The sequence below is a fragment of the Thiorhodococcus fuscus genome (assembly GCF_042682685.1).
GTDB classification, from domain to species: domain Bacteria; phylum Pseudomonadota; class Gammaproteobacteria; order Chromatiales; family Chromatiaceae; genus Imhoffiella; species Imhoffiella fuscus.
On record NZ_JBHUHX010000062.1, the window covers coordinates 1 to 56,853 of the forward strand.

Sequence of the window (56,853 nt, forward strand, 5' to 3'; positions counted from 1 at the left end):
CAAGGACTGGGCTGAGAAACGCCCCGAACTATTCAAAAAACGCGTATACAATCTTCGGGGACTTGACATCAAGGCAAGAACCCCGACGATTTCGACTATGTCTTCAACCTCCAATACGGCGCGAAGTACGCTCATGAGCATCCGGTGATCGCTGAGATTCGTGCAATGGTCGATGAAGACACGCGATTGAATGCAAATGCGCAACAGCGTCTGACTGCCGAGTAGTCCGCTATAGCATTTCTCGCGTTGGAGTACGCGGACGCGAATTCCCACCATGCCTTGGCGCAGAATGTCGAGGTTCGTGTCTCACCTCAAGGCGAGTCTTGGGAACTGTCAAGTCACGAAAATTCACGAGCTGATTGCGATTTTGGAGTCGGATCATGATGGAACCTGAATGAGCCTCTACCCTCGACTCGACGATCTGCTCGAACTGCGCCATCAGGCCCATACCCTGGGTCTGCAGTCGCATCATCTGGTCAATTCGGCCTTCGCCGGGCTCTATGCCTCGGTGTTCCGGGGTGCCGGGGTCAATTTCGAGGAGGTGCGCGAGTACCGCGAGGGCGACGACATCCGCTACATGGACTGGAAGGTCACGGCCCGCACCAACGAGCCGCATATGAAGATCTTCCGCGAGGAGCGCGAGCGGTCCGTGGTGCTCTGCGTCGACAAGGGGCCGCACATGAGCTTCGGCACCCGAGGCACCTTCAAGTCGGTCCAGGCGGCGCGCGCAGCGGCGCTGATCGGCTGGGCGGCGAGCCGGCTGAACGACCGGGTCGGCGGTCTGGTGTTCGGCGATCCGGAGACCGGGCTTCAGCATTTTCGGCCGTCGCGCGGACGGCGGGCGCTGTGGCAGGTCCTGCGCACCCTGAGCCAGCCGGGGACCCGGATGGATCCCTCGATCGACTGTCTCGGCGGTGCCCTGCGCCGCGCGACCACCGGGCTTCCGACCGGCTCGCTGCTGTTCGTGATCGCCGATCTCAACCGCGAGGTGGTGGGCCTGGAGCAGGTGCTGGGCGATCTCTGTCAGCGCAACACCGTGGTCCTGGTCCCGGTCGACGACCCGGCCGACTGGGAGATCCCCGCGATGGGCATGGCGACCTTCACCGGCACCGACGGCAGCCTGATCGAGATCGACACCGACGACGCCGAGGCCAAGGCCCGCTTCCGCTCGGGCTGGGAGGCGCGGCGCGAGCATCTGCAGGCGATGGCGCACCGGCTGCACATCCTGCTGCTGCCGGTGCGCACCGACGCCGAGATCCATCTCACCCTGATCCGCAACCTCGAACAGCGCGCCCGCTCGCGAGCCGTCTAATGGATCCCATCTTCACACCCGTTCAAACCCTCCAGCAGCTGCGCGACATCCGCGACATGCCGCCGGTCTCCTGGTGGCCGCCGGCGCCCGGCTGGTGGCTGGTCGCGCTCGCCTCTCTGGTGCTGGGATATCTGATCTGGCGCTGGCGGATGCCCCTGAGCCTGCGGGTGCCCATCCCCGGCATCACGCTCGGGACCTGGCGCTGGGACGCGGCCTCCGCCCTGCGCGACCTGAGGCGCCGGCTGCACGGCGGCGCGGATGCCAAGGTGATCGCGGGCGACCTCTCCGAGCTTCTGCGGCGCATCGCCATGGCCCGGCTGGGACGGCCCGCCTGTGCCGGTCTGACCGGCGAGGACTGGCTCGGCTGGCTGGCGGAGCAGGATCCCAACGGCTTTCCCTGGCGCGAGCGCGGCCGGTCGCTGCTGATCGCGCCCTATGCGCCGTCCGGGGCGATGGCCGCCGGGTTGGAAGACTTGATCGATGCCGCCGACGGCTGGGTGAGTGCCCCCAAGCCCAAATCGGGCTCGGGTCGCCGGCTTCGACTGCCGGGCAGGCGTCGCGCCGTTTCGCCGGCGGGGGAGGGCGGCCATGTTTGAGTTCCAGTGGCCCTGGGCTGCCCTGCTGCTTCCGCTGCCCTTGCTGATCGCCCGCTTCTGGCCCGATCGGCGCGTCCAGCCGGAGGAGGGGCTGGAAGGACGCCGCGACACCTTGCTGCATCCGGCGCTGGAGGAGCTGCGGACCGCCTTCAATGCGCGCCGTCCGCGTCTGCAGCTCGCCGGCTGGCTGCATCGCGCGCTCCTCTATCTCTTGTGGCTCGGTCTGGTGCTGGCCCTGATGGGGCCCCAGTGGCTGACCCCCTACACCGAGATCAGCACGCCCGGCTACGACCTCATGATCGCGGTCGACGCCTCGCATTCGATGGAGGCGCTCGACTTCAGCGTCGAGGGCCGTCAGGTCAACCGCATGGCGGTGGTCAAGGGCGTCATGGGGCGCTTCATCGACGCCCGCGACGGCGACCGGGTCGGGCTCATCCTCTTCGGCAGCCAGTCCTTCATCCTCTCGCCGCTCAGTCTCGACCGGCATGCGGTGCGTCAGCTGCTCGACGGCGTGGTGCCCGGCATCGCCGGTCCGGCGACCGCGCTGGGCGACGCCATCGCGCTCGGCGTCAAGAAGCTGCGCGAGCGTCCCGAGGGCTCGCGGGTCATGATCGTGATCGCCGACGGCGACAACAACGCCGGCAGCTTCGCGCCCAAGGAGGCGGCCATGCTGGCCCGCGCGGCCGGGGTGCGCATCTATGTGGTGGGGGTGGGCAGCAAGCAGAGCAGCATCCCCATCTTCGAGGACGGCAGCGTGCGCTACCGCGACGACCTCACCATGGACGAGGACACGCTGCGCGAGATCGCCAGCCTGACCGGCGGCGGCTATTTCCGCGCCACCGACACCAGCGCCCTGGAGGAGATCTCCGCGCGCATCGGACAGCTCGAAAAGACCGAGGCCCAGGCTCGCACCGCCTATCTGCCTCGACCACTCTACCGCTGGCCCCTGGGGATGGCGCTCCTGGCCCTGCTCGGCCTGGGGCTCTTCCCCGAGGGGCGCAAGCGCTTCGTACGCAGGTTCGCCAGTGACTGACAAGGGATTCCACTTCGACCAGCCGCTCTGGTTCCTCGGCCTGCTGCTGATCCTGCCGGTCGCCGTCTGGCTGGCCCGCAGCGCGGCCAAGGCGGCCCAGGGCGCCATCCATCGCTATGCCGATCCCCATCTGCTGCCCTATCTGACCGGCACCCGCGACCTGCGGACCGCCGAGCGCTGGGGCCGCTTCCTGCGCTGGTGTCTGCTCTGGACTCTGCTGCTGACCGCCATGGCCGGGCCGCGCTGGGACTATCGCGACATCCGTCTCTTCCATCCGGGCAACAACCTGCTGGTCCTGCTGGACATCTCGCGCTCCATGCTGGCCGAGGACGTGAGCCCGAACCGGCTCGGCCGCGCCCGCCAGGAGCTGCAGGACCTCATCGTCCAGGACCGGCAGGTGCGGCTGGGCCTGATCGTCTTCGCCACCGTGCCGCACGTGCTCTCGCCCATCACCGAGGACATCGGCAGCATCCTCAACGCACTGCCTGCGCTCTCGGCCGATCTGGCCAGCCCCGAACTGCAGGGCAGCAGTCCGACCCGCGCCCTCACTCGTGCCGAGAGCCTGCTCGCCGGTCTGCCCGAAGACAGCGCACGCTCCATTCTGCTCATCTCGGACGGCGACTTCGAGGAGCCGGGCCTCGCCGACCAGGTGGGGCGTCTCGCGAACCAGGGTGTAAGGCTGCACGTGCTGGGCGTCGGCACGCCGGAGGGCGCGACCGTCCCGGCGCCCCAGGGCGGCGTGGTGGTGGATCCGCGCGATCCGAGCCGCGCGCCGGTGCGTTCCGCATTGAACGAACCGCTGCTCGAATCCCTGGCAGCAAGGGGCAAGGGTCTCTATCTGCGCGCCGATTTCCGCGACGCGGATACCCAGCAGATCCTCGAGGCCGCTGCCACCAGCCGGCTTCCGCCCGAGGCGAGCGACGCCCGCACCCGGATCTGGAACGAGCGCTATTGGCTGCCCGTGCTGTTGCTGGTCGTGTTGCTGATCCCCCAGTTCCGCAGTCTGCCGCCACGCCGACGCCGTCCGGCCCGTCAGCCCGAGGGTGGTCAATCATGATTCGAGCAATAATTGTTGAACCGCAAAGGACGCGAAGAACGCAAAGGGTCTCGATGATTCGTCTTCGCGCCCTTTGCGCCTTTGCGGTTCCCATTCTCTGTATGACGGCCTTACCCGCGCGCGCGGACTGGTTCGAGACCGACGAGCTGCAGGCCTACGAGGCCTATCGCTCCGGCGATTATGCCGAGGCCGCCAAGTCCTTCGAGAATCCCTATCGGCGCGGCGTCGCACTCTATCGGGCCGGTCGCTATGCCGAGGCCGAGCGTGCATTCGGGGCGGTGGATTCGGGGGACTTCCGCGAATCGGCCCGCTACGATCAGGGCAACGCCCGCTTCAGGCTCGGCGACTACATGGGCGCGGCCGAGGCCTACGAGGACGTCCTGGCCGGAAATCCCTCGCACGAGGACGCGGCCTTCAACCTGGCATTGACGCGCTCCATGCTGGCCAGGCTCGAACAGGAGCAGTTCCGCGATCGGACCGATGCGCCCAAGAAGGAGGACGACGCTCAGTCCGGCGACCGCTCGACAGACCAGCAACGCAAGGACGTGTCCAAACAGGCTTCGTCCGAGGAGACACGGTCGGATCGGCCGCCGTCTGAGCAGGAAAGATCCCAGCAGAAAAAGTCCGAGCAACAAGAGTCGCAACAGCAGTCCGGTCAGAAACAGGACGAAGAGCGGCAGGACAATCAGCAACAGCAGTCGGGCGATGGCGAGCCTCAGCCGTCCGACTCATCCGGATCGGAGCAGCAGGAGCAGTCCGGCGAGGGTTCATCCGGCGAGAGCGGTCAGGGCGGTGGCTCCGAGGATCGATCGGGCGGAGACTCGACGGCCGAGCAAGGGAATTCCGGACAGGGCGATGCATCGAGCGGCCAGGACGGAGCCTCCAGTCGCGAGACAACCGATGGAAACGGCGATCGGAGCGAGGATCAGGATCGCACCAACGGTAATCGGCGGAACGCGGACCGCGATGCGCGTGGCAAGGGCGGTGAGCGTCTCGATACGGACGGTGAGTCGGGCGAGCGTGCGTCGAGCCGCGATGGGCGCGGGGACCGTGGGGAGGATGCGAAGCGGGACGCTCGGAGCCGTCGCGATGATTCGACGCGTGAGGAATCGGGTCGCGGTGAGAAGGGCGATGAGCGCGGTCGACGCGAGTCCTCCGAGCGTGATGCCGAGGACCGGGGCGCGGGCGGCGACGAGTCCCGAGAGCAAGGGCCGGGCAAGGAGGAGGACGGTGAGGGTTTCAAAGGCCGCTCGGATCGCGAGCGGGGAGCAGCGGGCGAGGGCGGCGATCGCTCCAAACCGGAGGAAGGCGATGAGGGACGCTCGGACCCGGATCGTCCGACGAGCGAGCGGCGAGGTGGCGGTCCTGGACCGGCCGGTTCGGAGCGCATGCGTCTTCCCGCGTCGCTCGACGCACGTGATGCCAAGGCGGTCGATCGGTTCGACCAGCTCGGCCGTCAGCCCGGTGTCGACATGGACGCCCAGACCAATGAGGGCCAGATGCCCTCGCTGGAGGGGATGCGGGCGATGGGCGGTCCTGGCATGGCGGTCATGGAGCAGCGTCTCCGACAGCTACAGGGAGATCCGAGCCTCTTGATTCGCAACCAGTTCCGAATCGATGAGATGCGTCAGATACAGGGCATGACGGGTGGCTGGCGGGAGGTGAGGCCGTGGTGAGGTCATCCGCCGATTCCTGGAGCGGGCGATGGCCTTGGCTGGCTGGCCTGCTGTGGAGCTGTCTGTTGGGCGCTGTCCAGGCTCAGCCCTATTACGGACAGCCCTACCCGATGCAGACCTATCCAGGTCGGGGCTACTATGCGCCGCCCTATTACGGGCAGCCGCCGGGCTATGGACAAACTCCCAATCCGCAAGGACAGGCGCCCAGCACGGGGGCTTCGGCCCAGCAGCCCGCGACGCCCCAGTATCGCCCCTTATCGCCGAGCAACGCCCAGGGTGTGCCGCCGACCTATCGGCCGTCCGCGCCGAGTCAACCGTCCTATGGCACGCCTGGCTATCCCTCGGGTTGGCCGTCGTCCTATGCCCAGCCCTCGGGGCGTTCGCCGGGTCCGGCTGCGCTTACTCTGAGCTGGTCGCTCGTCGAATCTGCACCCTATCTCCAACAGCCGGTGGTTTTGAGCCTCGAACTCGTGAGTCAGAGCAGTCCGAGCACGCTGGATCTGGAGTTGCCGTCGAGCAACGATGTGCTGATGAAGACGCTGGAGGGGCCGACGACCGGTTCGCGCCAGATCGATGGCCGGCGTGAGGTGGTCAACAGCTTCGTCGTCACCCTGGTTCCGCTGCGCACGGGTGAACTCGAATTGCCGCCGATCCGTGCGCTGGGGCGCTGGACCAATGGCCAGCGCTTCGAGGCCGCGACCGACCGTGCGGTGCGGCTGCAGGTACGGCCCTCGATGACCTCGGTGCGTCCCTGGCTGCCGCTGGAGTCGTTGAGTCTCAAGTCGACCCTGGATCGCCAAGGGATGCTGGAACCAGGCCAGCCGGTGACCCTGACTCTGGACATCTCGGCCGAGGGCGCCACTGCGGTCCAGTTGCCGAGCCTCGAGAACCAGCTGCGCGGCGAGGGCTTTCGGGTCTATCGCGAGCAGACCCTGACCGACACCCGGGTCTCCTCCGACAGACGTCGTTTGCTTGCACGCCGCACCGAGTATTACACCCTGGTGCCCCAAACCGGCGGTCGGATCACTCTGCCCGAGATGAGCGTCGCCTGGTGGAACGTCGAGCGAGGCGTGCGCGAGGTGACACGGTTGCCGCTCAAGACCCTGAACGTGCGCGGTGGCGGGCCGTTCGGTCTGTCTCAGGGCGCCTTTTCCGCTTCGGTTTGGCTCAAGGTCTGGCTGCCGGTCGGTGCGCTTTTGCTGCTGGTGGGCGGCTATTGGCTAGGCGTGCTCTATCGCGGCCGTCCGCTCCAAGCCGGGGCGGATCTGTTGAAATTCGGTTGGCGTGCCCTGGTCATCGGACTGGGTCTGATCGCGATGCTGTTGCGACGCTATCTGGGCGGCTGGACGCTGGACTCCCTGCGTGAGGGGCTGCGATCGATCTGGTATCGCTCGATGAGCCCGGGCAGTCGCATCCTGCATTGCGTGCGTCGCGCCAACCGGGCCGAGACAGCGGCCGAATGGTGTCGTCTGTTCGAGGCCGAGTCGCGCGTCTGTCTGTCCGCGCATGGCGATCTCGCCCCATCTTCGCTGATCCGTCAGATTCAGCGCTATCGTCCCGGTGCCGATTCGGCGGTGCTGAAGCGGCTCATGGAGCAACTGGATGCGGCGCGCTTCGCCAACCGGCCGATCGATTTCGCGCGCTGGAAGCGCGAGCTGATGGGACAGGTTGGGCGCCGAGCCGCGTTGCTGCATGGCCGCCGTACGGTCGGTCGCGTGCGCTGGAACGCGCTGCCCGAGCTGAATCCACGCTAGTCGGTTCGGACCGGGAGACGACGCGTACGGCTTGAGATGGTTCGCGGGGTCGTCCATCTTTTGGTTCGTATTCGACTCGTTTCTGGAAAGCCTTCCGGGCCAGCCGCTATCCTTGCTCCCCCGTGCCAATCCATGATTCTTCCTCCGCTCGCGACGACGACTCCGATTCCCTGCCGGATGTCCTCGAACCTGTCGATTCGCCCGATTCGCCCGATTCGCCCGATTCGATAGAGGGCGAAGGTTTTCCCCTGGGCGAGCTGTCCACGGAGGCGGTTGCCGATCCGGAGCCGGAGATGGCACCGGAGCCAGCGCCCGAGCGAGGCGCTGGGATTCTGGCGCGACTCCTCGGGCTGCGTCTACTGGTTTGGATCTGGCGTGGGGCCGTTGCGATGCTCGTGTTCCTCATGCTGTCCAGCGTGCTGCTGGTCGGCATCCTGCGCTGGGTGGATCCGCCCGCCTCGGCCTTCATGCTGAGGCATGCCTACAACGTCTGGCGTCTCGATCAGAATCCGCCCTATTACCAGCATGTCTGGATTCCCTGGGAGCGTATTCCGGTCAGCATGCGCCTGGCCGCTATCGCCGGAGAGGATCAGCGTTTCCCGGATCACCTGGGGTTCGATCTGATCGAGATCCGTCATGCGGTGACCGATTATGTTCAAGGCGGTCGGCTGCGCGGCGCCAGCACCATCAGTCAGCAGACGGCGAAGAATCTCTTTCTTTGGCCGGGCTCGGGCTGGTGGCGCAAGCTGTTGGAGAGCTGGTTCACGCTGGCGGTGGAGTCGCTCTGGCCGAAGGAGCGCATTCTGGAGGTCTACCTCAACATCGCCCAGTTCAGCCCCAGCACCTACGGGATCGAGGCCACCAGCCGGCGCTATTTCCACCACTCCGCCGCCGAGCTCACGCCCGAAGAAGCCGCCTTGCTGATCGGCGTGCTGCCCGCGCCCGGAATCTATCAGCTGGATCGACCGTCGGAGCGGTTGCGATGGCGCGCCGACTGGATCCTGGATCAGACCCATCGGCTGGGCGGAGAGCGCTATCTGCGTCGATTGTGAGGGTACCGGGCTACGGGGTGCGGGCTGGAGGCGCTCCCTCATTCGCAATAGCGTTCCACCAGTGCCTGGTGGTAGGCGAGCTTGTTCTGGTTGAAGTCCTTTTCGCTGCGGGTGCGGTAGCCGTTCAGCACCTTCTGGTGCCATTTCGCGACCTCGCTGCGGTGTTTGGCGCACTTGGCGGCGTCGAAGCGGTGCGTGTCGGCGTGCCGAGTGCGTTCCGTCTCTTCGGCGCGGCGGGCCTGTTCGCGTGCTTGGGCTCGGCGTGTGCGCGCGTCGCGCATGGATTCGACCTGTTTACCGACCGAGTAGTCCTCGGCCGATGGGGCATCTTTGGAGATCTGGGTGTCGACGGAGAGGCCGGCGGATTGGTCGCTCGCCTCGCAGGCGGTTTGCTGATAGGTCGTGTGCCCGTTGGATCCCCTGCACTTGTAGAGCTCGGCCTGGGCGGCCGTGCCGGCGAGCAGGAGTGCGATACCGAGGAGGCGCAGGGCGTTACGGGGCGCATGATGCATGGACGAGGTCCCCTTCGAGGTTCGAGAGAGGACCTTACAACAGTAAACTATTTGTGTTCAATAGACCCCGCATGGCGGGGCCGATGCATTAGCAGCAGGCACGGCGTTTCGCAGCCGCCTCGGCGAGTTCATGCAGCATGGGTAGGGTGTCGTCCCAGCTGACGCAGGCGTCGGTGATGCTCTGACCGAAGATGAGGTCGTTGTTCGGGCCTACGTTCTGTCGTCCTGCGACCAGATGGCTCTCGATCATGACGCCCATGATGCGGCGGTCGCCGCGACCGATCTGTCCCGAGACGTCCTGACAGATGCGAATCTGCTTCTCGGGGCGTTTGTTGCTGTTGGCGTGGCTGAAGTCGATCATGATCTTGGGCGTCAGGCCGGATTCGAGGATCTTCTCCGAGGCGATGCTGACGCTCTCGGTGTCGTAGTTCGGGCGCTGGCCGCCACGCAGGATGATGTGGGTGTCGACGTTACCGGTGGTGCTGAAGATGGCCGACTGGCCTTCCTTGGTCACCGACATGAAGACGTGCGGGCGCGCGGCGGCATGGATGGCGTCGATGGCAACACGGACGTCGCCGTTGGTGGCGTTCTTGAATCCGATCGGGCAGGAGAGGCCCGAGGTCAGTTCGCGATGGCCCTGGCTCTCTGTGGTCCTGGCGCCGATGGCGCCCCAGCTCACCTGGTCGGCGATGTATTGGGGGCTGATGAGATCCAGAAACTCGGTGCCGGCTGGGACGCCCATCTCGTTGAGGTCGAGCAGCAGCTTGCGGGCGATACCGAGCCCTTTGTTGATCTCGAAGCTGCCGTCGAGGTTCGGGTCGTTGATGAGGCCCTTCCAGCCGACGGTGGTGCGCGGCTTCTCGAAATAGACACGCATCACCAGCAGCAGGTTTTCGGCGAGCTCGGTGCGCAGCGGCAGGAGGCGCCGGGCGTATTCGAGCGCGGCCTCTGGATCGTGTACGGAACAGGGGCCGACCACGACCATCAGGCGGTCGTCGTTGCCGTGCAGGATGCGTTGGATCTCGTGGCGCGTGTTGTAGACGGTGTCCGCCGCCGTCTCGGTGAGCGGGTATTCCTGATGGAGTTCGTTCGGGGAGCGGACTTGGGTGATTTCGCGGATGCGCAGATCGTCGGTACGGTGCATTGTGGGCGTTGCGATGATTCGGAAAGCGCTCAAGTATAAACCCAGAAGCGCTCCGTGGTCGGCTCAAAGCCTTGTCCTGGCGCTGTTTTCCGGCGATCCGCAGGATTCGCCTATAGCCGATGGCGGTTGATGAAGTCCACGACCGGGCCGAAGCGCCCCGAGCGGACACGACTGATGCCTGCATAGTCGATGTTGATGCCGTACCAGCGTTCCGGCTCCATGTGGAGCACATGTCCGGCGATGGCCCGAGAGACCCCTGCGTGGCAGACGATCAGCACATGCCGTTCGGCGTCGGTCTCCAGTAGGCGATCGAAGGCTTCGGCTACGCGCGCGCAAAAGCGATCCAGTGGCTCGGCTCCCGCCGGACGGGAGCCGAGCGGGTCGCGATAGAAGGCGGCGTACGCCTCCGGTTCGCTCTCGGCGACTTCGGCATGCGAGCGGCCCTCCCAGGCACCCATGCCGACCTCGCGAAAGGCAGGCTCGATCGCGAGCGGCAGACCATGTTGCTCGGCCAACTCGGTTGCGAAGTGCTGGCAGCGGATCATGGGCGAGGAGATGATGCGGTCCCAGGGAGCCGATTCGCCTAGCGCATCGCGCATTTGGCCCCAGCCCAATTCGGAGAGCGGATCGTCCGTTCCACCGCCGCGATAGCGTTGTCCTCCCTCGGGTTCGCCGTGACGGATGAGGTCGATCAGGGTGTCAGTCATGCTGGCTCCTCTTCGGAGTGCTTGGTGAAAGGGGGAATGTGCCGCGATGTAGCGGGATGGGGCGAAGGGCCTGGTTCAATGCAAGAGATGACATCATGAAATCCAAGATCTACGAAGGCATTCATAAACAAGAGCAGGGCGGGATGACCCCGACGGCCAATATCATTCGCGACGCCTGGGTCTTCGGCCTGCTGCCCGAGGAGGAGACCTGCGAGGGGTGGACCATCCAGGGCATCGACGCACTCTACGACAAGGTGAGCGTGGCATGGGAGCCCTATGGTCATCTGGCTTCCAATCTGCCGCCGGAGTTGCGCGAGCGTCATGCGCGCATCTACGGCGCGGCGATCGCCGAGGCCCGAGCGGCCGGCTGGGATCCCGAACTTGACGAGAGCGATTGAGACGCTTGGCGTTCCGGCGCCGGGAGGATTCATGTCCAGCTATTTCGTCCGTGAGACCTTCTTTCGCCCCGACTGCGAGGTCGCCCGCGAGCAGACCCGCATTCCGGCCAGCCTCTATGGCGCGCTGGTTTCGTTGCGCCGGGATGCGGGCGACAAGGGCGTCTTCGTGCCCATTCGTTCGCTGCAGTATCTGGCCGTGATCGATCGCGAGGAGGTCGTCTTCGTCGACGCTGTCGGGGGCTATGCCCATCGCGATGGCGAAGGCGGTCGATTGATTCGGATCGCCTGGCGGCCGGTCGTCCGACGGGACTCGCTTTCCGCTCCCGTTTCCTGTGAAGTGATCTACTATTTTAGTGGTCTAAAGGATATTCAGCGGCGACTTCTGTCCGATCTGGCATCGGAGGTCGCCAAGACGCTTGAGCGGCGGTTCGTGGAAGACGGCGGGGTTTGGGAAGGGCGGATCCTGCCGTTCCCTTTTCCTGTTTTTCGCTGAAGACCGGCGAAGCCATTCTCGATAGCTCAAGCAAGACAGGGAACCCTTTGGGACCGGGATGTCCGCCGTTCCAGATGTCAGTTCAATTCGGCACCTCGGTGCCATCTATAACGATCGGGTCGACCGGCCCGAGAGACGGAGGATTCCATGTCAAAACTTTTAACCTGGCGCGATGAGTGGTCACTGCACATCGATGTCCTGGACAAAGACCATCGAGCCCTGATCGAACGGCTGAGCGATATCTGCGTGCGATTCTGTCCCGAGGCATCGGCCGGGCGTTCCGGCGATGCGATGGCCCTGCTGGATGCCTTGAGTCAGTTGGGCGATGAGATGCGCCAGCATCTGCAGCGCGAGGAAGACTTCATGCGCGCATTCGACTACGAGGGCGTCGGAGAGCATCAGAGCGAGCATGCCCTGCTGCTGGCCGAGTTCACCGCCTTGCTTCGCGAATGGCGGGCGGAGGGGCTGCACGTCTTCGACGAGTCGACCCAGAGCGTTCTGTCCGATTGGCTGCTCGCGCATATTCTCGGCGCCGACCGGGAATTCGCCGACGTCTATTTCCGTCTGTGCGGCAAGGATGTCTCGAACGATCAGGAGCCACGGGCGATGCGGCAGCTGCAATCCAGCTATCGCTCCGGTCTTCGCTCGACCTTGACCAAATAGGTTCCCCAATGCGCCGATTGCAGTCGTCAGAGGGGTCGCATTGGGGCTGACCCTCACGCAATTCTGGGCGTTGCCGCAATCGCTCAGTCCGCCTGAGGTCATGATTCGATGCAGCCGTTCGGTCCTGTCGTAGCGACCGGTGGGATAGGCGTTCATGAGGCGGACCTGTGCCGGGGGCGCGGGTCCGATGAAATCCGAATGAAGCCCGAACTGAGGGCAGACCGCCATGCAACAGCCGCAGCTCATGCCGCAGCTGTAGAGATAGTTGGCGGATCATTCGGCGGGCGGGATGCGGGGTGCGCCATCTTGGATGTCCCAGGTGCCGTCCAGCTCGATCCAGGCCATCGCCCGTTGCAGTCGTCCCGTATCCATGCGCGAGCGGTCCACCAGCAGATGGCGTTCCACCGGAAACTTGGGTCGCGGCTCCAGCACGATGGACTGCTCCAGATCGTCGACCAGCGCCGAGCAGGACGGACGCGGCACCCTGTTGATCGACATGGCGCAGGATCCGCACACGTCCTCCATACAGTTGTGATCCCAAGCCACCGCCTCGACCCGACGGCCATCGGTCGTCACCGGGTCCTCCCTTAAGACGCATCAGCATCGAGACGACGTTTTGGTCCGGCGCATAGGGCAGTCTGAACGTCTGCCAATAGGTGGCGTTTCGGATGCATCCTGGCGGCGGATTCTGAGATGTCTCCACTCCTGCATATTGACCCTCACCGATAGTCGCGCGGATCCGTTGGCGGATAGACGCTCAGATCCACCTCCTCGTAGCGGATCCTGGGTCCGGCCGGATTCCATTCCGCGACGCTCGCCTTCAGCCAGCGGTCGCTGTTCGACTTCCAGCGCGTTCGATCGTCCTCGTATTCGGGATCGCCGGGAAAGGTGCCGTCCGGGATCAGGATCAGTTTGAACACTGAATGAAGCCGTCGCAGCAGAAAATGGATATGATCGAGCGAGGCGTTCATGGCTGACCCGAATGACTGGTTCCGGCGCCAAGCACAGGGTTGGTCGGTGACGATCAGTTGATTCGCATCAACTGACGCGAACGCGTGACAGGGATAATTGTCTGAAATCTATATCGCTTCCATGCCTTGGCGTTTGTCGTCTTCGGCAATGGGGTGATGCGGGCCGAATCGATTCGTCGAATATCATGTGCGTTCAACGTATTGGAACGCCTTTTGGGTAATCAGCAGTGTCTTCCGATCAGGATATTTTGTCATCTGACGAACTGGAGTACATCCGTCAGCTCTATGCCGAGACCGATTCGGAATCGGACGAAGAGGTGGGCGGTTGGTTGCGCGTTCCCCAAGACGCCGCCGGTCTCCTGGATGCGTTTTCGGAGAGTCCGCGTATCGAGCTGCAGGCCGGCTGGAAGGGGCATCGTCTGCGGTTTCCGCTCAAATTGGGCAATCGTGTCGGAAACGGCGAGTTGACGTTGGATATCGGCGTCCCCGAAATCCTGGAGGGCGGCGAGCGTTCGCGCAGCTGGCGCGTTCCTCCACGCGAGGAGATACGGATTCGCGACAGCAGCGGTCTTCTGGGTCAGCCGCGAGTGGTCAATCTGTCCTATACGGGGATGGCGATCGAACAGCGCGCGGATCAATTGCCGACCATCGAGGGACAGCTGCAGGATCTTGAGCTCATTTTGCCGGGGCAGGTCGAATACGTGCGTCTGCTCGGCTATGTGGTACGTCATAGCCAGCTCGATGACGAGCGCGTCCAGTTGGGGATTCGTTTTGATCCATTGGAAGACAACGCGCGCGAGATACTCGGACGTTACATCTTGAGTCGCCACAAGGAATTGCAGCAGGCGGAGGACGGCGAGCCGGTTGGCTGCGAGGTTGGTTGAGGGGGCTCAGCCGAGTGACTCCTCGATCACGGCGCGGATCTCGCGTTCCTGGCGCTCGATGCTGCGCACCAGCGCGAATTGCACCCGCGCCTTGAGCAGATTTCGCCCCCGTTCATCCACCCGGAAGTAGCGATCCCCTTCCAAGTGATCAGTCAGAAAGCGCAGGCCCAGCTCGAACGGTACCACTCGGACGGCCTCATACAGCAGGCCCACCTCTTCCCGCTGCAACAGATGTCCAGACCCCTCGGCATAGCCGGCCAGGATTCCCGCACAGATCCCTAGATCGAATTCGGCCGTTTCCGCCTTGCGCATCCCCTCGCCGCATCGGTTGCAGCATGAGCGCAGACAGTCGCCCAGGTCGTGATGGACCAGTCCAGGTTGAACCGTATCCAGGTCGATCAGCGCGACGGCCGCGCGTTCGTCGGCCGAGAACAGGATGTTGTCGAGCTTGGGGTCGCCGTGCGTGATGCGCGTCGGTAGCTGGCCCTGATCGCGCGCCTGCTCTAACGCATTGGCCAGCTCACGCCGCTCCGCGACGAACGTGCATGCCTCTTCGAGATCGACGTCGGGCGGGATGTCGGGCCGAAGGTCCGAGACTTCCGTGAAGCGTCTGAGATAGCCCGGCGTGTCATGGAAGCCGGGGAGCGAGATGCCGAGCCGCTCCGTCGGCAGCTCGGACAGGGCTCGGTGGAAGCCTCCGAGGATGCGTCCGACCTCTGCTGCTTGATCTGGATGCGCGATCCGGCTCAACGTGCGTGTCCCGGCGATGAGCTCCATCAGCCGCCAGACGTGGCCATTCCCATCCCTGACGAAAGGCAGTCCGCCTCGGGCGAGGATGAGTGTGGGCACGCGGGGTGCCGTGGCCCCGCGCTCGCGCAGAAAATCGGAGAGCATCAGCAGATTCGCCATGATCTGCTCGGGTCGTGGGAATACGGCACCATTGATCCGTTGCAGGACATAGCTCAGTCCGCCCGCATCGAGTCTGAAGGTGTCGTTGATGAGTCCTTGGCCCAAGGGCGTGGGCGTATCGATAGGGGCAGAAATGTCGAACTCGGCGGCGATGGCGCGCAGCGACGTCCCGTCGTGGCGGATCGCGCCGCCGTTCTCCGACTGATTCTGCATGGTCGATCGTCCCGATGGGTTGGACATGAGGTGCTGGCGCCCGGCGCGACCCTTCTTGGTGTCAATAGGAACGGCGTACCTCCAGCACCTCGGGGATCTGCTGGAGCTTGGCGATCAGGCGGTCCAATTGCACCATGTCCTGGATCTCGGCCGTGAAGCGCATGGAGGCGGTGTCGGTGCTCCGTTCCGAATGGGTGTTGACCCCGATGACGTCGATGTCCTCGTCGGAGAAGGTCGATGAGATGTCGCGCAGAAGCCCCTTGCGGTCGCCCGCAATGACGAGTAGGTCGACCGGATAGGCGGCCTTGGCGGGTTGGTCCGCCCAGCGGACCTGGATCAATCGCTCGGCCTCGTCGGAGGCCAAATGGAGCAGATTGGAACAGGTCCGGCGATGGATGGTGACGCCCCGGCCTCGGGTGACGAAGCCCACGATCTCGTCGTAGGGCACCGGCTTGCAGCATTGGGCCATCTGGGTCATGAGGTCGTCGACACCCTCCACGACGATCGCGCTACTGGAGTGGGGCGTCTTGTGCTTCGGCGGCGCCTTGAGCTTGGGTTCGCTGTCCTTGGGCTCTTCCGCCTTGGGTTCGCCGACCTGGCGTGCCACCTGGCCGACCGCGAGGTCGCCGCGTCCGATCGCGGCCAGCAGATCGTCGCCGCGCTTGAAGTTGAACTTGGGTGCGAGATCGTCCGGGTGCGGCTTCTCGACGATCCCCAGCCGCGCGATCTCGCGCTCCAGGGCGATGCGACCCTCGTGCAGGTCGTGCTCCAGGTTCTGCTGCTTGAACCACTGGCGCACCCGGTTGCGTGCCCGGGCCGTGGTGAGATAGCCGTGGTGCGGGCTCAGCCAGTCGCGGCTGGGGGCGGCGTTTTTCTGGGTCAGAATCTCGACCGTATCGCCGCTGTTGAGCGCATGATTGAGCGGAACGATACGTTCGTTGACCCGTGCCCCTCGGCAGCGGTTGCCGACCTCGGAATGGATGGCGTAGGCGAAGTCGAGCGCCGTCGCGCCTCTGGGCAGCTCGATCACCTTGGATTGAGGCGTGAGCACATAGATGTGCACCGGCTCGAACTCGGCCTTGAAGCGCTCCAGAAAATCGCTGGAGTCGTCGTTCTCGTTCTTGAGTTCCAGCCAATTGCGCATCCAGACCAGTCGGCGCTGGAACTCGGCATCGTGACCTTTGGCTTCCTTGTAGGCCCAGTGTGCGGCGACACCGAACTCGGAGTGACGGTGCATCTCGTGGGTGCGGATCTGCACCTCCAGCGACTTGTCCTCCGGGCCGATCACCGCCGTGTGCAGCGAGCGGTACATGTTGCCCTTGGGTGTGGCGATGTAGTCGTCGAACTCCTTGGGAATGTGCTTCCAGAGTCCGTGCACCACGCCGAGCGCGGCGTAGCAGTCGGCAACCGTCTCCACCATGATGCGCACGGCGCGCAGATCGAAGATCTCCGCGATGTCCACGCCCTTGCGCCGCATCTTCTTCCAGATGCTGTAGATGTGTTTGGGACGGCCTGTGATCTCGGCCTCGATGCCCGCCTCCTCGAAGGTCTTGCGCAGCGTCTGCATGACCGTCGCGATGTACTGCTCGCGCTCCTCGCGCCGTTCGGCGATCAGTTTGGCGATGCGTTTGTATTCGTCCGGCTGCAGATAGCGCAGCGACAGGTCCTCAAGCTCCCACTTGATCTGCCAGATACCGAGACGGTTGGCCAGCGGCGCGTAGACTCGTTGGGTGTCGCGGGCGATCTTGGTGCGGTGTTCGGGTTCCAGATCCTTGATGGCGCGCATCAGATGAACGCGCTCGGCCAGCACCACCAGCACCACGCGCACGTCCTCGGCGATGCCGAGCAGGAGCCGGCGCAGATTCTCTTCGTGCTGAGGCTGATCCTTGGCGGCGATGATGGCGTCGACGTTGGCGATCTGCCCGATCCGCGCCAGATCGCCGACCATGTGGGCGACGTTCTGGCCGAATTGCTCTTCCAGGTGGGCTTCGGTCAGGCCGGTCTGGTTGAGGCAGCCGTTGAGGAGTGCGGCGACCAGCGTTTCGTAGTCCATGCGCAGCCCGGCCAGGATGTCGGCCGTGGAGAGGACGTGCCGCACCTGGGTCTCGCCGGTCTCGATGCGGTGACCGCTTCGGCAACGCGCGAGCGCCTCGCAGGCCAGTGCGATCTGCTTGTGCTCTTCGTCCGGATAGTGGCTCGTCAGGGTGTCGAGCCAATGGCGCATCGCCGTTGCGTCGTCGGTATCCTGATCGGGAAGGTTGTAGACGGGTTTAACCATGATGGATCGCCTCCAGAGGCGCGGCCCGCGTCGGCCTGATGGCGTGCGCGGGCCCTTGTCCGAGTGCGGAAGGGGCGGTTCAGTCCAGAACGAGGCTAACCAGTCCGTCCGCGAGTTTGGGTTCGAACCAGGTGGATTTCGGGGGCATCACATGCCCTGCATCGGCCACCGCCATGAGGTCGTCCATGCTGGTTGGGTGGAGCGCGAGCGCGATCGCCATCTCGCCCGAATCGACGCGCCTGACCAGCTCGCCCAGTCCTCGGATTCCGCCGACGAATTCGATGCGATCGTCGCGTCGCGGATCCTCGATACCGAGCATGGGGCCGATCAGATGGTTCTGTAACAGGCTGACGTCGAGGCGAGCGACCGGGTCGTCGGTTGGGATTAGGCGCGGGTCGAGCGTCAGGCGATACCAGCGGCTGTCCAGATAGAGGCCGAACTCCCCAGGTTGGGCTGGCTTGACCGGCTCGGCGCTCGGCTCGACCTGGAAGCTCGCGGCGAGCTGCTCCAGCAGGTGTTCCGGCTCCTGTCCGTTGAGATCGCGGATGACCCGGTTGTAGTCCAGGATTCGCATCTGGTCGTGCGGGAAGATGACCGACAGAAAACCCGTATCCGAGGAACGTGACGCGGCGACACGCGAGGCGGCGGCGGAACGGTGGTGTCCGTCGGCGATATAGAGCGCGTCGAGCGCCTCGAAGGCGTCGGTCAGTTGCGCGATGAGCGCCGGGTCGGTCAAGGTCCATAGTTCGTGCCGTACCCCATCGGTCGCGGTGACATCCACCTCCGGCTTGGTGGCCCCGACCTGAGCGAGCAGGTCGTCGATGGCCGACGTCGCCCGATAGACGAGAAAGACCGGTCCGGTCTGTGCCGATAGTGCCTCGATCTGGCGCACCCGGTCGTCCTCTTTGGCCGGACGGGTGAACTCGTGCTTCTTGATACGTCCGGCGTCGTAGGCGGCGACCGAGGCCGAGGCGACCAGGCCGATCTGGCGATGCTCGCCCATGGTGAGCCGATAGACGGAATAGCAGGGCGCGGCGTCGCGGACGAGCACCCCGGCGTCGAGCATGCGGTCGAGATTCTCGCGGGCCTTGGCGTAGACCTCGGGCGCATAGGGATCCGTGCCCTCGGGCAGATCCACCTCGGCGCGCGAGATATGCAGGAAGCTCCAGGGCCGGCCCTCCACCATGCGTCGTGCCTCGGCCGCGCTCATGACGTCGTAGGGCGGGGCGGCGACCTCGGCGGCGCGTTCGGGTGCGGGTCTCAGGCCGGCGAAGGGTGTGATCAGTGACATGAGCGGTCTCGCTGGGTGGGTGGCTGCGGACTGGGCTGGTTGCTGTCGTGGAGCGTACGGGGCACGGGTGTGCCGGTTTCGGCAGGGGCGCCGAGCGCGCTCATGGTAGCAGCAAGGTCGGAATTGTGCGCAACCCAGTGACCTGATCCATTGATCCGGTCCATTGACCCTATACTGTCCCCATTCACCCCCATCGAGTTCCCGGTTTCCCTGCATGAACGACAGCAGTTATCTGAAGGATCTGATCCTATTGCGTAACGATCCGGCCAAGGTCGAGACCATCCGTGCGGCGGCCGAGCGCGGCGAGGTGGACGCCCTCTACGCCATGGGACTCATCTGCGCCGAGGGGCGCGGGGTGGGCGTCGATCTGGCCCAGGCGCACTACTGGCTGTCCCTGGCGATCGAGCGCGGCGATCGGGATGCCGTGCGTCTGCGCGAGATCGTCGGCAGTCAGATGAGCGATGATGAATATGCCGTGGCCAAGCGGTTGCGTGCGGCCGGCGCCTCGGGTCTGCTGTCGTCCGATCGGCGGCATTGAGGGCTGGATCGATGGGGATCGTATGACCAGGCTCGTCGTGGCCGAGAAGCCTAGCGTCGCCCGCGACATCGCGCGGGTGCTCGGTGCCAGCCGCAAGGGCGATGGATTCCTCGAAGGCAACGGCTATCGGGTGACCTGGGCCTTGGGGCATCTGATCCATTTCGCCGAGCCGGACGCCTATGGCGATGTCTGGTCCGGACGCTGGTCGCTGGATCAGCTGCCGATGATCCCGGAGCGCTGGAGGCTCGTGGTCGGCAAGTCGACGGCCAAGCAGTTCAAGCTGGTCAAGTCGCTGATCAACGCGCCCGAGACCGAGCGCATCGTCTGCGCGACCGATGCCGGGCGCGAGGGCGAACATATCTTCCGGCTCATCTACGAGCATGCGCGCTGTCGCAAGCCGTTCGATCGGCTCTGGGTCTCCAGCCTGACCGACGAGGCGATCCGCGCCGGGTTCGCGGCGCTTCAACCAGGCGCCGTCTTCGATCCGCTCGCTGCCGCTGCGCGTGCCCGCGCCCAGGCGGACTGGCTGGTCGGCATGAACCTGACCCGCGCCTACACGGTGCACAACCGGGTGCTTTGCACCATCGGTCGGGTCCAGACCCCGACCCTGGCCATGATCGTGGCGCGCGACGCCGAGATCGCCAGCTTCACCAAGGCCTATTTCTACGAACTGGTCGCCCACTTCGCCGAAGGCTTCGATGCCCGCTATGCCGAACAGGGCGAGACCCGAATCGACGAGAAGGAACGGGCCGAGCGACTGCTGCGCGAGCTGAGCCCGAACGAGACCGGGACCGTCAGCAAGGTCGAGAAGAAGGTCCGGCGCAACCGTCCGCCGCCGCTCTACGATCTGACCAATCTGCAGCGCGATGCCAACCGCCGTTTCGGCTTCACTGCCGCCCAGGTCCTAGAGCACGCCCAAGCGCTCTATGAGACCCACAAGCTCATCAGCTATCCGCGCACCGAGAGTCGCCACATCTCGGAGGACATGCTGCCGCAGTTGCCCGGAATCCTGCGCAACCTGGAGCACCCGCTGGCCGCCGAGGCGCTCCAGCGGCTGGAGTCGGGTCATCGGCTCGGCAAGGCCTATGTGGATCGCACCAAACTGACCGATCATCACGCCATCCTACCGACCGGCAAGGTGCCGCCCGCGACGCTGCCGGCGCACCTGCGGCGGATCTACGATCTGGTCGGACCCGCTTCGTCGCGGTCTTTTTGCCCGACCAGCAGGTGGAGGAAACGCGGGTCGAGATTCTCATCGGCGACGCGACCTTCCTGGCGCGCGGCGCGCTGGTCCTGGATCCGGGATGGAAGCGGGCGGAGATGAGGCCGGAGCGTCATGCTCGGACCGAATCGGCGGAGGCCGACTCCGAGGAGGGAGGTGCCAAGGCGCCCCTCCCGCCGCTGGAGCCGGGGCAGGTGCTGCGCGTGCTGGGTCTGGAGGTGGTCGAGAAGGAGACCAAGCCGCCGAAGCCGTTCGATGACGCAACCCTGCTGGCGTCGATGAAAAATGCCGGGCGGACGATCGAGGACGACGCACTGGCCTCGGTCATGGCGGACTCCGGTCTGGGAACCCCGGCGACCCGCGCCGAAACCATCGAGAAGCTCATCCGTACCGGCTATGTGGAGCGTCAGCGCAAACAGATCCGCGCCACGCCGAAGGGCCAGGCGCTGATCCCCCTGGTCGCCGCTCCGCTGCGCAGTCCCGAGCTGACCGCCCAATGGGAGCGGCGCCTCAAGGAGATCGAGCTGGGGCGAGAGGCGGCGAGCGACTTCGGTCGCGACATCGAGTCCTTCGTGCGCGAACTGGTCCCGGTGATCGGCCAAGGGCCGGCGCTGAGTCCGGAGCAGATGGATGCGGTACGTCAGGGGGCACCGTCGCGCCAGCGTGGCGGTCGGCGCGGTGCCAAGGGGGCCGCCAAGACCGGTCAGTCGCGCTCGGCCGGATTGGGCCAATGCCCGATCTGCAAGCAGGGCGAGATCACCGAGAGTGCGCGGGCCTATGGCTGCAGCCGCTATCGCTCGGGCTGTGGTTTCACCATCTGGCGGCAGGTGGCGGGCGTGACCCTGTCCGAGGAGCAGATGCGCGCACTGATCGAACGCGGCTGTACGGATCGGATCGATGGCTTTCGTTCCAAGGCCGGGCGATCCTTTGCCGCTGTGCTGCGTCTCGACGGCACTGGCAAGGTGGTCATGGATTTCGAGACCGGGAAGTCCGCCGTCCCCGACGCCGCGCAGGCTCTCTCGGAGGCGGCTGCGGAGCCCGGGCCGACCGCGCCAGGTCTGGGCCGGCATCCCTTGCCGTGTCCCAAATGCGGCCAGGGTCAGATCATCGAGGGGCGGCGCGGCTATGGGTGCAATCGCTATCGCGAGGGCTGCGACTTCGTGGTCTGGAAACGGGTCGAGGATCTGGTGCTGTCCGAGCCCATGCTGCGCGAACTGGTCTCTCGCAGCGAGACGGCTCCGATTGTCCTTCCGTGTGATGCGGAGGGCGGCGGTCGTCGCATGGTGCGGCTGAGGCTCGATGAGCAGTGGCGGACCCTGGTCGAACCGGTCGCGGATCGGGCGCCCTGAGGCATGAGGCCGCAAGGCCTCGCTCTGGGGTGCACCAGCGTCTCAGGCGCTCGCTCGGCTCTGCGCCGTCTCGAGTGCCTGACGGTAGACCTCTGCGTACATCTGGATCACGCGGTCGAGATCGAAGCGCGGACGGATCTTCAGCGCGATGGCGCGCTTGTGCGCCTGGAGTGCGCCGTCGGTGGCCAGCTCGGCGATCTGGCGCGCGGTTGCGCCGACGGGAATCCGTCCATCCGAGATGTCGACCAGCGCTCCGGCGACCTCGCCCCGTTCGTCGGTGAGCATCTCGGCGATCTCGCCGATGTCGCTTGCGATCATGGGGCGCCCGGTCATGAGACATTCGATCAGGGTCAGCGGGAAGCTCTCGCCCCCGAAGGTCGTCAGGAGCAATCCGGCGTCGGCCGAGGCATAGTAGTCCACCGCGTTTTTGACGAATCCCAACAGATGCACGAACTCGGGCAGTGCCTCATGCCGGAGGCTGTCGTGGAGCGGACCGTCGCCGAGCAGCAGCAGCTGGATGTCCCGACCGGAGAGGGCGCGCGCCTCGGTCACGGCCTGGATGGACTCGTGCCAGCCCTTCTCGGGGATGGCGCGACTTGCGACACAGAGAACGAACGCCGCCTCGTCGATGCCGAGCGCGCGGCGGGAGACAGGCCGAATCTCTGGCATGGCCATACCGTTGGGAATCTTGAAGAAGCGGTCGTGACGATAGAACCCCTGAGCCTTGAAGGGCGCGACGTTCTTGTCCGAGATATAGATCCAGGCCGCGACCTCGGAGTCCAGGGTCTCGAGCGCGTTCTCGAACATGTTGGGTTTCATGATGTCGTACATGCCGTGCATGGTGACGACGTGCGCGGCCGAGTCGCCGGGGCGTTTCTGCGACACGAAGAACTGATCGACGCTGGCATGATGGGTGTGAACCACCTCGATCCCGAATGCCTCGACGATGTCCTCGCTCTCAAGAAAACGGGTGCTCAATTCGACGACGGGAATGTCCGCTCGGAGCATGTCGCGAACCAGCACATTCGGGGGTTCGCCCCGGAAGTCGAAGAAGGTGACCGCGTATCCCTGATCCGCCAGCGCATTGGCGAGTCGAATCGGAAAGATCTCTCCGCCGCCGGAGGCGAAGGCGAATGCGGCGATCAGAACATTGGGCCGCCGCCTGCTGGCGGAGGTCCACACCTCCTTGAGGTCATAGAAATGGCGCAGCTCCTTTCCCTGAGCGGCGAGCGTCCCCGCCTGCTGGGCGAAGAAACGTTCGATGTAGGCGTGATGCGCCTCCAACGTTGCCCGAGGTACCCTATAGAGACGCGCGATTTCGCGTGCGACCTGGGCATGTTCCTCGTAATAGACGGGTGTGTTGTAGGTTCGCGCCGACGAATTTCCGGTGTGGAACCGATAGTAGTTCCGCACGTCTGCCGAATAGGCGATCTTGCCCCCACGAATGGCATGCAGATAGAAGATCCAGTCCCCGCAGATTCGCATATCTAGCCAATCGTTCTCTGCGAGCATTCCATTGAGATCGAATTTTCTGAATACCGCCGAGCTGACATTCGGAATGCTGTTCTTGCGTCCGAGAAAATCGGCGACCTCACGATGCGCCGTTTCCACATAGTTGAATTTCCAGCGGGTTCGTGAAAGCTCGTCGAGATAGTCGTCGAAGCGGAATTCGCTGGGCGTTCCATTTTCGGTGACGAAGACCGAATGGGCGTAGGCGAGTTTAACCGCGTCGTCCATGAAATAGGGGATCAGCGTTTCCAGAAAATGGGGGTCGCAATAGTCGTCGCTTTCGGCGATCCAGACGAGATCCGTGTCGGCCGTTTCGATTGCGAGCTTCCATTGGCGAAAGACGCTTCCCGAATTGGTCGTGTTGAAGCGCCGAGTGGTGATCGTTGGATAGCGCTCGGCGTATTCGTCCAGAATTGCCCGGCTGTCGTCGGTGGAGGCGTCGTCGAGAAGAATGACCTGGAAGTGACGATAGGTCTGGCGATAGATGCTATCCAGTCGCTGGCGCAGGAAAGAGGCGTGATTGTAATTGGTGACGGCGACGGTGACCTTGGGCGTGAACTCCGCCGTATTGGATAGATGGCGTGTCGCTGGCTGAAATGCGACCCGATTGTTGCGATGGAATAGCCGGTAGCCATCCGCCATGCGGTCGAGAATGAAACGCCTGAGTCGCTGCTTGGCGGGGAAGGCAAGCGGTAGAATGCGCCAAGCGTGTCGGGTTATGCGCGCGATGCCACCATGTCTTCCAAAGACTGAGTTCATAGACTGGTTCATACGGATGGATTCAGGGCGATAGGGTCATTCGGTTCGCGCAGGCCCGTCGATGCGAAAAGCCAGTCGATCGATTCATGTCGATCATAACGGATGGCTTGGGATGGGTTATCTGAAAGTGGACGCGCGTCATGATCTTCCACTGGCCGGCGAGCCGCGAAGATGAATAAATCGAGACAATCCGCATGCTGGCAATCCAACCCCTTTCATTTCGAGGGTGAGTCCTGCATGAGCCGGCGTAGCGGGCGCCCGAGGCGATGCATGAAACGTCAGGCTGTCGCAGTGTTCGGGTTCAGAACGCCAAAATTCCTATCATAAGGCCCATGGTATAGTGGCTGGCCCTTGGTTCCTTCGCCCGTTGTGGCGCGAATGGCAAACCGTTCATGGAGCGTTCGCGAGCACGAGCGGGTTGGAGCGCAAGGCTCGACATCGTGCGAAGGGTATCAGAAAACCTGCTGCAATCCGTGCGCGGGACCTATAACGAGATGATTGGTTGAACAATGCACACTGAGTACGCCATGGAGCCGCCATCGAGAGTCGAACGCATCGGGGCGGGTAGGGCATTGGTCGTGGTGCGATGTCTCGGCGAGGAGACAGTCGGGTGCGCTGGCGCCATTCTTGCTCATGTGGGCCAGGGCGATGCGGTTTCGGTTCTCGCTGCCGAGTCCGGGACTGCGGACGTGGAAGGGGGCGGCGCTCCAGGTGCGTTCGGAACGGGTCTTCCTCGGCTTCTGGGCCTGCCCCAGGGGGAGATCCTCTACTCCGAGACGCTCATCGAGCGCATCCAGGATCGGATTCAAGAGATCGGGGCGGAGTTCGTCTATGTGTGCTCGCCTGCCGAACCCGCCTTCGCGGCGCGTCAGCTGTCGCTCGCCGTCACCGAGGCGGTGCGTCGCTGCGGGCATGCGTGCCGGCTGGTCTATTTCGAGCTGGAGACCGAGCTGAGGCCCAATCGCTTGCTGGAGGTCGGGTCTTTCGTCGACGCCATCGTCTCGGCCCGCGACGCGCTCGACGGCACTGGCGATCGCGCGCGACAGCTGGATCTCGTTCGGGCGCGCGAGAACTATCGCAAACGGTTAGCGGATGGTGCCGATGTCGAGGCCTATCGCCTCATCGACGGCGAGGAGCTGCGGGCCTTGCGGCCGGGTGGGCCGATCGCTCCGCTGCTCTCGGTCCTATCCGGTCCCGAAGCCTTGGAACGGCCGCTGTCGCCGCCCCTGATTTCGATCATCGTGCGCACCACCGGGCGGCCCGAGCTGGCCGACGCGCTCAATGCGATTGCGGTCCAGACCTATCCGAATCTGGAGGTCGTGGTGGTTCAGGCCAATGCCGGGGCGCCCTTGACGCTTCCCGAGCGGGTTGGCGCGGCCGAGCTGCGACTGGCGCGCACGGGTGAAGCGCTGCACCGCAGTCGCGCCGCCAACCTGGGGTTGAGCGAGGCCCGTGGAACCTATCTCGCCTTCCTCGACGACGACGACTGGTGGCTGCCCGAGCATCTGTCGTTGCTGGCGCGGCGGTTGGATGGGGTTCCCGAACGGGCGGCCTATTCCGGCGTGCGGTGCGTTCGGCCCGAGGGCGATGGCTGGGAGGAGAGCCATCTCTTCAACGACCCCTTCGACGCGAATCGTCTGTTGGTCGACAACTTCGTTCCCATCCACTCGGTGCTCTTCCACCGCTCGCTGTTCGAGGAAGGCTGCCGCTTCGACGAAGATCTGGATGTCTACGAGGATTGGGACTTCTGGGTGCAGGTCTGCCGTCTCACCCCCATGCTGCATGAACCGAGTCTGTCCGCCGTCTATCGGTTGGCCGCCGGAACCGGGTTCGGTGTTTCGGCCGCCCAGGCGGAGGTCGAGTCGGGGCTTGCGCGCTTCTTCGCCAAATGGCGCCACCAGTGGACCGACGACGAATGGATGCGGGTGGTCGAGCGAGCGCGCTCGGCCCAGGGCATCGCCGTGATGCAGCGCCAAGTGCGCCTGACCGAAGGCCAGAGGGACCAGCTCGGCGACTACAATCGAACGCTGAACGCGCGCTTGGCCGAGTCCAACGATCGTCTGGGGCGGCTGCACGAGCGCAAGCAGGCTCTGGAGGCGCAGCTCCTGACGGCCGAGACCCGGGTCCGCGACGAGATGCAGGCCCATTTCGCTGAGCGTCAGTGTCACTACGAGCAGCGGATCGGCGAGGTATCGATCGAGCGCGATCTGCTGCGGCAGCGGCTCGACGAGCTCCATGCCTCCACCTCCTGGCGTCTGACCGTTCCAGTCCGGATGCTGCGGCGGGGGATCGGTGCGACACGGTGCTGGATGGGCGCTGCCTATCGGTCGGGATCGCGCTTGGCGCGTTTGCTCTATCGCGGCGTCCTGCCGCTGGCCGTGCGTCGGCATCTGACGCCCGCCCTGTCCCAGGTCGTGTCGCGGCCACCGGCGGTTTCGGAGGAGACGCCGCGCGTTCCTCCCTTCGAGAGCGGCGTGCCCTTCAATGCGAGTCCGCTGTCCATTCTGCGTCTCTCGCCGAAACGTCTGATGTTCAGCGCCGAGACGCTGGTCCTGCCGACCTCCGAGTCGCCCAAGGTCTCGGTGGTGATGCCGGTCTTCAAGCAGCCGGCCTACACCCTGGAGTGTCTCAGCTCGATCGTCCAGTATCCGCCGCTCGCCGCCTTCGAGCTGATCCTGATCGACGACGGCTCCGACTCGGAGACCCGCGCACTGCTGCGCGCGGTGCGCGGGATCCGGCTGATCGAGAACGAGAGCAATCTCGGTTTTCTGCGTTCCTGCAACAAGGCGGCCATGACCGCTCGCGGCCGTTACTTGCTGTTCCTGAACAACGACACCCAGGTGCGTCCGGGTTGGTTGGATCGGTTGTTGGAACTCTTCGCCGATTCCAGCATCGGCATGACGGGATCCAAGCTGCTCTATCCGAGCGGCCATCTGCAGGAGGCGGGCGTCAGCATGAAGTCGGACGGTTCGGCCCGGCTGGTTGGGCTGAACGGCGATCCGTCAGCGCCCGAATTCAACCAGCCGCGTGAGGTCGATTATTGCTCCGGCGCCTCGTTCATGATCGAGCGCGACCTCTTCGAGCGTGTCGGTGGCTTCGACGACCGCTATGCGCCGGCCTATTTCGAGGACGCCGACCTGGCCTTCCAGGTGCGCGCGCTCGGACGCCGTATCCTCTATCAGCCGGCCTCCGAGGTCGTCCACCATCTGAGCGTCACCACCGGGGTCGCCGGCGACAAGTTGGCCCGGATCGAGTCCAATCGCCTCAAATTCGTCGACAAATGGCGCGATCAATTGTCCGAGCTGGATCGTGTGCGGCTCATCGCCTTCTATCTGCCCCAGTTCCATCCGATCCCGGAGAACGATGACTGGTGGGGCAGGGGCTTCACCGAATGGACCAACGTCACCCGTGCCCGTCCCAACTTTGCGGGGCACTATCAACCGCATCTGCCGGGCGAGCTCGGCTTCTACGACCTGCGGCTCGCCGAGACGCGTCGCAGACAGGCCGAACTGGCGCGCGAGCACGGCATCCACGGCTTCTGTTATTACTACTACTGGTTCAACGGCCGGCGACTGCTGCACCGTCCGCTCGACGAGGTGCTGGCGAGCGGCGAGCCGGACTTCCCCTTCTGCGTCTGCTGGGCCAACGAGAACTGGTCGCGGCGCTGGGACGGTCGCGAGCAGGATCTGCTCATGGAGCAGCAGTATTCGCCCGAAGATGACGTCGCCTTCATCCGCGCGCTCTTTCCGGCCCTGTCCGACCCGCGCTATATCCGCATCGACGGCCGGCCGCTGCTCCTCGTCTACCGTGCGAGCTTGCTGCCGGACCCGCGCGCGACCACGGATCGCTGGCGCGAGGAATGCGTCCGCGCCGGACTGCCCGAACCCTATCTGGCCTGCGTGAACAGCTTCCGCGAGGGCGAGGGCTCGCCGGTCGGATTCGAGGCTGCGGTCGAATTCCCGCCGCACGGCCGTTCGGTCCAGGTCGACGCGCCGGAGGGCATGCTGAATCCGAATTTCAGCGGCCGCTTCTACGACTATGCGGCCACGGCGCGGACCTTCGCCGAGCTGAGCTATCCCCAGTCCAAGGTCTTCAGGGGCGTCATGCCGGGTTGGGACAACACGGCCCGTCGACAGGACGCAGGCGACATCTTCCTCGGCGCCTCGCCCGAGATCTACGAGTCCTGGTTGACCCGGGCCATCGCCGAGACGCGCGACCTCAAGTTCGGCGACGAACGTCTGGTCTTCGTCAACGCCTGGAACGAGTGGGCCGAGGGCAATCACCTGGAGCCCGATAGTCAGTTCGGCAACGCGTATCTCGAAGCGACCCGGCGCGCGCTCGATGCGGTCGTCGCCCCGAGCCCTAGAGGTTGACCCGACGTCCATCGAGCCGGTATCGAGAATCCGTTGCTCGGCATCCCTGAGGTAAAGAAGTGACTCGATCCATTCCCCCATTGGTCTCCCGCGTTCGCGATGCGCGTCGTCGTCACGGCGGTCTGCGCCCGCTGGCCAAGGCGCTCTGGCGCTTCGCGCGCGAGCGCGGTGCGGGCGCGCTGTTGCGGCGTCTTGGTGCGCGTCCCGGAGTCGAGGCGCCGCCAACCATCGCGTTGCCCGAGAGCCCGGTTCCGCTCCCGAACGAGACGCCGCGCGATCCGGTCTGGCTGCAGCAGTCGCCGGGTGTCCTGCTCGTGGGACATCCCTATCTCATCTCGGGGCGCGGAGAGGACGTGCGCATGGCGGCGAATGCCTTGGCCGCCACCGGCATCCCCTTCCACATCCGCAACACCTTCGACGCCGGCGAGGAGAATCGCCCTCGGCTCGCGCGCTTCGCCCATTTCGACCGTCTGAGCCGCACGGCGCGCCATCGCGCCAGTCTGTTCGTGCTCAATGCCGACGAGATGATCCCGGCCCGCAATCATCTGGGGTCTGAGTTCTTCGATGCCGGTTATCGCATCGGCTACTGGGCCTGGGAGCTGAGCCGATTCCCGGACGCCTGGTCGCCCGCGCTCGATCTGGTCGACGAGATCTGGGCGCCGTCGCGCTTCATCCAGCAGGCGATCGCCGAGAAGACCCGGCGTCCGGTCGTCCGCATGCCGCTGGTGGTCGATCCCGAGCCGAGCGATCTGCCAAGATCCCATTTCGGTCTCCCGGACGACCGCTTCCTGTTCCTCTTCTTCTTCGATTTCAGCTCCTTCGTCGCGCGCAAGAATCCCTGGGCGGTGATCGAGGCGTTCGAGCGCGCCTTCCCTGAATCCGAGCGCGACGGCGTCGGTCTGGTGATCAAGCTCAACGGCGGACAGTTGCGTCCCGACGACTATCGCGACTTCCTGGAGCACGAGGCGATCCGGCGGCCCGGTGTCTGGGTCATCGACCAGGTGCTGAGCGACCGGGAGATCCGGGGGCTGATGAGCGGCTGCGACGCCTTCGTGTCGCTGCATCGCTCGGAGGGCTTCGGGCGCGGACCGGCCGAGGCCATGCATTACGGCAAGCCGGTCATCGTCACCGGCTATTCGGGCAACCTCGATTTCTGCAACGAACTCAATGCCTGTGTGGTCGACCATACCTTGGTCGCGGTCGGCGAGGACGAGTATCCGCACGGCGAGGGTCAGATCTGGGCCGAGGCCGATGTCGATCAGGCCAGCTGGTACATGCGGCGTCTGGTTTCGGAGCGGGCGTTCGCCGAGCGAATCGCAGGCGCTGGGGCGCGCTATATCCGAGAATTCAACGGCGCCGCCGCCGTCGGCCGGCGTTATGCGGCGCGGCTGGGAGTGCTCGGCTTGATCTGAGCGTCCAGGCGGATGCCCGAGCCGGACGTCGTCTCGGCGCTGCCGTGGGCCGCGCGCTCCAGGGCATCGCGGGTCGCCTGGAGGTAGGCATAGCCATGTCGCTGATCGGGCTCCAGATGGGCGCCTTCGGCCCATTCGTTCCAGGCATTGATGAAGACGAGCCGCTCGCTCGGTTCCTCGAAGCGCTTCACCGTGTCATGGATGGCGTTCTCCAGCCATTCGCGGTAACCGGCGGGACTGGATCCCAGGAAGACGGCCCCGCGCTCGGGGCGGCGCGCCTCGTTGTCCCAGGACGGATTCACGCCGCGAAAGAGCCGGTAGTCGCATGGACCGTAATGACGGCTTTGCTCCAGGTAGACCGTCCAGTCGTAGATCATGCCCCTGAAGTTGCGGTTGCGGCGCTCGATGCGTCGAGTGATGGCGACCGGGTGCGAGTTGTTGGGCGGGAACTCGATGGCGGCGTCGAATCCGTAGCGTGCCGGATCGACCGACTCGAACGATTGGGTGTAGGCCAGATAGAGGTCGCCCACACCGTTGCGCAGACACCAATCCCGCCAGCGCTCTGCGGTCTCGATCGGGCTGGGGAAGAGTTCGGGCCGGTAGATCAGCAGCAGCGGCCGCCCCTGGATGCGGATGTATCTGGGGTCGCGCAGATAGTCGGCGGCGGCGGCGATGAAGGCGATGTCGTCCTCGGGGGTGTGCTCCTGAGCGATCAGGATCTCGTTGGCCCGTCCGTCCCAGCGCCGGCTCCAGCTTTCGTTCGCCCAGCAGATGCAGAATGGGAGGTCGAGATCGCTCCGTAGATAGGATTCGATCGGACGTTCGAGCAGGCGCCGGCCGTTGAACCAGTAGTGATAGAAGGCGAAGCCGCCGATGCCGTAGAGTTTGGCCAGCTCGACCTGTCGCTCCATGATCTCGGGGACCCGCAGGTCGTAGAACCCGAGTTCGCCCGGCAGATGGGGTTGGTAGTGTCCGGGGAACTGAGGCCGTCCTCGGACCACGTTGGTCCATTCGGTGAAGCCCTTGCCCCACCAGGCGTCGTTCTCCGCAATGGGGTGGAATTGGGGCAGATAGAAGGCGATCAGCCGCGCTGGCGGATCGGCCGGAGGTTCGGCGTCGAGCAGTTCGACCGGGCGTGCCTCCTGGCAACCACCGATCAGGTGTGCCCGGATCGATTGAAGCGCGCCGCGTTGCGTATGGCGATAGGCCTGGAGCCCAGGGTGTGATCTGAAAAAAAAGGGGGCGGCACGAAAGAGCTGTTGCTGGATGCGCTGCCGCATCGGGATATCGATCGGCAGAAGACGCCATAGTGGACGCAACAGATCGACGATCATGTTCCCCTCAGTGGATTCTGTTGGCCGCATCCCCTGTATCCCGCTGAGCGGGGGATGACGCGCATCCTGGTTGTCATCGCGTTACGGGAGGCAAGACGGTATAGTGCGCAGCCTATCAGAAAACCGCCTGTCGGCCTTGCTCGGAAACCGCCTGTGCGCCGAGTTTTTCTGGGCTTGGCTGTATGAGGGGTGTCTCGGATGCGTGCTTCGATGTCGAAGGCTGGAATGAACCGATCAGGATTCCGCCATGAGCGTATCGACCCCCGACACCTGATCGCCGTTTTTTCTCGGAAGGGTTAGATGTCAACCACTGCTCCCCACGGAGGCGAATCGCCTCTTCTGCTCCAATTTCGCCACGGTTTGCGACGCGATCAGTTCGACAAGGCCATTCGCGACATTCGCGATGGATGGGCGCGTCGCGAGCTGTGGATGACCCTGGCGTTCCAGGACATTCGTCGCCGCTATCGACGCTCCAAGCTGGGGCCATTCTGGATCACCCTCTCCATGGGCATCATGGTGATGGCGTTGGGCCTGCTTTATGGCCAGATCTTCCGCCAGGACCTGCACGAATACCTGCCCTTCCTGGCGGCCGGATTCGTCATCTGGGGGCTGGTCTCGACCATGATCATCGATGGCTGCGAGGCATTCATCGTTTCGGACGGCATGATTCGGCAACTGAATGCGCCCATTTCCATCTATGCCTACAAGTGTATCTGGTCGAACCTCATCATCTTCGCCCATAACATCTGGATTTTCTTCGGCGTCGCGCTCTGGTATGGCATCGACCTGAATTGGAATCTGTTGTGGATCCCGGTCGCACTGCTGGTTCTGGTCGCAAACGGTCTCTGGATGTCGCTCTTTCTCGGTCTGCTCAGCGCGCGTTTCAGGGATGTCCCGCTCATCATCGGTAGCGTGGTGCAGGTGTTCTTCTTCATCACTCCGGTCATCTGGCACCCCGCGATGCTGCCCGACCGCGCCTTGCTGCTCGACCTCAATCCCTTCTATCACATGGTCGAGATCGTCCGCGCGCCCATGTTGGGGCAGCCTCCCGATCTGGAGCACTGGCTGGCCGTGTTGCTGCTCGGTCTGGTCGGATGGGCCATCACCCTGTTCTTCTATTCCGCCTACCGTTGGCGTATCGCCTACTGGGTTTGAGGGGGGCACACATGGCATCTATCCAGCTGGAAAACGTCTCCGTTTCCTTTCCGGTCTACAGCGCCTCCAACCGTTCGCTCAAGAATCGGCTCATCCAGAGTGCGACCGGCGGTCAGATCCGGGCCGATACCGTCTCGCAGCGTATCTCGGTGGTCGAGGCGTTGCAGGACATCAATCTGAAGCTCGAAAACGGCGATCGGCTGGGATTGGTCGGACACAACGGTGCCGGCAAGACCACCCTGCTGCGCGTGCTCGGCGGCATCTACGAACCCAACTGCGGGACTGTCCGTGTCGAAGGGTCCACCGTGCCGCTGTTCGACATCGCGCTCGGCATGGATCAGGAGAGCACGGGCTACGAGAACATCGTCCTGCGCGGGCTCTTCCTCGGTCTCACGCGGCGTCAGATCAAGGAGCGCATGGACGACATCGCCGAGTTCACCGAGCTCGGAGACTTCCTCAATTTGCCGATCCGTACCTATTCGGCCGGCATGCAGATGCGTCTCGCCTTCGCCGTGTCCACCTCGGTGGTGCCCGACATCCTGCTGCTCGACGAGGGAATCGGTGCCGGCGATGCCTCGTTTCTCGACAAGGCCCGCGCCCGCTTGCACCGCTTCACCGAGCAGGTCTCCATCATCGTCCTCTCGTCCCATGCGAACGATCTCATCCGCAACATGTGCAACAAGGCGATCCTGATGGAGCATGGCCGCATCGTCGAATACGGGCCGACGGAGGAGGTGTTGCAGGTGTATGAGGCGCAGCGCGAGAAGCAGAAAGATCAGCCCAAGCAGGTCTCTAACGGCTGAATATCCTTCGCGTTCCAGTCGACGGAGAGTGTCATGAGCATCAAGACCACCCACCTGATCCGGATTCTGCGCGAGCGCTTTCATGCCTTTCCCGGCATCTCGGAGCGCGCATTGCTGGAATCCCTGCAGATCTTCCGTCTGTTCGAACTGCACGAGGGCGAGCGTTTGCAACTCAGCGGCAGCGAGCTGCCGGACCGGCTCTATGTCGCCGTCGGTCGCGTGGCGATCACCGGGAGCGATGGAGATCGCAAGGAGGTTGCCGCAGACGATCTGGGGTTCGTCCTGCTGCCGACCCTGCCCGCGACGCTCGGAGTGGAGGCATTGGAGGACGCCTACCTCTGCCACATCGACACCGCGCTCGCCGACTATCTGCTGACACTGGAGGAGGTCGCCGAAAGTCTCGCCGCGCCCGGTTCCAACTTGGACCACTCTCTTCGTCTGGTGCGCGACACGGCGACTTTCCGCCGGATTCCGCTGGAGAACGCCGAACGCGCCTTGACCAGCCTGCGTGAGCGCCGGGTTCAGGCTGGCGAGGAGATCGTGCGTATGGGCAAGGAGACCGATGCCTTCTACGTCCTGGTCGCCGGTCGTGCCGAGCTGTGGCAGATCGACGACGAGGAGGGGATTCCGATGAAGGCCGCCGAACTGGAGTGCGGCGACGCCTTCGGCGAGGAGAGCCTGCTGACCGGGAAGACCAGCTCGGTGACCGTGCGTATGCTGGAGGACGGCGTCCTGCTTCAACTGCTCCGCGACGACTTCTCCTCGCTCATGGCCCAGCCGTTGGTGCGCGAGGTCGATGTTCCCGTGGCGAAGGCCATGATCGAGCACGACTATGTCGCACTCGACGTGCGTCTGGAAGAGGAGTTCGACGAGGGGCACATTCCGGGTTCGCTGCTGATCCCCCTTTCGCAACTGCGCAAGCGTGTCGAGGAACTCGATCGCGCCGCCCGTTACGTCGCCTATTGCCGCAGCGGCCGGCGCAGCTCCGTGGCCGCCTTCCAGTTGAGTCAGCTTGGCTTCGACGTGGTCAGCATGGCCGGCGGCGTCCTCGCCTGGAGCGATCCGCTGACCGAACCGGTGGAGTGATGGGGGAGCGTTGCCAGCTGCCAGCTTTCAGCCGCCAGCTGAAGGTTGTCCGGGGCTTGGACATGGGCTGGCTTGCAGGCATGTCCCCACGACCTGGTGCCGTGTCCAGGTCGTAGGTGCGCATTCATTCGCACATCAGGCGCCGCTGCGCGCTGCGGAGACGAACAGCCAGGCCCCGATCAGGTAGCTGAAGGCGACCAGTGCCGCTCCGACCGAGTCTTGCAGCCATTGTCCTGGACCCAGCAGCAGCACCAAGGTGCCGCAGACGAGCAGGGTGGCTCCACCGATCAGCCGGGCCGATCCGGACGCGTTGAGGGACTGGTTCTCGCGCGACGATTGGTGACTTCGGTGCGCATGCTCGGCGGCCCGCAGACGTTTGTCGTAGGTCATGAGCATGCGATAGGCGACCAGAGGCAGCTCGGGTGCCTGGTCGGCGACCGAATAGAGGTTGCGCTTGGTGCGGTCGAAGAGCCCTTTGAGACCGACCTGATCCTTCATCCAGCGTTCCATGTAGGGTTTGGCCGTGGTCCAGAGGTCCAGCTCGGGATAGAGCTGGCGCCCCAGCCCCTCGATGTTGAGCAGGGTCTTCTCCAACAGCACCAGCTGCGGCTGGATCTCCATGTTGAAGCGTCGCGCGGTCTGGAACAGCCGGACCAGGAAGTGCCCGAACGAGATCTCGGCCAGCGGCTTCTCGAAGATGGGCTCGCTCACCGTGCGGATCGCCGACTCGAACTCGTCGACCCGAGTGCCGGGCGGGACCCAGCCGGACTCGACGTGCAGCTCGGCGACACGGCGATAGTCGCGCTCGAAGAAGGCGAGCAGGTTCTCGGCCAGATAGCGCTGGTCCTCGGTCGTCAGGGTGCCGACGATGCCGAAGTCGATCGAGATGTAGCGCCCGGACGGCTCGACGAAGATGTTGCCCGGATGCATGTCGGCATGGAAGAAGTTGTCGCGGAACACCTGGGTGAAGAAGATTTCCACCCCACGCACCCCGAGCAGCTCCATGCTCACGCCCTGGGCCTTGAGCCGCTCCACGTCGCCCACCGGGGTGCCGTAGATGCGCTCCATCACCATGACGTTGGGGCGCGTCCAGTCCCAGTAGACCTCCGGGATGTAGAGCATCTCGCTGTTGATCCAGTTGCGGCGCAGCTGGGAGGCGTTGGCCGCTTCGCGCTGGAGGTCCAGCTCGTCGAAGATGGTCTTCTCGTACTCGCGCACCACCTCGATCGGACGCAGCCGCCGCCCGTCCTTCCAGTAGCGGTCGGCGAGGTAGGCGACGGTGTACATGAGCCCCAGATCCTGGCGGATGGTGCGCTCGATGCCGGGGCGCAGCACCTTCACCACCACCTCGGTGCCGTCCTTGAGGCGGCCGGTGTGGACCTGGGCGATGGAGGCCGATGCCAGAGGAATCGGATCGAACTGATCCAGCACCTCGTCGACCGAGCGGCCCCAGGCCTTTTCGATCAGGGCGCGCGCCTCGGCTCCGCCGAAGGGCGGGACCCGGTCCTGGAGCTTGGCGAGTTCGACCGCCAGGTCGTCCGGCAGCAGATCGCGTCGGGTCGAGAGGATCTGGCCGAACTTGACGAAGATCGGCCCCAGGTCCTCCAGTGCCATGCGGACCCGCGCCGGATAGGACGGCAGGTCGCGTTTCACCCAGTGCCAGGGCAGGAAATATTTGACCCAGCGCAGCGGTCGGAACAGATGGGTCGCGAGGACGACCTCATCGAGACCGTGATGCAGGAGGATCCAATTGATGCGGAGGAGACGCAGTGCCTGACGGGGACCGATCATGGCTGGTTGCCGGACTCCGTGGTATTCGCGACGAGCCGTTCGATGCGGGCGGCGAGCCGCTCCACGTCATCGCGCAGGCCGTCGACCTGGTTCAGGAAGGCATCGACCTCGTAGCGGGTCGGCAGCAGGCGGCGCTCTTCCTGCAGATACTCGCGCAGATTGGCGGTCATGGAGTCCGAGGTCCGCTGTCCCCAGCGCTCGGCTGAGCGCACCTGGTTGCCGACCTGGCGGGCGAAGGGATCGCCGATGACGCGGGCGAGCTGCTCTTCCCAGTCGATCTGGAGTGCGGCGAGCGCGGCGCTGAAGTCCTGCGCGAGCGCCGTGTCGCCCTCGATCTCGACCTCGCCCGAGATCAGCGGGGTCTCCTTGCGTTCGGTCATGCCCATGCGGGCGAGCCCGAGCAGCGAGCCGCGAATGAGGCAGTCCGGTTCGGACTCGTAGGTTCCGAAGACCTGCAGTCGGCGCGCGCTGGGGATGACGGTCACCCGGGTGCCGAACCCCTTGAGTTCGATTCCGATGATGCGTCCGGCGAGCGCGGCGAAGGCGGCCGAGCCCTCGGGATCCAGGGCGATGTAGCGATTGATCGTCTGCTCGACGACCGCCAGCACGGCGTCCGGGATCTGAATGCCCTCGCTCACAGTTTGTACCCCCGGTGGATGGCGACGATACCGCCGGTGTGGTTGAAGTATTCGCAACGCTCGAAGCCCGCCGTCTCCATCATGGAGCGCAGCGTCTCCTGGTCCGGGTGCATACGGATGGACTCGGCCAGATAGCGATAGCTGCCCGAGTCGTTGACGATCAGCTTGCCGAGCGTCGGCAGAACCGAGAAGGAATAGACGTCGTAGACCTTGCTCAGCGGCTTGGTGAGCGGGTGCGAGAACTCCAGGATCAGCGCCTTTCCGCCCGGACGCAGTACGCGGAACATCTCGTTCAGCGCGGCCTGCTTGTCGGTGACGTTGCGCAGGCCGAAGCTGATGGTGACGCAGTCGAAGCGATCCTCGCCGAAGGGGATCTTCTCGGCGTTGATGAGGCTGTAGTGCAGGTTGCCGACGCGGCCGCGATCGAGCATGCGCTCGCGACCCTCGCCGAGCATGGCGGCATTGATGTCGGACATCACTACCAGACCGTCGGGACCGACGATTCCGGCGAAACGGTCGGCGAGGTCGCCGGTTCCGGAGGCGAGATCCAGCACCTGCTGTCCGCGCCGCACGCCGGCCAGCTCGATGGCGTGGCGCTTCCAGAGACGATGGATGCCGAGCGACATCAGGTCGTTCATCAGGTCGTAACGGGATGCGACCGAGTCGAAGACCTCGCGTACGCGCGCGGCCTTTTCGCCGACCGGTACCTGTCGATAGCCGAAATGGGTGGTTTTCTGGTCTGACATGCTGTGGGCCTGATAGCGAAATGAGGGCGGGGGCGCCTTCTAGCGCCCCGCGTGGCAGCGGTTAGTTTACATCAATGCGTCAGGACGGCCGCGACTTGCGCTGGTAGCCCGTCTGCTCCAGATGGTCCAGATAGGTCTGCCAAAGCTGCTCCTGCTGGGTGCAGAGCCGGTACAGATAGTCCCAGGAATAGATCCCGGTATTGTGCTCGTCGTCGAAGTGCAAACAGACCGCATAATTGCCGACGGGTTCGATGCGGTCGATACCGACGTCTTCCTTGCCGACCTGCAGGACCTCCTGTCCCGGGCCGTGACCCTGGACCTCGGCCGAGGGCGAATAGACGCGCAGATACTCGCAGGGCAGCGAATAACGGCTACCGTCCGGGTAGGCGATTTCCAGCACGCGCGACTGGCGGTGCAGATTCAGTTCGGTGGGTACTTGGGTCATGGTGGTCAGGCTCGGTTGGATGGTCGGAGACGTCCGGGCGTCGCGCGGCTCACAGGATGTAGCGCGACAGATCCTCGTCCGCCGCGAGGCCGGCCATGTTCTGGTCGACATAGTTGGCGTTGATGGTCACGGTCACCCGATCCAGCTCGGAGGCGTTGTAGGAGATGTCCTCCAGCAGGCGCTCCATCACGGTATGCAGACGCCGTGCGCCGATGTTCTCGGTGCGCTCGTTGACCTGCCAGGCGATCTCGGCGATGCGGCGGATGCCGTCCTCGGTGAACTCCAGGCTCACGCCCTCGGTCGCCAGCAGCTCGCGGTATTGGTCGGTCAGCGAGGCGTCGGGCTCGGTGAGGATGCGCACGAAGTCCTCGGTGGTCAGTGCCTTCAGCTCGACGCGGATCGGCAGACGGCCCTGGAGTTCTGGAATCAGATCCGAGGGCTTGGACAGATGGAAGGCGCCCGAGGCGATGAAGAGGATGTGATCGGTGCGCACCACGCCATGCTTGGTCGAGACCGTGCTGCCCTCGACCAGCGGCAGCAGGTCGCGCTGCACGCCCTCGCGCGAGACGTCCGCGCCCGCCATGCCCTCGCCGCGCTTTGCGACCTTGTCCAGTTCGTCGATGAAGACGATGCCGTTCTGCTCGACGTTCTCGATCGCGCGCAGCTTGAGCTCCTCGTCGTTGACGCGCTTCGCGGCCTCTTCCTCCTTGAGGATCTGGCGCGCGTCGCGGATGTGCAGCTTGCGTCGCTTGGTGCGATCCTGGCCGAGGTTCTTGAACAGCCCCTGGAGCTGGCTGGACATCTCCTCCATGCCGGGCGGGGCCATGATCTCGACGCCGAGCGGGCTCGTGGAGACATGGATCTCGATCTCACGGTCGTCGAGTTCGCCCGAACGCAGCTTCTCGCGCAGCTTCTCGCGCGTGGCCTTGCTGGCGGTCGAGCGGCTCTCCTCCTCGAAGCCGCTGGGCGGCGGCAGCAGGGCGTCGAGGATGCGCTCCTCGGCGGCCGCCTCGGCCTGGTCGGTCAGCTTGTCCATCTCCTGCTCGCGCGCCATCTTGACGCCGATGTCGGCCAGATCGCGGATGATGGACTCGACGTCGCGCCCGACGTAGCCGACCTCGGTGAACTTGGTCGCCTCGATCTTGAGGAAGGGCGCGTTGGCCAGTTTGGCCAGGCGGCGCGCGATCTCGGTCTTGCCGACGCCGGTCGGGCCGATCATGAGGATATTTTTGGGCGTGATCTCCGAGCGCATCGGCTCTGAGATCTGAGCGCGGCGCCAGCGGTTGCGCAGTGCGATCGCCACGGCGCGCTTGGCGTCGTGCTGACCGACGATGTGCTTGTCGAGCTCGGCGACGATGCGTAGAGGGGTGATTTCAGACATGGTGACTGTCCGTCGAATGGGCCGCCCAGGGGCGGCGGGGGGAATCTAGCTCAATGGATTGGGCGCCGTCGGGCGGTAGCTGCGGCTGGCACGCCGTTTCTGCAAGGCGCCGGGTCGGCGGACCTCTCAAGACTCCGCGTCCAGCTCCTCGATGATCAGATTGTGATTGGTGTAGATACAGATGTCGGCGGCGATGTGCAAACCCTTCTCGACGATGTCGCGTGCGTCGAGCTCGGTGTTCTCGAACAGTGCGCGCGCGGCCGAGAGCGCGAACGAGCCGCCCGAGCCGATCGCCATCAGGTCCTGCTCCGGCTCGACCACGTCGCCCGTGCCCGAGATCATCAGCGAGGTTTTGGCGTCGGCGATGCAGAGCAGCGCTTCGAGCCGGCGCAGCATGCGGTCGGTTCGCCAGTCCTTCGCCAGTTCGACGGCCGAGCGTGTCAGGTGCCCCTGATGCTTCTCCAGCTTGCCCTCGAAGCGCTCGAACAGGGTGAATGCATCGGCCGTCGCGCCCGCGAATCCGGCCAGCACCTGTCCCTTGTAGAGACGGCGTACCTTGCGGGCGTTGCCCTTCATCACCGTCGAGCCCAGCGAGACTTGGCCGTCGCCGCCGATCACGACCTTGCCGTTGCGTCGGACCGAGAGGATCGTCGTGCCGCGAAAGTTTTCCATGATCAGATGTCTTCAGCGATTGGAAAACGTCATATTATCCCGTCTTTGCTCGGTTGAGTTCTACTCCGTCGGATTCGTGTTACTGGCAGGACTTGATTCAGCAAGCCGCATGGCGATCGGCCAGCGAGCATTTTCGTTCTCTGGGCTGCATGGGTCGCGTGACGCATGGCCGCCTGTCGATGGTGCTGCTGACGGTCCCAATCCTCTATCCGCTGGTGGCCGCGTCCGGATTCGATCTCGTCTGGTTCGGCATCTTCGCGGTCGTCTCCACCGAGATCGGCGACATCACCCCGCCGGTCGGCATAAACGCCTTCGTGCTGCGGTCGGTCACCGAGGCGGTTCCGCTCTCGGCCATGTCCGCCGTGCTCGAGGAAGCAGCGATCCACCGCCTCGATATACCGGGTCGCCTCGGCTTCCGAGAGCCTCAGCGCGTCCAGATCTCGATCCACGTGGGGCGAAAGATTGAGCCTGCCATCGGTCGCCCCGCCTGCGCCGCCGTACCTGGATTTGCGGTCGAGCACCAGCACGCTCATGCGGTCCGCCAGGTGCAGCGCAGCGAAAAGCCCCGCCCCGATGATGCAAACCTCCACCCGGGTCGATGTCTGCGCCATACGCTTGGTCTCCAAATCTGTTGTCAGCGGCCAGATGCGGCCCGTCGTTCTACTGCAGCGTATCCCGCACCAGGTGAGTCGAATGACTCTGTTATTCCAGGTCCGGATAGTGGGGCTTTGTCCACCGTATTTTTCCATCATGAGGCCAGCAGATGTTGGTAGATGTCACGAGTTGCATCGTCTGGGATCGAAGCACTCAGCCATGAGTCTCCAATTGCCCCTCTTCATGTCCGGGTATAAGATCAATCCCGTGTTCGCCGGTCTCATTACCGCCGCACTGACAATGCAACGATCGGAAACGGCGTTTCTATCTAGTACGGTGGGCCAAACCGTGTTTTGTATCGGACATGGATGCCATGAGGCGCCTCGCAGTAGTATTGGCTCGGAATTTCAGGGACGTGACCAAGTCGTACAGCCGGAGATGAGCCAATGTGGTAAGGGTGTTAGACGTAAACAAGGAGCTTCTGAGATCTGTTATGTATACGGCAAAAAAGACCTGCTACTTGTGTTCCAAAGAGATTGGTGACGAAAACGACTCAAGAGAGCACATCATTCCCAATTCAATAGGCGGGAGGAAAAAAGTAAAGGGATTTATCTGCATCGAATGCAACTCAAGCGCAGGGGACGAATGGGAAACGGAACTCGCTAAACAGCTGAACCCTCTCTGCCTATTTTTTGGTATTGAACGCGAAAGGGGTGATGTCCCTTCGCAAACGTTCAATACGACGGGAAACGAAGAATACGTTCTTCATCATGATGGAAGTCTTGGGTTGCCACGCCCCGAATATCGGGAGGCAGCTGTGGATTCAGGTGTCGAGATTTCCATTAAAGCGCGATCAATGAAAGAAGCTCGAAAAATGCTGGCTGGAGTAGCCAGGAAGCACCCAGAAGTTAACCTCGAACAGCTTCTTGATAAGGCTGAAACGCAGTCGTCATATTGCTCTGACATGTTGCATATGAGCATCTCATTAGGCGGGGCGAACGCCGGTCGATCTGTCGTGAAGTCAGCGCTCGCTTTGATGGCATTACATGGGATTTCGCCATCCGTGTGTGAATGCGCCAACGAATACTTGTTTGAAGAGGACGGAAAACCTTGTTTTGGGTATTACTATGAAAAAGATCTCGTCAAAAATAGGCCGCAAGGCGTCCCATTCCATTGCGTTCACATTGAAGGAAGTCCCTGTACTCGTGAAATAAAAGCGTACGTCGAGTATTTTGCTGTAAAGCGAGTCGTTATGCTTCTCTCAAATCACTATGATGGTGAGGAATTTGAACTAACCTACGCCATAAACCCACAAAGCGGCACTGAGCTTTCTATAGACGTCGACCTAAACGAGCTGTCGCAGCAAGAAATTGCCGAGGCTTACGACTACAAAAAGATGCCGAAAGGATCTGTTGAAGAGGCATTAGGGAAGGTGATTCAGCCAAGAATGGCCGAGACGGTCGAGAAGCACCAAAGCGAGGTGGTCGAGAAAGCCGTTCAATACGCTTTCGAGAACTGTGGAGCGAAGTACGGCGAGCGACTTACCCGCGATCACCTTGATAGAGTGGCTGGGTTAATGATGGAAAAGTTGGAGCCTTACCTGATTCACATACTGACCGTTCCACGCCGCAAAAGTGACGTATAACAACCACTTGGAATCCGACGACTTACCTTTCCGCTGCGCTTCAGGGTGCGCTGCGGCTCAAGCGGAACGTTAAATGAATGACTTTCAGGACGGGCGACAGTCGATCAGAGGCTAAGTGTCGGCGGGGGAACGGAAATCCGGTGCAGATGAGATGTCTGTCCTGATTGGAAGGGCGGTCATGCGCGCCCCTCCCCCTAGAGGGAAGAGGGGCGGTCGCGAGGACGGCTTAGAAGTAGTAGCCCAAGTTCAGATTGAGCCGGTAGTTCCACTCGTCGTTGCCGTTGGCGCCGAAGTCGCCCACGCCATAGATGCTGCCATAGTCGTCGGCGCTGCCATGCGGACCCTCGTTGCCGACGAAATAGTTGCCGTTGGAATAGGCGAGATCGCTGTAGATGTACCAGCCGCCGCTGGCCCAGGCCGCGCCGACCACGAACATGTCGCTGTTGTTGAAGTCGTCCTCGTCCTTGACGATGCTGCTGTACTCCACATAGGGCAGGACGTAGTCGAGCCAGGCGATCTTGGGCGTCTCGTATTTGTAGCTGAGCGAGACGGCCGGGATCCAGGCCTTGGCGGCGACCGGCCAGGCGAAGTCGTAGGCGCCCATGGGCACCAGGGTGTCCGTGCCCCAGGGGTTGTCGCTATCGATGTCGTATTCGTAGCGCGTCAGCTGGGTCGCCAGGGTCCAGTTGTCGTAGCGGTTGATCATGTGCGCCGAGGCGGCCCAATGGCTGCCGTCGTCCGTGCGCTGTCCCTTGAGCTGACCGTACTGCAGCGAGACGCCGACATCGGTCGGAACGGCCACGTCCTCGAAGCTGTAGATGGCGCGGACGTTGAACTGATTGCGCTCCTCGTAACCGTTGTGCGCACCGCCGTAGATGACGTTGCCGTTCTCGTCCACGGATTCGGTCCAGCGCACCGCGTCGTAGCTGTAGCGCGCGCTGTTCAGGCTGCGTCCCAGATAGCTGCCCTCGCTGGCGGCGTAGTAGCCGAAGTCGAGCGTCCAGTTGTCGATGGAGGTGGTGTATTTGATACCCAGATCCATGTCGTCTGAGAGACCCACGTAGTAGTGCTGGTCGAAGAACCAGCTCTGCGAGACCCCGTAGGCCGTGGGACCGAAGGGCACGCGGTTGACGCCGACCTGGACCTGGCTGTCGTCCGCGAAGCGGTAGCCGAGCCAGGCGGTGTGCAGGAAGCTGTAGTTGGTCCCGTTGCCGGCCGGATACCAGCGGTAGTCGAGTGCGCCGATGATGTTGTTGTAGTCGAGCGCCAGTCTGAGGCTGAGCGTGTCCAGCTCCACGTTGCCGCCGTTGCCGCCACGGTTCGGGCCGTTGTCGTAGCCCTCGTAGCTGCCGAGGACATAGTTGGCGCGAATGGTTCCGTTGATCTGCACCGGGCCGACATGGAAGCCGCTGTCCTCTTTGGCCACCGTGCTGGCGGTTTCCGTTTCCTGCGGGGCGTCCGCCACTGGAGCCGGCTCGGCCTGCATGGGCAGTCCTTTGGACTGGGCCAGCGCCTGCTCGGCCTCGGCGAGCTGGCGCTTGAGGTCGGCGACCCGCTGCTCCAGGTCGCCGGTGGTTGCGGCTGCCGCCAGCCCCGGCAGCATGGCGATGGCCCCCATGAGGACGAGGGCCGAGGTGGTGTTTACGTGGGAAGGTGGGTTCAGGGTCATGCGCTTACTCATTTGCGTGATGCGACGTCAGGCGTCGGTCAGGGCTTCCAGGACGACACGGTGTCGGCGTTTTCTTTCACCCAGCGTTGGGCGTTGGCGTAGGGGTCGGCGTGCTTCTCCTGGTTCCACACCATCAGCTCGGCCATCTGATCCGGCGTCCAGTGGAAGTTGTCGAGCACGGCGTAGACCTCTGGCATGTCTTCCTTCAGCCCCTTGCGCACGACGGTGTGGATCTGCTCCTCGCCGCCGTAGACACCCTTGGGATCGTCCAGATATTTGAGATCCCATTTGGCGAACATCCAATGCGGCGTCCAGCCGGTGACGACGACCCACTCGTGATCCTTAATGGCGTCGCCCAGGACGGCGGTCATGATGGGGCCGGTGCCCTCGACCAGCTTCATGTCGTTCAGACCGTAGTCCTCGATCGCCTTTTCGGTCTTGCTCATGAGGCCGGCGCCCGGATCGATACCGATGATCTTGCCGTCGAACTTCTCGGCGGCGGCGTTCAGATCCTCGATGGAGTCGATCTCGACATAGTCCGGCACCACCAGACCGATGCGGGTGCCTTCCAGGTTCGGACCCAGGTCCTCGACGCGGTCGGCGACCTTCTCCAGATAGTCTTTGTGGGTGGTCGGCAGCCAGGCGGCGACGAGGCCGTCGACGTCGCCCGTTCCGACTGCCTGCCACATGGCGGCGGCCGAGACCGAGGTGATCTTGACGTCGTAGCCCATGTCTTCCAGCACCGCCTTGACGACGTTGGTGCTGGCGACCTCGCTCGACCATTCGACATAGGCCAGCTCGACCTCGCCCTTGTCGTCGGCGAGCGCGGTGGAGCCGATGGAGAGCATGGCCGTTGCGGCGAGTGCGATGGCGGTTTTCTGCATCATGACGATGAGTTCCTCTGAGATGTGGAGTTCGGCCTCGTGCGCCTGGATGACGCGGCTCGGCCTGGCTTCAAGGGAGTCGGCCCATGCGGGGCGGGCCGAAAAGAAACCCTCGCCGCCCGGAGGACAAAGCGAGGGAGATGGACTGCGGGGCTCAGCTCGTGGGGCTGCGGCGGTTGCGGATGATGCCCTGGGTGATGCGATCCAGGACCATGGCGAGCACCACCACGGCGATGCCGGCCTCGAATCCCATACCGGCCTCGTTGCGCTGGATCGCGCGCCAGACCTCGCCGCCGAGACCCTCTGCACCGATCATGGCCGCGATCACGACCATCGAGAGCGCAAGCATGATGGTCTGGTTGATGCCGGCCATGATGGTCGGGATCGCGAGCGGAAGCTGGACCTTCACCAGCTTCTGCCACTTGGTCGAGCCGAATGCGTCGGCCGCCTCGACCAGGTCGGCCGGCACCTGCCGGATTCCGAGCGTGGTGAGCCGGATCGCCGGAGGCATGGCGAAGATGACGGTCGAGAAGACCGCCGCCACCGGCCCCAGGCCGAAGAAGGGGATGGCCGGAATCAGATAGACGAAGGCGGGCATCGTCTGCATGAAATCGAGGATCGGGAACAGCACCCGATAGACCCCGCCCGAGATGGCCGCGAGAATGCCCAAGGGAGCGCCGACGGCCACCGCCACCAGGGTCGCGATGAGGACCAGAACCAGGGTCTGGAGGGTCGGCTCCCAGAGGCCGAGATTCCACAGCAGGGCGAATCCGAACAGCGACAGCAGCGCCGTCTGCCGTCCGGCCAGACGCCAGGCGAGCGCACTGACGAGCAGGATGGTCAACCAGGGCGGCAGCCACATGAGGCCGTCGACCGCGCCCTCGATCCCGGTCTCCACGACATCGGAGATCAGCTTGGTGGCGGGCGCGAACTGGTCGGTCAGCGCATCGAGTCCGTCGTCGATCCAGTCGGCGAGCGGTAGGCGTGGGATGTCGATCATGCCGCCTCCTCAATGGTCGCGGTGCTGCTCTGGTCGGCCAACCCTTGCAGGAGCGAGGCGCGGACCACCATCCCCTTGAGCTTGCCCGCGTCGTCGACGACCGGTGCCGGCATGCTGCTCTCGGAGAGTGGGGCGAAGAGTTCGCGTATCGGGGTCTCCAGCCCGACCGGCTCGACGCCGGTTTCGATGATCTCCTGGATCCCGCGTTCACCGCGCTGCACCGCCTTGAGCGCGGCATCGTCGCGCACGACCCCGCGTAGCGTGAAGTCGGGCTCGACGACGAACAACAGATTCAGATCCTCGTCCTCCATCTTGCGCAGCACGGTGCGCGGACCGTCGTTGACGAAGGCGACCGTGCGCGTCTTGCGCATCACGGCGCCGGCCGTCAGCAACTTGGTCTTGTCGACCTCGGCGACGAAACGCTCGACATAGGCGGTCGCGGGGCTGGAGAGGATGTCCTCTGCGGTGCCGGCCTGCTCGATGCGGGCGTCTTTCATGAGGATGATGCGATTGCCGAGAAAGAGCGCCTCGTCGAGATCGTGCGTGATGAAGACGATGGTCTTGCGCATTCGGCTCTGCAGCGCGATCAGCTCTTGCTGCATATCGCGGCGGATCAGCGGGTCCAGCGCCGAGAACGCCTCGTCCATCAGCAGCACGTCCGGTTCGACCGCCAGTGCTCGGGCGAGCCCGACGCGCTGTTGCATGCCGCCGGAGAGTTGGTCGGGATAGGAATCGACCCAGCTCTCCAGTCCGACTTGGCTCAGGGCGGCCAGCGCCTTCTCCGCGCGTTCCTCGGAGGCGACGCCCTGGATCTCCAGGCCGTACTCGACGTTCTGCTGGATCGTGCGGTGGGGAAAAAGCGCGAAATGTTGGAACACCATGCCGAACTTACGACGTCGCACCTGGAGCAGATCGCGGTGTTTCAGTCCGACGATGTCCTGGCCGTCGATCAGGATTTCGCCCGAAGTCGGTTCGTTGAGCCGGTTGAGACAGCGGATCAGGCTCGATTTGCCGCTCCCCGAGAGCCCCATGATCACCAGGATCTCGCCCTCGTAGACGTCGAAGTTGGCATCGGCCACACCGACCGTCTGTCCGGTGCGCTCGAAGATAGTTTGCTTGGTTTCGCCCTTGTGTAAGAGGTCTAGGGCATCTTCGGGCGCATCGCCGAAGATTTTGGTCAAGCCGCGAACGGCGATCTTTACGGATTGTATTTCGGACATGACCCCAACGATTTCTTGCGGAAGAATTCGGTCGCGTGGTGCGCTCTTGCGGTGTCGAGCGTCCACAGATTGATTTGCAGCCAGGACGGCGGCGTATTCCGATCGACCGGCGGGAGAGCCCCGGAGATCCGGCGGGCATCGGAATGAATTAAAAGGTGTGTCGGGGGCAGCGGGGTGCAGCGCGCCAGACACTCTCTTTTTAACCTTAACGGGGCGTGAACGAGATCGCAAGGCGCTGGCGTTGGCGGTTGCGATCGAAGATCCCCGCTTTTCCCCAGAATCCCGCTTTATAAAGACGACCCGCTTCGCTGTGGATCGGGTGCCGACGGCGTGCGTTCGTCTTCCGTCGCTTGGTGGCGGACGAGGCATGCGAGCCGCTTTTATTTCCATGTTCACCGCGACCTTGGGATAAAATGCGCGGTTTTTCACGCCTTGGCGGAAAGGATCCCCGCCTTCCCATCATCTCCCTGAACCAAGGCCCATCCATGAAGCTCAATTTGCCGGTCACTAACCGCGAAAACGACTACCCCGATTCGCTGGTTATTGTGTCCACTACGAACACGAAGGGAATCATTACCTACTGCAACAAACCCTTCATCGAGATCAGCGGTTTCGATGAGAGCGAGTTGATCGGCGCAAGTCACAACGTCGTTCGCCATCCCGACATGCCGCCTGCGGCCTTCAAGGATCTCTGGAGTACGGTCAAGAACGGCAAGCCCTGGCGCGGCCTCGTCAAGAATCGCTGCAAGAACGGTGACCATTACTGGGTGGATGCCTATGTCACCCCGGTCCACGAGGGCGAGACCCTGGTCGGTTTCCAATCGGTGCGCACCAAGCCGACGCGCGCGCAGATCGAGGCCGCCGAGCGGCTCTATGCGAAGGTGCGCGACAAGAAGCTCGAAGACCTGCCCCGTCCCTTGGTGCCCGAGTTCAGCCATCGTGTCTGGCTGACGGCCGCCTTCATCATGGTCGGATCGGGTGCCGTCGCCGCCGGCTGGTCGGGCAGCGTTTGGGTCGGTCTGGGCGCGCTACTGTTGGGCCTCGTGTTGGCGCAGATCAGTGCCGCGACCATCTTCAAACATATCGAAGAGAGCGTGCGCGTGGCCAAACGGATCGCCGCTGGCGATCTCACCTCTCCGATCCATGTCTCGGGCAATAACGAGACGGCCGAGGTGCTGCAGGCGATCAAGATGCTCCAGTCGCGTCTGGCGACGGTCATGGGGCACATCCAGGAGTCGGCGGCGGGGGTGGCCTCGGCGGCCGAACAACTGGCCCACGCGACCAATTCCACCCACCATCTCATGGAAGGTCAGCATCAGGAAACGGACATGGTGGCCACCGCCATGAACGAGATGTCCGCGACGGTGACCGAGGTCGCGGGCAACACGGCGGCCGCAGCCGGCGCAGCCGATCAAGCGAGCCGCAATGCACGCGAGGGGCGGATGGTCGTGCAGGCCAGCATGACGGGGATCCATCAGCTGGCCGAGCAGGTCGGCGAGGCGGCCGAGACCATCGCGCGGTTGGAGGCCGATTCGGAGAACATCGGCAAGATCCTCGACGTCATTCGCGGCATCGCCGGCCAGACCAATCTGCTTGCGCTCAATGCGGCTATTGAGGCAGCCCGCGCCGGAGAGCAGGGACGCGGTTTCGCCGTGGTCGCCGATGAGGTACGGGCGTTGGCTCAACGCACCCAGGAATCGACCCAGGAGATCCAGGGGATGATCTCGCGGTTGCAAGAGGGCGCGCGCACTGCCGTGGCTACCATGCAACGGGGCCGCGAACAGGCCGATCAGAGCGTCGAGACGGCTAACGAGACCGACCGTTCGCTCGATTCCATCTCACATTCGGTGGAGCGTATCAACGACATGAACGCCCAGATCGCGGCGGCTGCGGAGGAGCAGAGCGCCGTGGTCGAGGAGATGAACCGCAACATCGAGAGCATTCGCGGGCTCTCGATCCAGACCCTGCAGAGCACGGATGATGTGGTGGGTGCGACGGGCCATCTGGAGGACCTGGCCGGTCGACTGATGGGGCTGGTGAGTCAATATAAGGTCTGAGTCGGGTGCCCTTCGTCCGGGCTATTTCTCGGACGCAGGGCCTGATCGAATGGGACAGAATCTCGGTGGAACGTCAGGGATGTGCGGGAGCCGCATTAGGATGCCGCCTTGCGGCTTGGTGGTGCGACCTGTTTGTTCTGCTGACTGGTGGTCTTGAGCGCGTCCCGGAGGCTGAAATAGCCATCGTCGAAGGATTCTCTGAAATCGGCGAACATGATCTCTTGGATCTCTTCCGGAAGCTCTGAGTCATCGATCAAGACCGGAAGGATTCGCTTGTTCTGGTTTCGGGCCTTTTCCAGCGACATCTTGGACTCATCTGACTCCGCGCTGTGTTTGGAGACGACGAATATGACGTCGTCGCTTTCATTCAGTATGCGCTCCAGCGTTTCCATGATGTTATCTCCGACCTTGATTTCCTTTCTGTCCCAAAGAATCCTGTACGGCGTCACCTTGAGTGCTTTGTATAGTTTTGAAACAAAGTCCAGGTCTTCTTCGGAATAGAGGATGAATACCTTGCGAGGCCTTTTCTTGACTTTCATGTCGGAGAATGCCGATAGAATGATCAGCCCGATCAATGCGGCCAGTATTCCTAGAACGCCTTGGATGAGGTTTGCGTAATCGGTTCCGGAAAGAAAAACGAGTGCCGCATAGAAGAACGCCATCAAGATCATAAGCATGATGATCGAGTCGATCGCCTTTAGCGGCTTGCTCTTTTTCATATGGTTATGATTGGCTTTCCTGGAAATTCAGCGTGTTGAGTCAAGTGCGTCGGTGCGCGCATTATACCTGTCCGATGCCGGCTTTTGGCCTCTCATCTCTCATTCGCCATGAAGCGCAAAGCGATCCGCTCTGTTTGTATTGGGTGAATTTAAGAGGACGCGGCTGCTTCAGCGTCTCAGATCCAGTCCAACGGATCTTCGTCCGGGGTGGGGCGGGCGCCCGGTTGTTCGATGAAGAGCCGGTGCCAGATGGCGAACTGCATGAGTCCGAAGAGTTCTCGGCTGCCGCCGCGCCCGCGTTGACGTGCTGCGACCAGCGCGGGGATCGACTCGGTGCGGAACCAGTCGCGCACGCCTTGGCTGTTCATCAGGCGCGCGCCGACCTGGGCCGCGGCATCTGCGGTGAGCCAGTCGCCGACCGGGACGTGGAAGCCGCGCTTGCGACGGTCCAGATGACCCGGCGGCAGGCGCGGCTCGGCCCAGCGCTTGAGCAGCCATTTGCCCTGGTGTTCCCGCACCTTGAGTGCGTCCGGCAGGGAAAGGCCGAATTCGACGATGCGGTGATCCAGGAACGGCACCCGTCCCTCCAGCGCGAATCCCATCAGCATCCGGTCGGTTTTGACCAGTAGATTGTCGGGCAGGGCTGTGACCAGGTCGCTGTATTGACGGCGCTGCATGTCGGACCAGTGCTTCGGGGTCTCGCGCCAGGCGCGCAGGAAGGGCGCACGGTCGGGCGTCTCAACCGCCCGTAGCTCGGGGCCGAGGAGCGCCTTCGTCCAGTGCCCCGACCATTGCCCACGGGTACGGAATCCGCCGCTGCCGGGATGGATGATGGATTTGATCCAGCGCTCGGCCGGCGGCGGACGATAGCGGCCATAGCCGGCGAAGACCTCGTCGCCGCCCTCGCCGGAGAACACCACCTTGAGTTCGCGGCCGGCGGTTTCGGCCAGGATGGAGGTCGGCAGGCAGGCATAGTCGCGCATCAGCTCGTCGGCGCACCAGACGCTGTGGGGAATACGCCCGAAGACCTGGTCTAGCTCCAGCTCCAGCGGCTGGTGATCGAATCCGAAATGCTCGGCAACCCGTGCGGCCTCGTCCAGCTCGTGGGCCATGCGCGTGCCGCGATAGCCGACCGAGAAGCTTTTGATCCGGCCTGCGCCCTGCTCATGGAGCATGGCGGCGAGGACCGCCGAATCGACACCGCCGGAGAGAAAGAGCCCGAAGGGGACGTCGGCGCGCATGTGCTCGCGCATCGTATCGTGCATCAGGGCGTCGAGCTCGGCACGGGCCTCCTCGAACCCGATGGTGCGCGGGGTCACGTCGAGCGCGGACCAGTAGCGATGGCGCTCGATCCGCAGCTCGGCGTCGATCACCAGCGCCTCGCCTGGGAGCACGCGCTCGATGCCCGCGATCGGCGTCTGCTCGCCGCTTGCGAACTGGTTCTGCAGGAACTGGCGCAGGGCGCTCGGGACCAGTTGGGGACGCCCCGGCAGCAGCGGCAGCAACGCCTTGATCTCGGAGGCGAAGGCGATGCGGTCGGGCAGGCGCACGTAGAAGAGCGGCTTGATGCCGAGCCGGTCGCGTCCGAGGATGAGCCGGTCGCGTTCGGCGTCGTGCAGGGCGAAGGCGTACATGCCGCGCAGCCGGGGTAGGAATCCGAGTCCATGCACCGCATAGGCGTGCAGGATGGTCTCTGAGTCCGAGTCGGTTTGGAGCGTTCTCCCCTGGGCGCGCAGCTCGGCGTTCAGCTCGATGTAGTTGTAGACCTCGCCGTTGGCGGCGAGCGCGAGTTGCCCATCGGCGGAGACCATGGGTTGGTGCCCGGTGGCGAGACCGATGATGGAGAGCCGCGTCTGGGCCAGCCCGACCGGGCCGGCGCAATGCATGCCCTGATCGTCGGGTCCGCGATGGGATAGACGTTCGCACATGAGGGCGAGCGTCTCGGGCTCCGGGCGTCGCCCGTCGCGCAGGATGAATCCGGCGATGCCGCACATGGCTCAGTTCCCCTTGAAATCAGTCGGCATCGCGTTTGATTTGCCCGTTCCTGGTCTGTAGGTCGAGCCTGGGGGCGCCTGGGGGTGGCGGATAGATGCGGATATCGCCGACCTCCGTTTCGACCTCGACGCGGTCCCAGTCCTTCGCCACCAGGCCGACGATCAGGCTGGTGTCCTTTTCGGTGAAGACGCCCTGGTGTTCGACCTCGAAGGTCAGAACGCCGTCCTTCTCGGTCATCCGATCGTCCACCTGCGTGCCCGGCAGACCGAATCCGCGTCCCTTCAGCAGGATGAGCGCCGAATGGTCCGACCAGTTGTGCCAGGTGATCTGGACCTGTGCCGTGTCGGCGATCAGCCGCAGCGTGCGTGGTGGCGGGTCGTAGTCGCCCGGCACGACCCTCTGCGAACGGTTCTGATGAACCGGAGTCGACAGCAGCACTCCGGCGAGCAGGCCGATGGCGGTCACGCCATAGGCGGTTCCAATCGCGATTGGATGACGTCGGATCGGACTGTCCTGCTGGACGCTCGGCGTCTTCGGTGCGGCGTCTTCGGCGTCCTCGCGTTGGGGGATGCGCAACAGACCGTAATAGAGCAGGAGCGAGGTGCCGTGGACGATGACCGCCGACCAGATGATGTCCGAGAGGAAATGGTCGCCGGCCGTCATGCGTCCGACCCCGAGCATGATCCCCAAGGCGACGGATCCCGCCAGCGCCAGGGCGGCGAGGCGTGGCCGGCGTCTCAGCCAGATGATGAAGAAGGCGCTGAACAAAAAGCCGGCCGAGCTGTGCCCGCAGGGGAAGGATTTGCCTTTTCCGGCCTCTCCCATGACCAGCGGTGGCAGATACTGCTGGGTGCCGCCGAATTCGACCGTCTGGTGCGGGCGTGGCCGGCCCCAATGCTCCTTGAGCAGGCCGTTGACGATGAGCCCGGGTCCGATCACGGCGGTTGCGATCAAAAACACGGCATAGAGCCGGAACCGTCTGTAGCGCGGCCAGAGACTGCCGGCGCCCAGCACCGCCAGGCTGACCAGGGCCACCAGACCGACCAGCAAGGGCGCGATCTGATAGAAGAACAGCCAGATGTCTTGGTGCGATTCGGGCCAGGGGTCGTTTGCGTTCGGATGGAAGAAGAGCGCCGCAGTGCGGGTGTCCAGGTCGCTCAGCCAGAATGGCAGGGTTCCGACCAGGGCGAGCAGAGTCAGGGCAATGAGCTGCGGGAGCCAGTAACGGCGATTGGTTGAGGTGGTTTGCACCTGGTGTGCTCTGCGGGCGGATTCAGGGAGGCGTGAGGGTAACGATTCGTGCCGCCGATCTCAATCGATGCCTATTCGAGCGGGCGATTGCCTTTGGGTGGGGGTGGATCCAATGGAACGGGCTGGCTGGGTCTGAGCGGTAGACCGAGCGCGGTCCAGCCGTCGGTGCCGCGTGGATACCAGTGTACCTGCCGATAGCCGTAAGCGGCGGCCCGCTTGGCGGCGTTCCAAGACATCCAGCAGTCCGCCTTGCAGTAGAAGATGAGTGCCCGGTCGGGATTTTCCTCGGCGAGACGGTCGAGCTGGTCTCTGAAATAGGTCTCCAGGCGCGGCGAGAGTCGACCGTAGCCGACGTTGGCGAGCCAGATGGAGCCCGGAATGTTGACGTGGGGCGGCGGCAGCCAGAGTGCGCCTTTCGGCAGATTCGCGGGACGCTCGGGGCTCGGCAGGACGTCGATCGCAACCGCCTGGCCGGTCGAGAGCATCCGCGCGGCCGCTTCCGTGGTGAGCCGCGTGGCGCCGGGTGGTGTCTCGGGAACCGGGGCCTGGAATCGGGCGATGCGGTATCCGTCCGCGTCGAAGAGCTCCTGGGTGCTCGGATTGTCCTGGCCGCCTGGATCGGCCAAGGTCGTTGCGGTCAGCAGCAGTGCACAGAGCCCGAGGCCCATGCGTTTCGGTGCTCGGCGCATGACTCAGTCGGCCTGGATCGGACGGTCGGATTGGTCCAAAAGCGGTACGCCATAGCTCAGCAGAATCTCCTGGATCTGGGGTTGCAGATGGTCGAGCGTCTGGTTGAGCTGGTGCTTCCAGGTCGTTTCGCGATGCCGGATGCCCATGGAGACGTTGAAGGCCATGGGGACGCCGTCGATCTGGGCCGGCAGTGGCATCAGGGTCAGCGGAGTCTCCTGGCGCTCGGCGTAATAGCCGGCGATGGGACCCCAGATGATGGCGAGATCCGTCTCGCCCCGAGCCACGTCCCGCACGGCGTCGCGGGCCGGGGCATAGAGACGGGTGTCGACCGTGCGCTCGTAGGAGTGGATGTGGTCGAGCAGGCCGAAACGGGTCAGCAGCGTGACCGGTGGCGTGCCGGCTACCACGCCGATCCGCAGACCGGACAGGGTCGGGTCTCCCGCCGTGAGGGTCTTGAGCTTCAGGTTCGAATCGGCACGGTAGACGAGGCTGTAGACCGATCGGTAATAGGGATTGGTGTTCTGTACCAGTTCGCTGACCGAGCTGATCCCGGTGATCAGGTCGCAGAGTCGGGTGCGCAGCGTGTTGCGGACGAATCCGATGGTCTGCGGCCACCAGCGATAGTGGATGGGACGCCCGAGATCCTGAGCGATCAGCTCGGCAATCCGGTTCTCGAAGCCCTCGCCTCGGTCGTTGGAGAAGGGCAGGCTATTGGGATCCGCGCAGACGGTCAGGTAGCGACCGCTGCGCGCCTCATGGCCCTGTTCCGCCAGGGCCGCGCCGCTGCCGCCGAACGTCAGGAGACAGAGGGCGATCAGCGCCCCTTTAGTTCGTCGCGGCTTGGGCATTTTTCGTAACCTTGGGGAATTTATCCGGTCTGGCCGTGCCGATGACCCCGTCGGCGCGCGCCTTGAGATAGGCGTAGATGTCGCTGATGTAGGGCAGCACGTTCATGTTCGAGGCGAAGGAGGGCATGACGCGTTCGTCGAGTCCGGTGCGTCCGTGGATGACCACGTCGACGAACTGGTTGAAGGTCAGGACCTGCATCGATTTCATCAGCGCGGGGGCGTAGGAGCTGCCCAGTCCCGCCGGGCCATGACAGACGTGGCACTCCGAGTGATAACGGCGGAATCCGTTGTAGGTGCCGAAGTCGACCTTGCCGTTCTCAAAATAATAGGGGGTCTCGGGCGAGAACTTGAAACTGAGGTAGTCGTCCGCTGCGGTGGCGGCGAATCCGGGCAGGGCGGTTCCGATCAGCAGGGTGGTCGCGAGCAGGTGCGGACCGAGTGGCTTGCTGTTGAGCATGGCGTCTCTCGTGTTCGGTGGGCGTTGCGATGGGGCACGCGGACCCGGGGTGTCCGCGTGCCCGGTCGGGATCAGTCGGGCAGTTCGAAGACGGTCAACTGTCCGCCCAACTGCGAGTAGTCGCTGAGCGAGGCGTAGGCGCCGACCGCGCCGAGACCGGCGTTCGGTTCGGTCAGACCCGCCGCCATGCCGATGCCGGCCCAGCCGCCGAGACCCGATAGAACGGCGATGTACTGCTTACCCTTGTGGGTGTAGGTGTTGACGTTGCCGATGATCCCGGAGGGCGTCTTGAAGCGGTACAGCTCCTTGCCCGTCTTGGCGTCGACCGCCTTGAGGTAACCCTCCAGGGTGCCGTAGAAGACCACGTCTCCGGCCGTCGCGAGCGCGCCGCTCCACACCGAGAACTGCTCCGGGATGGACCAGACGATCTTGCCCTCCTGCGCGTCCCAGGCGATGAAGTTGCCCAGATTGGTGCCGCCCGGCGCCGGATACATGCTGACCGTAGCGCCGACGTAGGGTTGGCCGGCTGCGTAGGAGATCTGGAAGGGCTCGTAGTCCATGCAGACGTGATTGGTCGGCACGTAGAAGAGTCCGGTGCGTGGCGAGAAGGAAGAGGGCTGCTGATCCTTGGTGCCGAGGGCGGCGGGACAGACGCCGGTGGTGTTGACGTCCTCGCCGTTCTGGTCGGTGGAATACTTGGAGACGACCTGCGGACGTCCGGTTTCCATGTCGATATGGGTCGCCCAGTTCACGGCGGGGTCGAACTTCTCCGCGACCAGCAGCTCGCCCGTGACGCGGTCGAGCGTGTAGCCGAAGCCGTTGCGGTCCATGTGGACCAGGAGCTTGCGGACATTGCTTGCGGGTTCCTCGGCCGCTGCAGGCTGTGCCACGGTCGAATCGGCAGCCGCCGGCTTGCCTGGGATGAGCGAGCGCCATTTGAAGCCCGCGTCAGGTTTGGCCTCCGTCGTGTCCGCCGTTGCCGTCGTCGTCTGTGCGGCCGAGCCCGCAGCCGAGCCGGGGAAGGGGAGGTCGACCAGGATCATCTCGTTGACGCCGTCGTAGTCCCATTCGTCGTGCGGGGTCATCTGGAACAGCCATTTGGCGACGCCCGTGTCGGCGTCGCGCGCGAAGATAGTCATGGACCAGCGGTTGTCGCCTGGACGCTGCGAGGGGTTCCAGGTGCTCGGGTTACCCGTGCCGTAATAGATGAGGTTCAGCTCGGGATCGTAGGAATACCAGCCCCAGGTGGTGCCGCCGCCGATCTTCCACTGATCGCCTTCCCAGGTGGAGATGCCCGAGTCCTTGCCGACCGGTTTGCCGAGATGGGTGGTCTGTTCGGGGTCGATCAGGGTGTCTGCGTCAGGACCCATCGAATAGGCGCGCCAGACCTGCTCGCCGGTCTTGGTGTCGTAGGCGGTCAGATAGCCGCGCACGCCGAATTCGCCGCCACTGATGCCGACATAGACCTTGTCCTTGACCACCATGGGGGCCGAGGTGCCGGTGCCTCCCTTGGAGGGATCGCCGTTGACCACCGACCAGATCTTCTCGCCGGTCTTGGCATCGAGCGCGACCAGTGTGGTGTCGGCCTGGTAGAGGAAGATCTTGCCGTCCCCGTAGGCCACGCCACGGTTGACCGTGTCGCAACACATCACCGGGATGACGCTGGTG

The 56,853-nt window shown here is 64.0% G+C and carries 48 protein-coding genes and 1 pseudogene (1 of these 49 only partly in view); 22 read left to right on the forward strand and 27 right to left on the reverse strand.

Annotation, left to right across the window (positions count from 1 at the left end):
* Window positions 1-394: 394 nt before the first annotated feature.
* The 7 genes from ACFSJC_RS19220 (at window position 395) to mtgA (ending at window position 8,480) form a co-directional block, all read left to right on the forward strand.
* Window positions 395-1,312, forward strand: coding sequence for a DUF58 domain-containing protein (locus ACFSJC_RS19220; RefSeq protein ID WP_386028817.1), 918 nt, complete (start codon window positions 395-397; stop codon window positions 1,310-1,312).
* Window positions 1,312-1,908 carry a DUF4381 domain-containing protein gene (locus tag ACFSJC_RS19225; protein ID WP_386028818.1) on the forward strand — a complete coding sequence of 199 codons (597 nt, stop codon included), beginning with the start codon at window positions 1,312-1,314 and terminating at the stop codon, window positions 1,906-1,908. The genes ACFSJC_RS19220 and ACFSJC_RS19225 overlap by 1 nt, the downstream gene beginning before the upstream one ends.
* Window positions 1,901-2,941: a VWA domain-containing protein gene (locus ACFSJC_RS19230; RefSeq protein ID WP_043756097.1), complete on the forward strand. Its 1,041-nt coding sequence runs from the start codon at window positions 1,901-1,903 to the stop codon at window positions 2,939-2,941. Before ACFSJC_RS19225 ends, ACFSJC_RS19230 begins: the two co-directional genes overlap by 8 nt.
* Complete coding sequence (locus tag ACFSJC_RS19235) at window positions 2,934-3,998, forward strand: vWA domain-containing protein (RefSeq protein ID WP_386028819.1); 1,065 nt, start codon at window positions 2,934-2,936, stop codon at window positions 3,996-3,998. Before ACFSJC_RS19230 ends, ACFSJC_RS19235 begins: the two co-directional genes overlap by 8 nt.
* 101 nt (window positions 3,999-4,099) lie before the next feature.
* The gene (locus ACFSJC_RS19240; RefSeq protein WP_386028820.1) at window positions 4,100-5,674 is read left to right on the forward strand and encodes a tetratricopeptide repeat protein; all 1,575 of its coding nucleotides are present in this window, start codon (window positions 4,100-4,102) and stop codon (window positions 5,672-5,674) included.
* The gene (locus ACFSJC_RS19245) at window positions 5,668-7,428 is read left to right on the forward strand and encodes a hypothetical protein (protein ID WP_386028821.1); all 1,761 of its coding nucleotides are present in this window, start codon (window positions 5,668-5,670) and stop codon (window positions 7,426-7,428) included. The genes ACFSJC_RS19240 and ACFSJC_RS19245 overlap by 7 nt, the downstream gene beginning before the upstream one ends.
* Window positions 7,429-7,721: 293 nt before the next feature.
* Complete coding sequence (gene mtgA / locus ACFSJC_RS19250; RefSeq protein WP_386028822.1) at window positions 7,722-8,480, forward strand: monofunctional biosynthetic peptidoglycan transglycosylase; 759 nt, start codon at window positions 7,722-7,724, stop codon at window positions 8,478-8,480.
* 38 nt (window positions 8,481-8,518) lie between these two features.
* Here the strand turns inward: mtgA and ACFSJC_RS19255 are convergent, their stop codons facing one another.
* The 3 genes from ACFSJC_RS19255 to ACFSJC_RS19265 all read right to left on the reverse strand — a co-directional run bounded on the left by ACFSJC_RS19255 (window position 8,519) and on the right by ACFSJC_RS19265 (window position 10,843).
* The gene (locus ACFSJC_RS19255) at window positions 8,519-8,992 is read right to left on the reverse strand and encodes a DUF4124 domain-containing protein (protein WP_386028823.1); all 474 of its coding nucleotides are present in this window, start codon (window positions 8,990-8,992) and stop codon (window positions 8,519-8,521) included.
* Window positions 8,993-9,080: 88 nt separating this feature from the next.
* On the reverse strand, window positions 9,081-10,136 hold the full coding sequence (locus tag ACFSJC_RS19260; RefSeq protein ID WP_386028824.1) for a 3-deoxy-7-phosphoheptulonate synthase: 1,056 nt from the start codon (window positions 10,134-10,136) through the stop codon (window positions 9,081-9,083).
* Window positions 10,137-10,246: 110 nt separating this feature from the next.
* On the reverse strand, window positions 10,247-10,843 hold the full coding sequence (locus ACFSJC_RS19265) for a histidine phosphatase family protein (RefSeq protein ID WP_386028825.1): 597 nt from the start codon (window positions 10,841-10,843) through the stop codon (window positions 10,247-10,249).
* A 95-nt stretch (window positions 10,844-10,938) separates the two neighbouring features.
* On the opposite strand from ACFSJC_RS19265, the gene ACFSJC_RS19270 reads away from it, so the two are divergent.
* From ACFSJC_RS19270 to ACFSJC_RS19280, 3 genes are all read left to right on the forward strand, one after another.
* Complete coding sequence (locus tag ACFSJC_RS19270) at window positions 10,939-11,241, forward strand: hypothetical protein (protein ID WP_386028826.1); 303 nt, start codon at window positions 10,939-10,941, stop codon at window positions 11,239-11,241.
* A 31-nt stretch (window positions 11,242-11,272) separates the two neighbouring features.
* Entirely contained in the window at window positions 11,273-11,734 is a 462-nt protein-coding gene (locus tag ACFSJC_RS19275; protein WP_386028827.1) for a hypothetical protein, read from the forward strand.
* A 147-nt stretch (window positions 11,735-11,881) separates the two neighbouring features.
* Window positions 11,882-12,397: a bacteriohemerythrin gene (locus tag ACFSJC_RS19280; RefSeq protein WP_386028828.1), complete on the forward strand. Its 516-nt coding sequence runs from the start codon at window positions 11,882-11,884 to the stop codon at window positions 12,395-12,397.
* A gap of 273 nt (window positions 12,398-12,670) precedes the next feature.
* Here ACFSJC_RS19280 and ACFSJC_RS19285 read toward each other — a convergent pair whose 3' ends face one another.
* Together ACFSJC_RS19285 and ACFSJC_RS19290 are read right to left on the reverse strand one after the other, a co-directional pair.
* On the reverse strand, window positions 12,671-12,973 hold the full coding sequence (locus tag ACFSJC_RS19285) for a 2Fe-2S iron-sulfur cluster-binding protein (RefSeq protein ID WP_386028829.1): 303 nt from the start codon (window positions 12,971-12,973) through the stop codon (window positions 12,671-12,673).
* 143 nt (window positions 12,974-13,116) lie between these two features.
* A complete protein-coding gene (locus ACFSJC_RS19290) occupies window positions 13,117-13,368 on the reverse strand; it encodes a hypothetical protein (RefSeq protein ID WP_386028830.1) in 252 nt (83 codons plus the stop codon).
* A 248-nt stretch (window positions 13,369-13,616) separates the two neighbouring features.
* Here ACFSJC_RS19290 and ACFSJC_RS19295 point away from each other — a divergent pair, with 248 nt between their 5' ends.
* A complete protein-coding gene (locus ACFSJC_RS19295) occupies window positions 13,617-14,252 on the forward strand; it encodes a PilZ domain-containing protein (RefSeq protein ID WP_386028831.1) in 636 nt (211 codons plus the stop codon).
* A gap of 6 nt (window positions 14,253-14,258) precedes the next feature.
* On the opposite strand, the gene ACFSJC_RS19300 is transcribed toward ACFSJC_RS19295, so the two are convergent.
* The 3 genes from ACFSJC_RS19300 to ACFSJC_RS19310 form a co-directional block, all read right to left on the reverse strand.
* On the reverse strand, window positions 14,259-15,374 hold the full coding sequence (locus ACFSJC_RS19300; protein WP_386028832.1) for a phosphotransferase enzyme family protein: 1,116 nt from the start codon (window positions 15,372-15,374) through the stop codon (window positions 14,259-14,261).
* A 61-nt stretch (window positions 15,375-15,435) separates the two neighbouring features.
* A complete protein-coding gene (locus ACFSJC_RS19305; RefSeq protein ID WP_386028834.1) occupies window positions 15,436-17,652 on the reverse strand; it encodes a RelA/SpoT family protein in 2,217 nt (738 codons plus the stop codon).
* A gap of 79 nt (window positions 17,653-17,731) precedes the next feature.
* Window positions 17,732-18,943, reverse strand: a complete 1,212-nt coding sequence (locus ACFSJC_RS19310; RefSeq protein WP_386028836.1) for a DUF1015 domain-containing protein — start codon at window positions 18,941-18,943, stop codon at window positions 17,732-17,734.
* 214 nt (window positions 18,944-19,157) lie between these two features.
* Here ACFSJC_RS19310 and ACFSJC_RS19315 point away from each other — a divergent pair, with 214 nt between their 5' ends.
* The 3 genes and pseudogenes from ACFSJC_RS19315 to ACFSJC_RS19325 all read left to right on the forward strand — a co-directional run bounded on the left by ACFSJC_RS19315 (window position 19,158) and on the right by ACFSJC_RS19325 (window position 22,052).
* The gene (locus tag ACFSJC_RS19315) at window positions 19,158-19,481 is read left to right on the forward strand and encodes a sel1 repeat family protein (protein WP_386028838.1); all 324 of its coding nucleotides are present in this window, start codon (window positions 19,158-19,160) and stop codon (window positions 19,479-19,481) included.
* Window positions 19,482-19,503: 22 nt separating this feature from the next.
* Window positions 19,504-21,194 (forward strand): annotated as a pseudogene (locus ACFSJC_RS19320) (DNA topoisomerase 3); the annotation flags it as partial.
* A gap of 366 nt (window positions 21,195-21,560) precedes the next feature.
* The gene (locus tag ACFSJC_RS19325; RefSeq protein WP_386029015.1) at window positions 21,561-22,052 is read left to right on the forward strand and encodes a topoisomerase C-terminal repeat-containing protein; all 492 of its coding nucleotides are present in this window, start codon (window positions 21,561-21,563) and stop codon (window positions 22,050-22,052) included.
* Window positions 22,053-22,094: 42 nt separating this feature from the next.
* Here ACFSJC_RS19325 and ACFSJC_RS19330 read toward each other — a convergent pair whose 3' ends face one another.
* Entirely contained in the window at window positions 22,095-24,320 is a 2,226-nt protein-coding gene (locus ACFSJC_RS19330; protein WP_386028840.1) for a glycosyltransferase, read from the reverse strand.
* A 509-nt stretch (window positions 24,321-24,829) separates the two neighbouring features.
* Between ACFSJC_RS19330 and ACFSJC_RS19335 the strand changes: the two genes are divergently transcribed.
* Entirely contained in the window at window positions 24,830-28,693 is a 3,864-nt protein-coding gene (locus ACFSJC_RS19335; protein WP_386028842.1) for a glycoside hydrolase family 99-like domain-containing protein, read from the forward strand.
* 59 nt (window positions 28,694-28,752) lie between these two features.
* Complete coding sequence (locus ACFSJC_RS19340; protein WP_386028844.1) at window positions 28,753-30,105, forward strand: glycosyltransferase; 1,353 nt, start codon at window positions 28,753-28,755, stop codon at window positions 30,103-30,105.
* On the opposite strand, the gene ACFSJC_RS19345 is transcribed toward ACFSJC_RS19340, so the two are convergent.
* A complete protein-coding gene (locus ACFSJC_RS19345) occupies window positions 30,069-31,439 on the reverse strand; it encodes a glycoside hydrolase family 99-like domain-containing protein (RefSeq protein WP_386028846.1) in 1,371 nt (456 codons plus the stop codon). The two genes, ACFSJC_RS19340 and ACFSJC_RS19345, sit on opposite strands and share 37 nt — an antisense overlap.
* 300 nt (window positions 31,440-31,739) lie before the next feature.
* Here ACFSJC_RS19345 and ACFSJC_RS19350 point away from each other — a divergent pair, with 300 nt between their 5' ends.
* Genes ACFSJC_RS19350 through ACFSJC_RS19360 form a run of 3 tightly spaced genes read left to right on the forward strand, consistent with a single transcriptional unit; the run spans window position 31,740 to window position 34,483 of the window.
* Window positions 31,740-32,594: an ABC transporter permease gene (locus tag ACFSJC_RS19350; protein ID WP_386028848.1), complete on the forward strand. Its 855-nt coding sequence runs from the start codon at window positions 31,740-31,742 to the stop codon at window positions 32,592-32,594.
* An 11-nt stretch (window positions 32,595-32,605) separates the two neighbouring features.
* Window positions 32,606-33,397 carry an ABC transporter ATP-binding protein gene (locus ACFSJC_RS19355; protein WP_386028850.1) on the forward strand — a complete coding sequence of 264 codons (792 nt, stop codon included), beginning with the start codon at window positions 32,606-32,608 and terminating at the stop codon, window positions 33,395-33,397.
* A 33-nt stretch (window positions 33,398-33,430) separates the two neighbouring features.
* Window positions 33,431-34,483, forward strand: coding sequence for a cyclic nucleotide-binding domain-containing protein (locus ACFSJC_RS19360; protein WP_386028852.1), 1,053 nt, complete (start codon window positions 33,431-33,433; stop codon window positions 34,481-34,483).
* A 135-nt stretch (window positions 34,484-34,618) separates the two neighbouring features.
* Here the strand turns inward: ACFSJC_RS19360 and ubiB are convergent, their stop codons facing one another.
* From ubiB to hslV, 6 genes are all read right to left on the reverse strand, one after another.
* A complete protein-coding gene (gene ubiB, locus ACFSJC_RS19365; protein ID WP_386028854.1) occupies window positions 34,619-36,274 on the reverse strand; it encodes a ubiquinone biosynthesis regulatory protein kinase UbiB in 1,656 nt (551 codons plus the stop codon).
* Window positions 36,271-36,912 (reverse strand): ubiquinone biosynthesis accessory factor UbiJ, encoded by a 642-nt coding sequence (locus ACFSJC_RS19370; protein WP_386028856.1) that lies wholly within the window; start codon window positions 36,910-36,912, stop codon window positions 36,271-36,273. Before ACFSJC_RS19370 ends, ubiB begins: the two co-directional genes overlap by 4 nt.
* Complete coding sequence (gene ubiE, locus ACFSJC_RS19375; RefSeq protein WP_386028858.1) at window positions 36,909-37,658, reverse strand: bifunctional demethylmenaquinone methyltransferase/2-methoxy-6-polyprenyl-1,4-benzoquinol methylase UbiE; 750 nt, start codon at window positions 37,656-37,658, stop codon at window positions 36,909-36,911. Before ubiE ends, ACFSJC_RS19370 begins: the two co-directional genes overlap by 4 nt.
* A gap of 79 nt (window positions 37,659-37,737) precedes the next feature.
* Window positions 37,738-38,103, reverse strand: coding sequence for a gamma-butyrobetaine hydroxylase family protein (locus ACFSJC_RS19380; protein ID WP_386028860.1), 366 nt, complete (start codon window positions 38,101-38,103; stop codon window positions 37,738-37,740).
* Between the two features lie 49 nt (window positions 38,104-38,152).
* Window positions 38,153-39,484, reverse strand: coding sequence for an ATP-dependent protease ATPase subunit HslU (gene hslU, locus ACFSJC_RS19385; protein ID WP_386028862.1), 1,332 nt, complete (start codon window positions 39,482-39,484; stop codon window positions 38,153-38,155).
* 126 nt (window positions 39,485-39,610) lie between these two features.
* The gene (gene hslV / locus ACFSJC_RS19390) at window positions 39,611-40,156 is read right to left on the reverse strand and encodes an ATP-dependent protease subunit HslV (RefSeq protein WP_386028864.1); all 546 of its coding nucleotides are present in this window, start codon (window positions 40,154-40,156) and stop codon (window positions 39,611-39,613) included.
* Window positions 40,157-40,248: 92 nt separating this feature from the next.
* Between hslV and ACFSJC_RS19395 the strand changes: the two genes are divergently transcribed.
* Together ACFSJC_RS19395 and ACFSJC_RS19400 are read left to right on the forward strand one after the other, a co-directional pair.
* Entirely contained in the window at window positions 40,249-40,929 is a 681-nt protein-coding gene (locus tag ACFSJC_RS19395) for a TRAP transporter large permease subunit (RefSeq protein WP_386028866.1), read from the forward strand.
* A gap of 314 nt (window positions 40,930-41,243) precedes the next feature.
* Window positions 41,244-42,395, forward strand: a complete 1,152-nt coding sequence (locus ACFSJC_RS19400; protein ID WP_386028868.1) for an HNH endonuclease — start codon at window positions 41,244-41,246, stop codon at window positions 42,393-42,395.
* Window positions 42,396-42,621: 226 nt separating this feature from the next.
* Here ACFSJC_RS19400 and ACFSJC_RS19405 read toward each other — a convergent pair whose 3' ends face one another.
* From ACFSJC_RS19405 to ACFSJC_RS19420, 4 genes are all read right to left on the reverse strand, one after another.
* On the reverse strand, window positions 42,622-44,064 hold the full coding sequence (locus tag ACFSJC_RS19405) for a hypothetical protein (RefSeq protein WP_386028870.1): 1,443 nt from the start codon (window positions 44,062-44,064) through the stop codon (window positions 42,622-42,624).
* 38 nt (window positions 44,065-44,102) lie between these two features.
* Complete coding sequence (locus ACFSJC_RS19410; protein ID WP_386028872.1) at window positions 44,103-44,951, reverse strand: glycine betaine ABC transporter substrate-binding protein; 849 nt, start codon at window positions 44,949-44,951, stop codon at window positions 44,103-44,105.
* Window positions 44,952-45,102: 151 nt separating this feature from the next.
* Window positions 45,103-45,948, reverse strand: coding sequence for an ABC transporter permease (locus ACFSJC_RS19415; protein ID WP_386028874.1), 846 nt, complete (start codon window positions 45,946-45,948; stop codon window positions 45,103-45,105).
* The gene (locus ACFSJC_RS19420; protein ID WP_386028876.1) at window positions 45,945-47,168 is read right to left on the reverse strand and encodes a quaternary amine ABC transporter ATP-binding protein; all 1,224 of its coding nucleotides are present in this window, start codon (window positions 47,166-47,168) and stop codon (window positions 45,945-45,947) included. Before ACFSJC_RS19420 ends, ACFSJC_RS19415 begins: the two co-directional genes overlap by 4 nt.
* 485 nt (window positions 47,169-47,653) lie before the next feature.
* Between ACFSJC_RS19420 and ACFSJC_RS19425 the strand changes: the two genes are divergently transcribed.
* Window positions 47,654-49,225 (forward strand): methyl-accepting chemotaxis protein, encoded by a 1,572-nt coding sequence (locus ACFSJC_RS19425; protein WP_386028878.1) that lies wholly within the window; start codon window positions 47,654-47,656, stop codon window positions 49,223-49,225.
* A 95-nt stretch (window positions 49,226-49,320) separates the two neighbouring features.
* Here ACFSJC_RS19425 and ACFSJC_RS19430 read toward each other — a convergent pair whose 3' ends face one another.
* The 7 genes from ACFSJC_RS19430 to ACFSJC_RS19460 form a co-directional block, all read right to left on the reverse strand.
* The gene (locus ACFSJC_RS19430) at window positions 49,321-49,944 is read right to left on the reverse strand and encodes a toll/interleukin-1 receptor domain-containing protein (protein WP_386028880.1); all 624 of its coding nucleotides are present in this window, start codon (window positions 49,942-49,944) and stop codon (window positions 49,321-49,323) included.
* 176 nt (window positions 49,945-50,120) lie between these two features.
* Window positions 50,121-51,938: an asparagine synthase (glutamine-hydrolyzing) gene (gene asnB, locus ACFSJC_RS19435; protein ID WP_386028882.1), complete on the reverse strand. Its 1,818-nt coding sequence runs from the start codon at window positions 51,936-51,938 to the stop codon at window positions 50,121-50,123.
* Window positions 51,939-51,957: 19 nt separating this feature from the next.
* Entirely contained in the window at window positions 51,958-53,190 is a 1,233-nt protein-coding gene (locus tag ACFSJC_RS19440) for a phosphatase PAP2 family protein (RefSeq protein ID WP_386028884.1), read from the reverse strand.
* A 71-nt stretch (window positions 53,191-53,261) separates the two neighbouring features.
* A complete protein-coding gene (locus tag ACFSJC_RS19445) occupies window positions 53,262-53,879 on the reverse strand; it encodes a PQQ-dependent catabolism-associated CXXCW motif protein (RefSeq protein ID WP_386028886.1) in 618 nt (205 codons plus the stop codon).
* Between the two features lie 3 nt (window positions 53,880-53,882).
* Window positions 53,883-54,728: a substrate-binding domain-containing protein gene (locus tag ACFSJC_RS19450; RefSeq protein ID WP_386028888.1), complete on the reverse strand. Its 846-nt coding sequence runs from the start codon at window positions 54,726-54,728 to the stop codon at window positions 53,883-53,885.
* Window positions 54,706-55,185, reverse strand: a complete 480-nt coding sequence (locus ACFSJC_RS19455) for a cytochrome c family protein (RefSeq protein ID WP_386028890.1) — start codon at window positions 55,183-55,185, stop codon at window positions 54,706-54,708. The genes ACFSJC_RS19450 and ACFSJC_RS19455 overlap by 23 nt, the downstream gene beginning before the upstream one ends.
* Before the next feature lie 71 nt (window positions 55,186-55,256).
* Window positions 55,257-56,853 carry the 3' portion of a methanol/ethanol family PQQ-dependent dehydrogenase gene (locus tag ACFSJC_RS19460; protein WP_386028892.1) on the reverse strand. Its footprint extends 359 nt past the window's final position, so 1,597 of the gene's 1,956 nt are visible here — the last part of the coding sequence; the start codon falls outside the window, past its right edge; the stop codon is at window positions 55,257-55,259.

Excerpts from the sequence above, each read along its gene's own strand:
- ACFSJC_RS19220 (WP_386028817.1), top strand. The coding sequence starts at position 395 with ATGAGCCTCTACCCTCGACTCGACGATCTGCTCGAACTGCGCCATCAG.
- ACFSJC_RS19225 (WP_386028818.1), top strand. The coding sequence starts at position 1,312 with ATGGATCCCATCTTCACACCCGTTCAAACCCTCCAGCAGCTGCGCGAC.
- ACFSJC_RS19230 (WP_043756097.1), top strand. The coding sequence starts at position 1,901 with ATGTTTGAGTTCCAGTGGCCCTGGGCTGCCCTGCTGCTTCCGCTGCCC.
- ACFSJC_RS19240 (WP_386028820.1), top strand. The coding sequence starts at position 4,100 with ATGACGGCCTTACCCGCGCGCGCGGACTGGTTCGAGACCGACGAGCTG.
- mtgA (WP_386028822.1), top strand. The coding sequence starts at position 7,722 with ATGGCACCGGAGCCAGCGCCCGAGCGAGGCGCTGGGATTCTGGCGCGA.
- ACFSJC_RS19255 (WP_386028823.1), bottom strand. The coding sequence starts at position 8,992 with ATGCATCATGCGCCCCGTAACGCCCTGCGCCTCCTCGGTATCGCACTC.
- ACFSJC_RS19260 (WP_386028824.1), bottom strand. The coding sequence starts at position 10,136 with ATGCACCGTACCGACGATCTGCGCATCCGCGAAATCACCCAAGTCCGC.
- ACFSJC_RS19265 (WP_386028825.1), bottom strand. The coding sequence starts at position 10,843 with ATGACTGACACCCTGATCGACCTCATCCGTCACGGCGAACCCGAGGGA.
- ACFSJC_RS19270 (WP_386028826.1), top strand. The coding sequence starts at position 10,939 with ATGAAATCCAAGATCTACGAAGGCATTCATAAACAAGAGCAGGGCGGG.
- ACFSJC_RS19275 (WP_386028827.1), top strand. The coding sequence starts at position 11,273 with ATGTCCAGCTATTTCGTCCGTGAGACCTTCTTTCGCCCCGACTGCGAG.
- ACFSJC_RS19280 (WP_386028828.1), top strand. The coding sequence starts at position 11,882 with ATGTCAAAACTTTTAACCTGGCGCGATGAGTGGTCACTGCACATCGAT.
- ACFSJC_RS19290 (WP_386028830.1), bottom strand. The coding sequence starts at position 13,368 with ATGAACGCCTCGCTCGATCATATCCATTTTCTGCTGCGACGGCTTCAT.
- ACFSJC_RS19300 (WP_386028832.1), bottom strand. The coding sequence starts at position 15,374 with ATGCAGAATCAGTCGGAGAACGGCGGCGCGATCCGCCACGACGGGACG.
- ACFSJC_RS19305 (WP_386028834.1), bottom strand. The coding sequence starts at position 17,652 with ATGGTTAAACCCGTCTACAACCTTCCCGATCAGGATACCGACGACGCA.
- ACFSJC_RS19310 (WP_386028836.1), bottom strand. The coding sequence starts at position 18,943 with ATGTCACTGATCACACCCTTCGCCGGCCTGAGACCCGCACCCGAACGC.
- ACFSJC_RS19315 (WP_386028838.1), top strand. The coding sequence starts at position 19,158 with ATGAACGACAGCAGTTATCTGAAGGATCTGATCCTATTGCGTAACGAT.
- ACFSJC_RS19325 (WP_386029015.1), top strand. The coding sequence starts at position 21,561 with ATGCGCGCACTGATCGAACGCGGCTGTACGGATCGGATCGATGGCTTT.
- ACFSJC_RS19330 (WP_386028840.1), bottom strand. The coding sequence starts at position 24,320 with ATGAACTCAGTCTTTGGAAGACATGGTGGCATCGCGCGCATAACCCGA.
- ACFSJC_RS19335 (WP_386028842.1), top strand. The coding sequence starts at position 24,830 with ATGCACACTGAGTACGCCATGGAGCCGCCATCGAGAGTCGAACGCATC.
- ACFSJC_RS19345 (WP_386028846.1), bottom strand. The coding sequence starts at position 31,439 with ATGATCGTCGATCTGTTGCGTCCACTATGGCGTCTTCTGCCGATCGAT.
- ACFSJC_RS19350 (WP_386028848.1), top strand. The coding sequence starts at position 31,740 with ATGTCAACCACTGCTCCCCACGGAGGCGAATCGCCTCTTCTGCTCCAA.
- ACFSJC_RS19355 (WP_386028850.1), top strand. The coding sequence starts at position 32,606 with ATGGCATCTATCCAGCTGGAAAACGTCTCCGTTTCCTTTCCGGTCTAC.
- ACFSJC_RS19360 (WP_386028852.1), top strand. The coding sequence starts at position 33,431 with ATGAGCATCAAGACCACCCACCTGATCCGGATTCTGCGCGAGCGCTTT.
- ubiB (WP_386028854.1), bottom strand. The coding sequence starts at position 36,274 with ATGATCGGTCCCCGTCAGGCACTGCGTCTCCTCCGCATCAATTGGATC.
- ubiE (WP_386028858.1), bottom strand. The coding sequence starts at position 37,658 with ATGTCAGACCAGAAAACCACCCATTTCGGCTATCGACAGGTACCGGTC.
- ACFSJC_RS19380 (WP_386028860.1), bottom strand. The coding sequence starts at position 38,103 with ATGACCCAAGTACCCACCGAACTGAATCTGCACCGCCAGTCGCGCGTG.
- hslU (WP_386028862.1), bottom strand. The coding sequence starts at position 39,484 with ATGTCTGAAATCACCCCTCTACGCATCGTCGCCGAGCTCGACAAGCAC.
- hslV (WP_386028864.1), bottom strand. The coding sequence starts at position 40,156 with ATGGAAAACTTTCGCGGCACGACGATCCTCTCGGTCCGACGCAACGGC.
- ACFSJC_RS19400 (WP_386028868.1), top strand. The coding sequence starts at position 41,244 with ATGTATACGGCAAAAAAGACCTGCTACTTGTGTTCCAAAGAGATTGGT.
- ACFSJC_RS19405 (WP_386028870.1), bottom strand. The coding sequence starts at position 44,064 with ATGACCCTGAACCCACCTTCCCACGTAAACACCACCTCGGCCCTCGTC.
- ACFSJC_RS19410 (WP_386028872.1), bottom strand. The coding sequence starts at position 44,951 with ATGATGCAGAAAACCGCCATCGCACTCGCCGCAACGGCCATGCTCTCC.
- ACFSJC_RS19415 (WP_386028874.1), bottom strand. The coding sequence starts at position 45,948 with ATGATCGACATCCCACGCCTACCGCTCGCCGACTGGATCGACGACGGA.
- ACFSJC_RS19420 (WP_386028876.1), bottom strand. The coding sequence starts at position 47,168 with ATGTCCGAAATACAATCCGTAAAGATCGCCGTTCGCGGCTTGACCAAA.
- ACFSJC_RS19425 (WP_386028878.1), top strand. The coding sequence starts at position 47,654 with ATGAAGCTCAATTTGCCGGTCACTAACCGCGAAAACGACTACCCCGAT.
- ACFSJC_RS19430 (WP_386028880.1), bottom strand. The coding sequence starts at position 49,944 with ATGAAAAAGAGCAAGCCGCTAAAGGCGATCGACTCGATCATCATGCTT.
- asnB (WP_386028882.1), bottom strand. The coding sequence starts at position 51,938 with ATGTGCGGCATCGCCGGATTCATCCTGCGCGACGGGCGACGCCCGGAG.
- ACFSJC_RS19445 (WP_386028886.1), bottom strand. The coding sequence starts at position 53,879 with ATGCGCCGAGCACCGAAACGCATGGGCCTCGGGCTCTGTGCACTGCTG.
- ACFSJC_RS19450 (WP_386028888.1), bottom strand. The coding sequence starts at position 54,728 with ATGCCCAAGCCGCGACGAACTAAAGGGGCGCTGATCGCCCTCTGTCTC.
- ACFSJC_RS19455 (WP_386028890.1), bottom strand. The coding sequence starts at position 55,185 with ATGCTCAACAGCAAGCCACTCGGTCCGCACCTGCTCGCGACCACCCTG.